46 protein-coding genes and 3 pseudogenes (1 of these 49 only partly in view) are annotated in these 48,239 nt (G+C 70.3%); 28 read left to right on the top strand and 21 right to left on the bottom strand.

Translation table 11 applies throughout. The features are described from left to right. Window positions 1–798: pseudogene (locus FGD71_RS23390) on the top strand (hypothetical protein); the annotation flags it as partial. Further along, window positions 795–1,529: a precorrin-2 C(20)-methyltransferase gene (cobI, locus tag FGD71_RS23385; protein WP_420878337.1), complete on the top strand. Its 735-nt coding sequence runs from the start codon at window positions 795–797 to the stop codon at window positions 1,527–1,529. The pseudogene FGD71_RS23390 and the gene cobI, both read left to right, overlap by 4 nt. Window positions 1,530–1,555: 26 nt before the next feature. Here the strand turns inward: cobI and FGD71_RS23380 are convergent, their stop codons facing one another. Then, window positions 1,556–2,284, bottom strand: coding sequence for a ZIP family metal transporter (locus tag FGD71_RS23380; RefSeq protein ID WP_119102458.1), 729 nt, complete (start codon window positions 2,282–2,284; stop codon window positions 1,556–1,558). A gap of 139 nt (window positions 2,285–2,423) precedes the next feature. Between FGD71_RS23380 and cobM the strand changes: the two genes are divergently transcribed. The 6 genes from cobM to cobC are packed head-to-tail and all read left to right on the top strand — an operon-like array spanning window position 2,424 to window position 8,936. Beyond that, entirely contained in the window at window positions 2,424–3,251 is an 828-nt protein-coding gene (gene cobM / locus FGD71_RS23375; protein ID WP_119102457.1) for a precorrin-4 C(11)-methyltransferase, read from the top strand. Beyond that, complete coding sequence (gene cbiE / locus FGD71_RS23370; RefSeq protein ID WP_119102456.1) at window positions 3,248–4,573, top strand: precorrin-6y C5,15-methyltransferase (decarboxylating) subunit CbiE; 1,326 nt, start codon at window positions 3,248–3,250, stop codon at window positions 4,571–4,573. Before cobM ends, cbiE begins: the two co-directional genes overlap by 4 nt. Further along, window positions 4,570–6,261, top strand: coding sequence for a precorrin-3B C(17)-methyltransferase (gene cobJ / locus FGD71_RS23365; RefSeq protein ID WP_119102455.1), 1,692 nt, complete (start codon window positions 4,570–4,572; stop codon window positions 6,259–6,261). The genes cbiE and cobJ overlap by 4 nt, the downstream gene beginning before the upstream one ends. 5 nt (window positions 6,262–6,266) lie before the next feature. Next, entirely contained in the window at window positions 6,267–6,938 is a 672-nt protein-coding gene (locus tag FGD71_RS23360) for a precorrin-8X methylmutase (protein ID WP_420878338.1), read from the top strand. Continuing rightward, window positions 6,935–7,879: a sirohydrochlorin chelatase gene (locus tag FGD71_RS23355; RefSeq protein ID WP_119102454.1), complete on the top strand. Its 945-nt coding sequence runs from the start codon at window positions 6,935–6,937 to the stop codon at window positions 7,877–7,879. Before FGD71_RS23360 ends, FGD71_RS23355 begins: the two co-directional genes overlap by 4 nt. After that, the gene (cobC, locus tag FGD71_RS23350; RefSeq protein WP_119102470.1) at window positions 7,830–8,936 is read left to right on the top strand and encodes an Rv2231c family histidinol phosphate aminotransferase CobC; all 1,107 of its coding nucleotides are present in this window, start codon (window positions 7,830–7,832) and stop codon (window positions 8,934–8,936) included. The genes FGD71_RS23355 and cobC overlap by 50 nt, the downstream gene beginning before the upstream one ends. A gap of 40 nt (window positions 8,937–8,976) precedes the next feature. Here the strand turns inward: cobC and FGD71_RS23345 are convergent, their stop codons facing one another. Then, the gene (locus tag FGD71_RS23345; protein WP_119102453.1) at window positions 8,977–10,200 is read right to left on the bottom strand and encodes an MFS transporter; all 1,224 of its coding nucleotides are present in this window, start codon (window positions 10,198–10,200) and stop codon (window positions 8,977–8,979) included. A gap of 65 nt (window positions 10,201–10,265) precedes the next feature. Between FGD71_RS23345 and FGD71_RS23340 the strand changes: the two genes are divergently transcribed. After that, the gene (locus FGD71_RS23340) at window positions 10,266–10,670 is read left to right on the top strand and encodes a MerR family transcriptional regulator (protein WP_119102452.1); all 405 of its coding nucleotides are present in this window, start codon (window positions 10,266–10,268) and stop codon (window positions 10,668–10,670) included. 10 nt (window positions 10,671–10,680) lie between these two features. Here FGD71_RS23340 and FGD71_RS23335 read toward each other — a convergent pair whose 3' ends face one another. The 4 genes from FGD71_RS23335 to FGD71_RS23320 all read right to left on the bottom strand — a co-directional run bounded on the left by FGD71_RS23335 (window position 10,681) and on the right by FGD71_RS23320 (window position 14,374). Then, entirely contained in the window at window positions 10,681–11,772 is a 1,092-nt protein-coding gene (locus tag FGD71_RS23335; protein ID WP_119102451.1) for an amidohydrolase family protein, read from the bottom strand. Window positions 11,773–11,820: 48 nt separating this feature from the next. Then, window positions 11,821–12,615, bottom strand: coding sequence for an amino acid ABC transporter ATP-binding protein (locus FGD71_RS23330; RefSeq protein ID WP_119102469.1), 795 nt, complete (start codon window positions 12,613–12,615; stop codon window positions 11,821–11,823). 83 nt (window positions 12,616–12,698) lie between these two features. Further along, window positions 12,699–13,547, bottom strand: a complete 849-nt coding sequence (locus FGD71_RS23325) for an amino acid ABC transporter permease (protein ID WP_119102450.1) — start codon at window positions 13,545–13,547, stop codon at window positions 12,699–12,701. Further along, window positions 13,544–14,374, bottom strand: a complete 831-nt coding sequence (locus FGD71_RS23320; RefSeq protein ID WP_119102449.1) for a transporter substrate-binding domain-containing protein — start codon at window positions 14,372–14,374, stop codon at window positions 13,544–13,546. The genes FGD71_RS23325 and FGD71_RS23320 overlap by 4 nt, the downstream gene beginning before the upstream one ends. A 245-nt stretch (window positions 14,375–14,619) precedes the next feature. On the opposite strand from FGD71_RS23320, the gene FGD71_RS23315 reads away from it, so the two are divergent. The 8 genes from FGD71_RS23315 to FGD71_RS23280 all read left to right on the top strand — a co-directional run bounded on the left by FGD71_RS23315 (window position 14,620) and on the right by FGD71_RS23280 (window position 21,445). Then, on the top strand, window positions 14,620–15,726 hold the full coding sequence (locus FGD71_RS23315; protein ID WP_119102448.1) for a pyridoxal-phosphate-dependent aminotransferase family protein: 1,107 nt from the start codon (window positions 14,620–14,622) through the stop codon (window positions 15,724–15,726). 130 nt (window positions 15,727–15,856) lie between these two features. Next, complete coding sequence (locus FGD71_RS23310; protein WP_119102447.1) at window positions 15,857–16,519, top strand: class I SAM-dependent methyltransferase; 663 nt, start codon at window positions 15,857–15,859, stop codon at window positions 16,517–16,519. 50 nt (window positions 16,520–16,569) lie between these two features. Then, window positions 16,570–17,121 (top strand): YciI family protein, encoded by a 552-nt coding sequence (locus FGD71_RS23305; RefSeq protein ID WP_119102446.1) that lies wholly within the window; start codon window positions 16,570–16,572, stop codon window positions 17,119–17,121. Between the two features lie 86 nt (window positions 17,122–17,207). After that, a complete protein-coding gene (locus tag FGD71_RS23300) occupies window positions 17,208–17,714 on the top strand; it encodes a GNAT family N-acetyltransferase (protein WP_119102445.1) in 507 nt (168 codons plus the stop codon). A gap of 75 nt (window positions 17,715–17,789) precedes the next feature. Continuing rightward, on the top strand, window positions 17,790–18,515 hold the full coding sequence (locus tag FGD71_RS23295) for a DsbA family oxidoreductase (RefSeq protein WP_119102444.1): 726 nt from the start codon (window positions 17,790–17,792) through the stop codon (window positions 18,513–18,515). Window positions 18,516–18,631: 116 nt separating this feature from the next. Next, entirely contained in the window at window positions 18,632–19,681 is a 1,050-nt protein-coding gene (locus FGD71_RS23290; RefSeq protein WP_119102468.1) for an aminotransferase class V-fold PLP-dependent enzyme, read from the top strand. A 45-nt stretch (window positions 19,682–19,726) separates the two neighbouring features. After that, complete coding sequence (locus FGD71_RS23285) at window positions 19,727–20,344, top strand: RNA polymerase sigma factor (RefSeq protein WP_119102443.1); 618 nt, start codon at window positions 19,727–19,729, stop codon at window positions 20,342–20,344. Window positions 20,345–20,380: 36 nt separating this feature from the next. Further along, a complete protein-coding gene (locus FGD71_RS23280) occupies window positions 20,381–21,445 on the top strand; it encodes a maleylpyruvate isomerase family mycothiol-dependent enzyme (protein ID WP_119102442.1) in 1,065 nt (354 codons plus the stop codon). A gap of 110 nt (window positions 21,446–21,555) precedes the next feature. On the opposite strand, the gene thpD is transcribed toward FGD71_RS23280, so the two are convergent. The 7 genes from thpD to FGD71_RS23245 form a co-directional block, all read right to left on the bottom strand. Next, window positions 21,556–22,443, bottom strand: a complete 888-nt coding sequence (gene thpD, locus FGD71_RS23275; protein WP_119102441.1) for an ectoine hydroxylase — start codon at window positions 22,441–22,443, stop codon at window positions 21,556–21,558. Between the two features lie 6 nt (window positions 22,444–22,449). Beyond that, a complete protein-coding gene (locus FGD71_RS23270; protein WP_119102440.1) occupies window positions 22,450–22,848 on the bottom strand; it encodes an ectoine synthase in 399 nt (132 codons plus the stop codon). A 54-nt stretch (window positions 22,849–22,902) separates the two neighbouring features. Beyond that, complete coding sequence (gene ectB, locus FGD71_RS23265) at window positions 22,903–24,174, bottom strand: diaminobutyrate--2-oxoglutarate transaminase (protein WP_119102439.1); 1,272 nt, start codon at window positions 24,172–24,174, stop codon at window positions 22,903–22,905. A gap of 129 nt (window positions 24,175–24,303) precedes the next feature. Beyond that, window positions 24,304–24,864, bottom strand: a complete 561-nt coding sequence (ectA, locus tag FGD71_RS23260) for a diaminobutyrate acetyltransferase (RefSeq protein WP_119102438.1) — start codon at window positions 24,862–24,864, stop codon at window positions 24,304–24,306. A 315-nt stretch (window positions 24,865–25,179) separates the two neighbouring features. Further along, on the bottom strand, window positions 25,180–25,710 hold the full coding sequence (locus tag FGD71_RS23255) for a DinB family protein (protein WP_119102467.1): 531 nt from the start codon (window positions 25,708–25,710) through the stop codon (window positions 25,180–25,182). Window positions 25,711–25,771: 61 nt separating this feature from the next. Continuing rightward, complete coding sequence (locus FGD71_RS23250) at window positions 25,772–26,380, bottom strand: DUF1349 domain-containing protein (RefSeq protein ID WP_119102437.1); 609 nt, start codon at window positions 26,378–26,380, stop codon at window positions 25,772–25,774. A 155-nt stretch (window positions 26,381–26,535) separates the two neighbouring features. Continuing rightward, complete coding sequence (locus FGD71_RS23245; protein WP_119102436.1) at window positions 26,536–28,065, bottom strand: aldehyde dehydrogenase (NADP(+)); 1,530 nt, start codon at window positions 28,063–28,065, stop codon at window positions 26,536–26,538. A gap of 131 nt (window positions 28,066–28,196) precedes the next feature. On the opposite strand from FGD71_RS23245, the gene FGD71_RS23240 reads away from it, so the two are divergent. The 6 genes from FGD71_RS23240 to FGD71_RS23215 all read left to right on the top strand — a co-directional run bounded on the left by FGD71_RS23240 (window position 28,197) and on the right by FGD71_RS23215 (window position 34,181). Then, entirely contained in the window at window positions 28,197–28,970 is a 774-nt protein-coding gene (locus tag FGD71_RS23240) for an IclR family transcriptional regulator (RefSeq protein WP_119102435.1), read from the top strand. Between the two features lie 34 nt (window positions 28,971–29,004). Then, complete coding sequence (locus tag FGD71_RS23235) at window positions 29,005–29,478, top strand: GNAT family N-acetyltransferase (protein WP_119102466.1); 474 nt, start codon at window positions 29,005–29,007, stop codon at window positions 29,476–29,478. 80 nt (window positions 29,479–29,558) lie between these two features. Next, on the top strand, window positions 29,559–30,626 hold the full coding sequence (locus FGD71_RS23230) for a hypothetical protein (RefSeq protein ID WP_119102434.1): 1,068 nt from the start codon (window positions 29,559–29,561) through the stop codon (window positions 30,624–30,626). After that, window positions 30,607–32,016, top strand: coding sequence for a sensor histidine kinase (locus FGD71_RS23225; RefSeq protein WP_119102465.1), 1,410 nt, complete (start codon window positions 30,607–30,609; stop codon window positions 32,014–32,016). The genes FGD71_RS23230 and FGD71_RS23225 overlap by 20 nt, the downstream gene beginning before the upstream one ends. After that, window positions 32,013–32,672: a response regulator transcription factor gene (locus FGD71_RS23220; RefSeq protein ID WP_119102433.1), complete on the top strand. Its 660-nt coding sequence runs from the start codon at window positions 32,013–32,015 to the stop codon at window positions 32,670–32,672. Before FGD71_RS23225 ends, FGD71_RS23220 begins: the two co-directional genes overlap by 4 nt. A gap of 54 nt (window positions 32,673–32,726) precedes the next feature. Continuing rightward, window positions 32,727–34,181, top strand: a complete 1,455-nt coding sequence (locus tag FGD71_RS23215; protein ID WP_119102432.1) for a peptidoglycan D,D-transpeptidase FtsI family protein — start codon at window positions 32,727–32,729, stop codon at window positions 34,179–34,181. 41 nt (window positions 34,182–34,222) lie between these two features. Here FGD71_RS23215 and FGD71_RS23210 read toward each other — a convergent pair whose 3' ends face one another. Continuing rightward, window positions 34,223–35,671 carry an NCS2 family permease gene (locus FGD71_RS23210; RefSeq protein ID WP_119102431.1) on the bottom strand — a complete coding sequence of 483 codons (1,449 nt, stop codon included), beginning with the start codon at window positions 35,669–35,671 and terminating at the stop codon, window positions 34,223–34,225. Window positions 35,672–35,948: 277 nt separating this feature from the next. On the opposite strand from FGD71_RS23210, the gene FGD71_RS23205 reads away from it, so the two are divergent. From FGD71_RS23205 to FGD71_RS23190, 4 genes and pseudogenes are all read left to right on the top strand, one after another. Continuing rightward, window positions 35,949–36,515, top strand: coding sequence for a SigE family RNA polymerase sigma factor (locus tag FGD71_RS23205; protein ID WP_119102430.1), 567 nt, complete (start codon window positions 35,949–35,951; stop codon window positions 36,513–36,515). Further along, window positions 36,512–37,357, top strand: a complete 846-nt coding sequence (locus FGD71_RS23200; RefSeq protein ID WP_119102429.1) for a hypothetical protein — start codon at window positions 36,512–36,514, stop codon at window positions 37,355–37,357. The genes FGD71_RS23205 and FGD71_RS23200 overlap by 4 nt, the downstream gene beginning before the upstream one ends. Before the next feature lie 112 nt (window positions 37,358–37,469). Beyond that, window positions 37,470–38,297: a pectate lyase gene (locus tag FGD71_RS23195; RefSeq protein ID WP_119102428.1), complete on the top strand. Its 828-nt coding sequence runs from the start codon at window positions 37,470–37,472 to the stop codon at window positions 38,295–38,297. A gap of 30 nt (window positions 38,298–38,327) precedes the next feature. Continuing rightward, a pseudogene (locus FGD71_RS23190) lies at window positions 38,328–38,993 on the top strand (rhamnogalacturonan lyase B N-terminal domain-containing protein); the annotation flags it as partial. Here FGD71_RS23190 and FGD71_RS23185 read toward each other — a convergent pair. From FGD71_RS23185 to FGD71_RS23175, 3 genes are all read right to left on the bottom strand, one after another. Further along, complete coding sequence (locus FGD71_RS23185) at window positions 38,981–39,907, bottom strand: M15 family metallopeptidase (protein WP_240436721.1); 927 nt, start codon at window positions 39,905–39,907, stop codon at window positions 38,981–38,983. The pseudogene FGD71_RS23190 and the gene FGD71_RS23185 overlap by 13 nt on opposite strands. 104 nt (window positions 39,908–40,011) lie before the next feature. Further along, window positions 40,012–40,653 carry a GNAT family N-acetyltransferase gene (locus tag FGD71_RS23180; protein WP_119102426.1) on the bottom strand — a complete coding sequence of 214 codons (642 nt, stop codon included), beginning with the start codon at window positions 40,651–40,653 and terminating at the stop codon, window positions 40,012–40,014. 189 nt (window positions 40,654–40,842) lie between these two features. Next, a complete protein-coding gene (locus FGD71_RS23175) occupies window positions 40,843–41,046 on the bottom strand; it encodes a hypothetical protein (protein ID WP_119102425.1) in 204 nt (67 codons plus the stop codon). A gap of 369 nt (window positions 41,047–41,415) precedes the next feature. Between FGD71_RS23175 and FGD71_RS23170 the strand changes: the two genes are divergently transcribed. Further along, window positions 41,416–42,096 (top strand): TVP38/TMEM64 family protein, encoded by a 681-nt coding sequence (locus FGD71_RS23170; protein WP_119102424.1) that lies wholly within the window; start codon window positions 41,416–41,418, stop codon window positions 42,094–42,096. Between the two features lie 354 nt (window positions 42,097–42,450). Here FGD71_RS23170 and FGD71_RS23165 read toward each other — a convergent pair whose 3' ends face one another. The 4 genes and pseudogenes from FGD71_RS23165 to FGD71_RS23145 form a co-directional block, all read right to left on the bottom strand. Further along, window positions 42,451–44,190 carry a VanW family protein gene (locus FGD71_RS23165; RefSeq protein WP_119102423.1) on the bottom strand — a complete coding sequence of 580 codons (1,740 nt, stop codon included), beginning with the start codon at window positions 44,188–44,190 and terminating at the stop codon, window positions 42,451–42,453. Between the two features lie 1,108 nt (window positions 44,191–45,298). Beyond that, window positions 45,299–45,544: pseudogene (locus FGD71_RS49040) on the bottom strand (response regulator); the annotation flags it as partial. A gap of 597 nt (window positions 45,545–46,141) precedes the next feature. After that, on the bottom strand, window positions 46,142–47,734 hold the full coding sequence (gene serA / locus FGD71_RS23150) for a phosphoglycerate dehydrogenase (RefSeq protein ID WP_119102422.1): 1,593 nt from the start codon (window positions 47,732–47,734) through the stop codon (window positions 46,142–46,144). Between the two features lie 265 nt (window positions 47,735–47,999). Next, window positions 48,000–48,239, bottom strand: the 3' portion of a protein-coding gene (locus FGD71_RS23145; protein ID WP_119102421.1) for an MDR family MFS transporter. 1,059 nt of this gene lie beyond the right edge of the window; the window shows 240 of its 1,299 coding nt (coding positions 1,060–1,299); its start codon lies off the right edge, out of view; the stop codon is at window positions 48,000–48,002.

Below are 48,239 nucleotides of genomic sequence, written 5' to 3'. Positions count from 1 at the left end.
GGCTCCGCCCCCAGACCCCCGTGTCGGCCTGAACGGCCTCGTCCTCAAACGCCGGACGGGCTGGAGATGCCGGACGACGCGCAAGAGCATGCCCCCCGCGGGTGGGTGGGGGATGGGGACGGCCATCCTCGTCCTCAAACGCCGGACGGGCTGGTTGATGCCGGCCTGAGCTCAAATGAACCGGCCGGGCTCAAAGCACCCGTCGTCGCCGTCGCCGGAGGGCCCGCGTTCACCTTCTCCTACGCCGAGCATGCCGAACTGCTCGCCGCTGCCGGAGCCGACGTCGTCACCTTTGATCCGCTCCGGGATGAGCAACTGCCCGAGGGGACCGCCGGGCTTGTCATCGGCGGCGGGTTCCCGGAGGTGTACGCCCCCGAGCTGTCCGCCAACGAACCGCTGCGCAAGGCCGTCGCCGAGCTGGCGTTCAGTGGTGCTCCGGTGGCCGCCGAGTGTGCCGGGCTGCTCTACCTCTGCCGTGAGCTCGACGGGCGGCCCATGTGCGGGGTCATCGACGCCGAGGCGCGCATGGACGAGCGGCTCACCCTGGGGTATCGCGACGCCGTGGCCGTGAGCGACAGTGTGCTCGCGGAGGCGGGGACGCGGATGCGGGGGCACGAGTTTCACCGGACCGTCGTGGAACCCGGTGCGGGGGCGGCTGCAGCATGGGGCCTGCGCGCTCCTCGACGGCGCCTCGAAGGTTTCGTACAACAGGGTGTGCACGCGAGTTACCTGCACACGCACTGGGCCTCGGCGCCCGGTGTCGCCCGTCGGTTCGTGGAGAGGTGTGTCGGGTCATGAGCGACAGAAGGCTGATCGGGGTGGGGGTCGGGCCCGGGGATCCGGAGCTTGTGACCGTCAAAGGGGTCAACTCCCTGCGTGCGGCGGACGTGGTCGTCGTGCCCGTCATGGACAGCGGGGAGCGCGGCCGCGCCGAAGCCACCGTGTTGCACTACGTGCCCGAGGAGAAGGTCGTACGGGTCGTGTTCGCGCTCAACGAGCGGTCGGACCGGGCCAGGCGCGAGGCCGCCTGGGACGCGGCCGGTGAGCGGGTGGCCCAGCTGCTGTGGGGCCACGGCACGGTCGCCTTCGCCACCATCGGCGATCCGAACGTGTATTCCACCTTCACGTATCTCGCGCAGACCATCGAGGAATCGGTCCCGGGGACCGTCATCGAGACCGTGCCCGGCATCACCGCCATGCAGGATCTCGCCGCCCGCTCCGGGGCCGTACTGACCGAGGGGACCGAGCCGCTCACCCTCGTGCCCGTCACGGCCGGGGCCGCCGTACTCAAGGACGCGCTCACCGGGCCGGGGACCGTCGTCGCCTACAAGTTCGGGCGGATCGCGGAGGAAGTGGCCGCGGCTCTGCGGGAGACCGGGCGGATCGACGACGCCGTCTGGGGCTCCGCGCTCGGACTGCCCGAGGAGTCGATCCGGCCCGCGGCCGAACTGGACGGCTCTCCGCTGCCCTATCTCTCCACGCTCATCGCGCCCGCGCGGCGCGACGGCGGACGCGGCGGCAAGCTGTGACACGTACCGGAGGGGCAGGGGGCGGTTCAGCCCGCCACGCCCACCACCAGCCAGATGAACGCCGCCCCGGCGATCGTGCACAGCAGCGTGGAGCGGGCCGGGTGCTGATGGTGTGCCTCGGGGAGGATCTCGGCGGCGGCGAGGTAGAGGAGCGCGCCGCCGAAGAAGCCGAGGTAGCCGCCGAGCAGATCCTCCGGAAGGGTGAAGAAAAGCGTCGACGCGGCGCCCGCGACGGGGGCCAGCGCATCCGCGAACAGCATCAGCAGCGCCTTGCGGCGGGCGTTCCCGTACAGGCTCGTGAGCGTGTAGGTGTTGAAGCCGTCCGCGAAGTCGTGGGCGATGACCGCGAGGGCCACCGCGAGGCCCATGCCGCCGCCCACCTGGAAGGCGGCGCCGATCGCGATGCCGTCCATGGCGCTGTGCCCCACCATCGCCGCGGCGGCCGTCAGGCCCACCTGAGGCGTTCGGCCGTTGTGCTCCTCGGCGCCGTGCGCGGCCCGGCTGACGGCCAGCAGACGCTCCACGAGGTGGGCCAGCAGGAAGCCGCCGACGAACAGCAGCAGCGCGGCCGGTACGCCGAAGACCTCCCCACCCGCCGCGTCCAGCGCCTCCGGCAGCAGGTCCAGGCCGACCACGCCCAGCATCAGGCCGCCGGCCAGGCCGAGTACGAGGTGGCGGCGGTCGGTGACGCGTTGCGCCGTCCAGCCGCCTGCCAGCGTCATCAGGAACGCGCCGAGCGCGACGAACACCGCCATGTGGCCTTGTTATCCGATCGTCCCCCGTTCACGCACCTCCGCACCGCTGATACCGCATAGCACTCGTAGCACTCGTAGCACTCGTACCACTCGCAGGACACGTAGCACTCGCAGGACTTGTAGGAGAGGACTCCATCCCATGGCCGATGCCCCCACCGGCAAGGTGACCTTCGTCGGGGCCGGGCCCGGCGCCGCCGATCTGCTGACGTTCCGTGCCGCGCGCGCCATCGCCGAGGCCGACGTCGTGATCTGGGCTGCCAGCCTGGTGCAGGCGGAGGTCCTGGAGCATGCGCGCGAGGGCGCGGAGATCCTCGACTCGGCGACCATGTCCCTGGAGGACGTCGTCGCCGTGTACGAGCGGGCGGCCGGTGACGGGCTGAAGGTGGCCCGTATCCACTCCGGCGACCCCGCCCTGTGGGGCGGTACGCAGGAGCAGCTCGACCGGTGTGCGGACATCGGGGTCGAGACCGAGATCATCCCCGGCGTCTCCTCGTTCTCCGCCGTCGCCGCCCTCGCCCAGCGCGAGCTGACCATCCCGGAGGTCGCGCAGTCCGTGATCCTCACCCGGCTCGGCGGCGGCAAGACGCCGATGCCGCCGGGTGAGGAGGTGCGCGAGTTCGCACGGCACGGCACGACCATGGCGCTGTTCCTGTCCGCCGCCCGCAGCGGTCAGCTCGTACGCGAGCTGCTGGAGGGCGGTTATCCGACGTCGACGCCCGTCGTGATCGCGTACCAGGCGACCTGGCCGGAGGAGCTGATCGTGAAGTGCACGATCGGGACGCTGGAGGAGACCGTCAAGGAACACAAGCTGTGGAAGCACACGCTGTTCCTGGTCGGCCCGGCCCTCGACGCGCACGGCACGCGCTCGCACCTCTACCACCCCGGCCACTTCCACGGCTTCCGCAAGGCGGACCCTCAGGCCCGTAAGGCGCTGCGTGCGCAGGGTGCGCAGGGTGCCACACCATGATCACCGTCGTCGGTACGGGGACGGGGGCGCCCCTTCCTCCGGACGCCGAGGCCGCGTTGGCCGAGGCGGAGCTCGTCGTGGGCGCGCGGCGGCATCTCGCGGCCGCGCGACTGCCGGACGCGGCGGAACGGATCGTCCTCGGTCCCCTCGCGCCCGCCCTCGACGCGATCGAGCGGCACCTGGAGAAGCAACCGCAACCGCAGAAGCCCGAACGAGAGCCGGCTGATCAGCGGCGGGTGGTCGTGCTCGCCTCCGGCGACCCCGGGTTCTTCGGCATCGTGCGGGCGCTCGCCGAGCGTTTCGGGAGCGACCGGCTGGAGGTGCGCCCCGGGGTGTCGTCCGTGGCCACCGCCTTCGCGCGGCTCGGACTCGCCTGGGACGACGCGGTGGTGGTGAGCGCGCACGGGCGTGATGTGCGGACCGCCGTGAACGTCTGCCGGGCGCACCCGAAGGTGGCGGTGCTGACCGGCCCCGGGGCCGGTCCCGCCGAGCTCGGGGCCGCCCTGCGGTCGAGTGGGCGCCTTCTCGTGGTGGCTTCGGCACTGGGCTCCGGGACGGACCCGGAAACGGCCTCGGAAACAGCCGCGGAAACGGCCTCGGGCGAGTGCGTCGAGCGGGTCACGCCCGTCGAGGCCGCCGCCCGCGACTGGGGGTCGGCGGTGAGCGTCGTGCTGTGTCTGGACGAGTCGCGCGTTCTCACGCCGGTACGGACGGTTGCCGGGCGCGCGCCCGGGCCCGCTCAATGGGCCCTGGACGAGAGCGAGTTCACCCACCGGGATTCGATGATCACCAAGTTCGAGGTGCGCGCTCTCGCACTGGCCCGGCTCGGGCCGCGGCTCGGGGATCACATCTGGGACATCGGGGCGGGCTCGGGCTCGGTCGCCGTGGAGTGCGCGCGGCTGGGGGCCGCCGTGACCGCTGTCGAGAAGACATGGGACGGTGTGGAGCGCGTGCGCGCCAACGCGGCCGCGCACGGCGTGGACATGACCGTCGTGCAGGGTGCCGCGCCCACCGTGCTGTCCGGTCTCCCCGATCCCGACGCCGTGTTCATCGGCGGCGGCGGACAGGAGCTGCCCGTGATCGTGACGGACTGCGCGCGCCGGGCGCGGCGGGCGGTCGTGGTGGCGATGGCCGCGCTCGACCGGGTTCCGGCGGCGCGCGACGCGCTCGTCGGGGCCGGGCTCGACTGTGACGGCGTACTGCTGCAGTCGTCGCGCCTGGCGCCGCTGCCCGGGGATGTCACCCGGCTCGCGGCGACCAATCCCGTCTTCCTGCTGTGGGGCGTCCGGCCTCCGGCGCGTACCGAAGGAGTTGCCCAGTGATCGGCCTGATTTCCGCGACGGCGGCGGGTGCCCGGGCCCGCGAGCGGGTGGCCGCGGCATGGCCCGATCGCACGCGTGTGTACGACGGTCCCGTGGGCGACGCCGTGCGGCGTGCCTTCGCGGAGTGCGAGCAGCTCGTGTGTTTTCTGGCCACGGGGGCCGTGGTGCGGCTCGTCGCGCCCTTGCTGACGGACAAGGCCTCCGATCCGGGGGTCGTGTGTGTGGACGAGGGCGGGCGGTTCGCCGTCTCGCTCGTCGGGGGGCATGGCGGCGGGGCCAATGAACTCGCCCGTGCGGTAGGTGAGTTGCTCGGCGCGGAGCCGGTGGTGACGACAGCGACCGACTCGGTCTCAGTGCCCGGACTGGACACGCTCGGGCTGCCCGTCGAGGGAGATGTGGCGGCGGTGTCGCGGGCCCTGCTGGACGGGGAGCCTGTTGTTCTGGAGGCGGAGGTGCCGTGGCCGCTTCCGCCGCTCCCGGTCGCGACCTCCGGGCCGTACGCGATACGGCTCACGGACCGGCTGGCCGAACCCGCCGCGCACGAAGTCGTCCTGCGCCCGCCCTCCCTCGTCGTCGGCGTCGGCGCCTCCAGGGGCGCGCCCGCCGACGAGGTGCTCGGGCTCGTGGAGGGAGCCCTGCGCGATGCCGGGCTCTCCGCCCGGTCGGTCGCCGAGCTCGCCACCGTGGACGCCAAGGCCGGCGAGCCCGGCATCGTCGAGGCGGCCGCCCGCCTCGGGGTGCCCCTGGTGACGTACTCCGCCGAGGAGTTGGCCGCCGTGGACGTGCCCAACCCGTCCCAGGCGCCGCTGGCCGCCGTCGGCACGCCGTCCGTGGCGGAGGCCGCCGCGCTCGTACGCGGGGGTGAACTCCTCGTCCCCAAGCGGAAATCCGCCGGACAGGCCGGGCAGCCCGCGATGGCGACCTGTGCCGTCGTACGGCGTCCGTGCCGCGGCCGGCTCGCCGTCGTGGGACTCGGTCCCGGCGCGCGGGATCTGCTGACGCCGCGCGCGAAGGACGAGCTGCGCCGGGCCTCCGTGCTCGTCGGGCTCGACCAGTACGTCGACCAGATCCGCGACCTGATCCGCCCGGGTACCCGCGTTCTGGAGTCCGGGCTGGGCGCCGAGGAGGAGCGGGCCCGGACGGCTGTGTCGGAGGCACGGCTCGGCCGGGCCGTGGCGCTGATCGGCAGCGGTGACGCGGGCGTGTACGCGATGGCGTCGCCCGCGCTCGCCGAGGCGTCCGACGACATCGACGTGGTCGGGGTGCCCGGGGTGACCGCCGCCCTCGCGGCCGGGGCGATCCTGGGCGCGCCGCTCGGCCACGACCACGTGTCGATCAGCCTGTCCGACCTGCACACGCCGTGGGAGGTCATCGAGCGGCGGGTGCGGGCCGCCGCGGAGGCCGACATCGTGGTGACGTTCTACAACCCCCGCAGCCGGGGCCGTGACTGGCAGCTCCCCAAGGCGCTCGCGATCCTCGCCGAGCACCGGGAGCCGACGACACCCGTGGGTGTCGTACGCAATGCCTCGCGCGCGGACGAATCCAGCCGGCTCACCACCCTCGCGGGACTCGATCCGGCAACGGTCGACATGATGACGGTCGTGACGGTGGGCAACACGGCGACCCGTGAGATCGCGGGCCGTATGGTGACGCCTCGCGGCTACCGTTGGCAGGAGGAGCCCAATTGAGCCAGGTGTTTCCCGAGACCCGTGTCGTGCACCCCATCGAGGCGGAGTCCTTCCGGCGGCTCCGCGCCCGGCTCGACACCTCGCGCTTCCCGCCGCTGACGCGTGCGGTCGTGGAGCGGGTGATCCACTCGGCGGCCGATCTCGACTACGCGGAGGACCTCGTCACCGACGAGGACGCGTTGGAGAAGGCACATGCCGCGCTGCACGACGGGGCGCCCGTCGTCGTGGACGTGGAGATGGTCGCGGCGGGGATCACCCGGCGCGAGACCGTGTGCCGGCTGAAGGACGCCACATCGGGGCCGGGGCTGACCCGTTCGGCACACGCGATCCGGCTCGCGTACGAGCAGGTCGGGCCCGGCGCGCTTTGGGTGATCGGCTGCGCTCCGACCGCGCTGGAGGAACTCCTGACGCTGGACGCCGCGCCGGCGCTCGTCATCGGTCTGCCCGTCGGCTTCGTCGGCGCCGCCGAGTCCAAGGCCGCGTTGCGCGAGAGCGGGCTGCCCGCCGTCAGCAACGTGTCCGAGAAGGGCGGTTCAGCGGTAGCCGCGGCAGCGCTCAACGCCCTGCTGTACCACCCCGTGAATCACCGCGAGAACCACCCCGTGAACCACGCCGTGAACCACGCCGCGCCCCAGTCCGTATTCCAGCCTGTATCCCAGTCCGAGGAGACATCGTGACCACCCCGCCCCCCGCCCTGCTCATCGCCGGACACGGCACCCGGGACGACGCGGGCGCCGAGGCCTTCCGCGACTTCGTACGGGAGTTGGGCCGCCGCGCCCCCGAACTGCCCGTCGCGGGCGGCTTCATCGAGCTGTCCCCGCCCCCGCTCGGCGACGCCGTGACCGAGCTGGTCGAGCGTGGCGTGAGCCGGTTCGCCGCCGTTCCGCTGATGCTGGTGTCCGCCGGGCACGCGAAGGGCGACATTCCGGCTGCGCTGGCCCGCGAGAAGGAACGGCACCCGGGCATCTCGTACACGTACGGCCGTCCGCTCGGCCCGCACCCCGCGCTGTTGTCGGTGCTCGAGCGGCGGCTCGACGAGGCACTCGGCGATACGGCGCGCACGCCCTTCGACCGGGCCGATGTGACCGTCCTGCTCGTCGGCCGCGGCTCGACCGACCCCGACGCCAACGCCGAGGTGCACAAGGCGGCCCGGCTGCTGTGGGAGGGACGCGGTTACGCGGGCGTGGAGACTGCGTTCGTGTCGCTGGCGGCGCCCGATGTGCCGTCGGGGCTGGACCGCTGCGCGAGGCTGGGCGCCCGCCGGATCGTGGTACTGCCGTACTTCCTGTTCACCGGCATCCTGCCGGAACGGGTCCAGATGCAGACCGAGGGCTGGGCGGCCGCGCACCCAGAGGTCGAGGTGCGGTCGGCCGATGTCATCGGTCCGGAGCCGGAACTGCTCGACCTGGTGATGGAGCGCTATCGGGAGGCCGTGGCGGGCGATCTCCGTATGAACTGCGACTCCTGCGTCTACCGTGTCGCGCTTCCCGGCTTCGAGGACAAGGTGGGGCTCCCCCAGCAGCCGCACTTCCACCCGGACGACGACGATCACCATGGCGGTCACCACCATGACGGCCACCACGGGCATCACGATCAAGCACACTCCCATGCGCACTGAAGGTGGCGATCACGACCTTCGTCACCACGGGGACGCCGAGGTCCGTGACGACGGCTCGGCGCTCGTCGACCTCGCGGTGAACGTCCGCGCCGACACGCCTCCGGCCTGGCTGCGCGAGCGGATCGCCGACTCGCTGACCGGTCTCGCGGCCTACCCGGACGGGCGGAAGGCGCGGGAGGCGGTGGCCGCCCGGCACGGGCTGCCCGCGGAGCGCGTGCTCCTCACCGCGGGCGCGGCGGAGGCCTTCGTACTGCTCGCCCGTGCCCTGAGGGTTCGCCGGCCCGTCGTCGTGCACCCGCAGTTCACGGAGCCGGAGGCGGCGTTGCGGGACGCCGGGCACACCGTGGGCCGGGTGCTGCTGCGGGAGGAGGACGGCTTCCGGCTCGATCCGGCGGCCGTTCCCGAGGACGCGGACCTCGTCGTGATCGGCAACCCGACCAATCCGACGTCCGTGCTCCACCCGGCCGCCGCGATCGCCGAACTCGCCCGTCCTGGGCGGACCTTGGTGGTCGACGAGGCGTTCATGGACGCGGCGCCGGGTGAGCGCGAGGCCCTCGCGGGGAGGACGGACGTACCCGGCCTGGTGGTGCTGCGCAGCCTCACGAAGACATGGGGGCTGGCGGGCTTGCGGATCGGGTACGTGCTCGCGTCCCCCGAGACGATCGCGGACCTGGAGCGAGCCCAGCCCCTCTGGCCGGTCTCCACGCCGGCCCTCGCGGCGGCGGAGGCCTGTGTGGGGGACGCGGCCCTCGCCGAGGCGTCCGACGCGGCGCACCGGACAGCCGCCGACCGAGCCCATCTCATCGCGGGTCTCAAGGAGTTCGCCCCCGACGGACTGCACGTCGTCGAGCCCGCCGAAGGTCCCTTCGTCCTCGTCCGCCTCCCCCGGGCCACCGCCGTACGGGCCCAACTGCGCAGCCTGGGCTTCGCGGTGCGGCGCGGGGACACGTTCCCCGGGCTGGGCGAGGAGTGGCTGCGCCTCGCGGTACGGGACCGGGTGACGGTGAACCGGTTCCTGCAGGCCTTGGACAAGGCCGTGACGGTGGTGGGGCGCTGACGGCCCGCGGCGCCCGGGCCGTGGTGTTCGGTGCGGGCGTTCATGAGGTAGTGCTCACACGCCTGGTGGGGAAACCGTGTGTGCGAGCGGCGATGACAACGGCCGGCACCGGCACGAGGAGTGCGAGGACACTCCAGGGGAGGGAGGTGGGGCCGAGGAGGTCGAGGAGGATGCCACCGACTACTCCGCCGCCGGCCATGGCCACGTTCCACAAGGTGACGAGCATGGCCTGTGCGGTGCCTGCAGCCTCGTCGCCTCCGGCGTCGCCCACGGCGGTCTGCAGGAGAGTGGGGACGCCTCCCCATCCCAGCCCCCACAACATCACCGCGAGGTGGACCAGAGCGGGGCTGTCGGCCGGCACGGCCAGGATCGCCGCCGCCATGGCGACCAGGACGGTGCCGGCGATGGTGAGGCTTCGCATCCGACGGTTGATGTGCGCGCCCACGATCCAGATGCTCACCAGGGAGGCGGCGCCGAAGGCCAACAGCACGAGGTCGGTGGAGTCGCCCATGCCGAGCCGGTCGAGGAACGTGGCGATGTAGGTGTAGAGGATGGTCTGAGCCAGCACGAAAAGCAGGGTGACGAACAGGACCGGTGCCACGCCCGGGACGGTGAGGGCCCGCAGCATCGGCAGCCGGCCGTCCGCCCGCTGCCCGGGGTGGTCCGGGACCGACGCCATGATCCATGCGATCACGACGACGGTGAGGGCGGTCATGATCAGGAACGTTGTCCGCCAGCCGAACGCCGCACCGATGAACGTCCCGGCCGGCACTCCCAGCGACAGAGCGACCGGAATGCCGGCCATGGCAATCGCGATCGCTTTGCCCTGCAGGTGAGCGGGCGCCATGCGGCGGGCGTACCCGGCCAGCAGCGCCCAGGCCAGGCCCGCGGCCACGCCGGCGACGAACCGGGCCACCATGGTCAGGGGATAGTGCGCCGAGACCGCGGTGACCGTGTTGGCGACGGCGAATGCCGCCATCGCCGTCAACAGCAGCCTCTTGCGCCGCCACCCTGTTGTGGCCGCGCTCAGGGGGATCGCCGTGAGCGCGGTCCCGATGGCGTAGATCGTCACCGACTGCCCCATCGCGGACTCGCCGACCTCGAGGTCGGCGCTCATCGCGGGCAGCACGCCCGCGGGCAGCGTCTCGGTCAGGCTGGTGATGAAGACGGCCGTTGCCAGCGCCAGCAGCGCCGTCAAGCGGAGTTTGCGGTCGTTGGCTCCCCCGGGGGAGCCAACGGGTAGCTCAGTGCTGCGAATAGTCATGCGCCGTATGCTCAAACCCTCACACAGATGTGAAGGTCAATTCGACACCACGTGAGGTGGAGCACATGCGCATCGGGGAGCTGTCGGAGCGAACGAACACGTCCCGCCGACTGCTGCGTTACTACGAAGAGCAGGGCTTGATCATCTCTGACCGTTGCGCGAACGGCTACCGCAATTACGACGACCGCCTGGTGGACCGGGTCCTGCAGATCAGAGGGCTGCTCGATGCCGGTCTGCCGACCCGGATCATCAAGCAGATCCTCCCGTGCCTCGACAAGCCCCGGAACATCTACTTCCCCGATGCGACACCGGAGATGATCGCCACACTGGAACACGAACGCGATCGCATGACCGAACGCATCAACTGCCTGACCCGCAACAGGGACGCCATAGCCGACTACCTGGACGCAGTGCTGGTGCGTCGTGACAATCGCCCACACGCCGCCGCTGAAGCGTCTACAACGTCATGATCCGCAACACCTAGCCGACCACCCGTCCGTTCAGCACGATCCGACGAGGATCGGCCAGCACCCGCACATCCGCCCGCGGATCACCGTCGTAGACGACCAGGTCGGCCGGGGCCCCCTCCTCCAGGCCGGGCCGCCCCAGCCAGGCCCGCGCTCCCCACGCCGTGGCCGACAGTGCCTCGACCGGCGGGATGCCCGCGGTCACCAGCTCGGCCACCTCGCCCGCCACCAGCCCGTGCGCGAGCGAACCGCCGGCGTCGGTGCCGACGTACACGGGGATCCCCGCGTCGTACGCGGCACGCACGGTGTCGTACCGCCGCTCGTGCAGCCGTCGCATGTGGTCGGACCAGCGCGGGTACTTGGCCTCGGCGCCGGCCGCGAGGTGCGGGAACGTGGCGATGTTGACGAGGGTGGGGACGATGGCGACGCCGCGCGAGGCGAAGAGCGGGATGGTCTCCTCGGTCAGGCCGGTGGCGTGCTCGATGCAGTCGATGCCCGCTTCGACCAGATCGCGCAGGGAGTCCTCGGCGAAGCAGTGCGCGGTGACGCGCGCGCCCAGACGGTGGGCCTCGGCGATCGCCGCCTCGACCGCGTCGCGCGGCCAGCAGGCGCTCAGGTCTCCCGTCCCGCGGTCGATCCAGTCGCCCACCAGCTTCACCCAGCCGTCGCCGCGCCGGGCCTCCTGGGCGACGTACGCGACGAGGTCGTCCGGCTCGATCTCCCACGCGAAGTTCCGGATGTAGCGGCGTGTGCGGGCGATGTGCCGGCCGGCGCGGATGATCTTCGGGAGGTCGTCGCGGTCGTCGATCCAGCGGGTGTCGGAGGGCGAGCCCGCGTCCCGGATGAGGAGGGTGCCGGCCTCGCGGTCGGTCAGCGCCTGCTTCTCGGCGACGTCGTCCGCCACCGGGCCATGGGTGTCGAGCCCGACGTGGCAGTGCGCGTCGACGAGGCCGGGCAGCGCCCAGCCCTGGACGGTGCGGACGTCACGGGCGCCGGCCGGGCGCTCGTACGAGATCCTGCCGCCGACCACCCAGAGTTCGTCCCGGGCGTCGTCGGGGCCGACGAGCACCCGCCCCTTCACGTGCAGCACCGTCTGATCGCTCATGGACCGCACCCTAGTTCGTCCCCGCTTTTTCGTGCAGTGTGCAGCCGCCTACAAGCCCTTGTCGCCCTTCAGGCCCTTGTCACCCTCCCGGCCATTGTCGTCCTCGACGTCGGCCATCGCCGGGTCGAGGAGCCGGGACAGGAAGTGGCGGGTGCGCTCGTGGGCGGGGTTGGCGATGACCTGCGCGGGCGGGCCGGCCTCGACGATCACCCCGTCGTCCATGAAGACGACCCGGTCGGCGACCTCACGCGCGAAGGTCATCTCGTGCGTGACGACCATCATGGTCATGCCCTCGTTCGCGAGCATGCGCATGACCGCCAGGACATCGCCGACGAGCTCCGGGTCGAGCGCCGAGGTGGGCTCGTCGAAGAGCATCACCTCGGGGCCCATGGCGAGCGCGCGGGCGATGGCCACGCGCTGCTGCTGGCCACCGGAGAGCGAGGACGGGTAGGCGTCCGCCTTCTCGGCGAGTCCCACGCGCTGGAGGTTGTCGGCGGCGACGCGCGCCGCCCGCGCCTTGTCGCGGCCGAGTACGCGGCGCTGCGGCAGCGTGAGGTTCTCGGTCACCGACAGATGCGGGAACAGGTTGAACTGCTGGAACACCATGCCGATGCGGCGGCGTACGGCGTCGATGTCCACGTCGGGGTCGGTGACCTCGGTGCCGCCGACGAAGACCTGGCCCTTGGTGGGCTCCTCCAGGAGGTTCACGCAGCGCAGCAGCGTGGACTTGCCGGAGCCGGACGGGCCGATGACGCACACGACTTCGCCCCGGCCGATCTCCAGGTCGATGCCGCGCAGCACCTCGTTGTCGCCGAAGGACTTGTGCAGGCCCCTGACCTGGATCTCGGGATTCGACGGGTTCGACGGGTCCGACGGGTCCGATCGGTTCGACGAGGGGTTTTCCGGGCTTTCCGTGCTTTCCGTGCTCACTTGGTGGCCTCCTGGGCCTTCGCCTCAAGACGGCGTACGACGAAACCGAGCGGGATCGTGACCAGCAGATAGCACAGGCCCGCCACCAGGATCGGCGTGGAGTTGGCGCTCTGGCTGGCCAAGTCGCGGCCGAACTTGGCGAGTTCGCGCTCTTCGAGCGTGACCCCGAGGAACAGCACCATCGAGGAGTCCTTGAAGAGGAGCACCAACTCGTTGGTGAGCGGCGGGATCACGATCCGGAACGCCTGCGGGATGATGATCGAGACCATGGCCCGGGCGTGCGAGAAGCCCAGCGAACGGGCCGCCTCCGTCTGTCCCTTGGGCACCGCCTGGATGCCCGCCCGGATCGTCTCGGCCATGTACGCGGCGGCGACCAGGCCGAGGGCCAGGGCCACCTTGCCGTATGTGCCGCCGATGATCTCCGTGCCCGGGAACGCCAGCGGTACGCCGACGCCCACGAAGACGAAGATCAGCAGGGCGGGCAGGCCGCGGAAGATCTCGATGTAGACGCCGGCGAGCCAGCGGTACGGGCCCACGGACGACAGCCGCATCAGGGCGATGACCACGCCGAGCACGAGGCCGAAGACGAAGCCGGACAACGTGTAGAGCACGGTGTTGCGCAGCGCCAGCGTGATGATGTCCGGGAACAGCTGCTTGGCCAGGTCGGCCTGGGCGAACTGGTTCTGCAACTGGCCCCAGTCGGCGCTCGCGCCGATGGCGACCAGGGCGGCGACGAACACCACGTACTGGACGCCGCGCGACACGGCACGCTTCTGGCGCCTGGTCAGACCTGACTTGCGGGGCTGGATTCGGACTTGGGTGTCTGCCTCTGCCTCGCCGCTCATGAGCCGGAGGACTTGCTCGGGTCGTACGGGCCGATCCACTTCTCGTACAGCTTCTTGTACGTGCCGTCGGCCTTCGCGTCCTTGAGCGCCTTGTTGAGGGCGTCGGCGAGTTCGGTGTTGCCCTTCTTCACCGAGAACCCGTACTGCTCACCGGTGCTGAGGTTGTCGACGATCTCGAAGGCGCCGGCGTTGGCCTTGTCCTTCAACCACCCCTGGACGACCGGGTAGTCGATGATGACGGCCTTGACCTGGCCGGTGCGCAGGCCGTTGAGGACCGCGTCGGAGCTCTCGAAGGAGACCGGGTTGAGCCCCTTGCTCTTCGCGTACTCCTCGCCGGTGGTCTGCGCCTGGGCGCCGAGCTTCTTGCCCTTCAGGGCGGCGAACGAGTCGATGCCGCTCTTCTTGTCGACCAGGATTGCCTGGGTGGCGTCGAAGTACGGGTCGGAGAAGTCGACGTTCTTCTTGCGCTCCTCGGTGATCGTCATGCCGGCCGCGGCGAGGTCGCACTCACCGGAGTTGAGGAACGCGCCGGTCTTGAAGTTCTCGAACGGCGTGTCGAGGATGTCCTGCTTCACGCCCAGGTCCTTGGCGACCAGATCGACGAGCGCCACGTCGAAGCCCTGTACCTTGCCGTCGATCTCCGACTGGAAGGGCGGGTACGGCAGGTGCGTGCAGGTGGTGAGCTGACCGGCCTTGACCAGCTTGACCCCCTTGACGGTCTCACCTCCCCCGTCGCCCGATGAGGTACATCCGGCCACGAGCACCAGCCCGGCCGTCGCGGTGGTGGCGGCCAGTATGCGGGTTCGGCGTCCGAGGGCCGTGTACAAGGAGGACCTCCTGAGGGGGCCTGCTAGGGAATTTTGCCGTCCGATTATAAGGAAGTGTTTGACCCCCTCAAATCATTCCCATGGTCGGCCGACCGTCCGGCCTGAGATTTTTCGGCACGGGAGGCAGCACATCGCCCGCGCCGCACGGCGGATTTGCGGCCGGATACGCTCGAACTCGCGTACTGGAAGCGCCTGATGTGCGCGCCTGACGAACCGAAACCCATGAGCGAAGAGAGCACCGCACCATGACCCATCCCTTCCTGGACCTGGCGCCGTTGAGCGCCGCGCGCTTCGCGGCGATCGAGGACCGCGTGGCGCGGCTGCTCTCCACCGAGCAGGACGTCGTGATCACGCAGGGCGAGGCGCTGCTTCCCCTGGAAGGCTGCATCAGGGGCGCCGCGGGGTCCGGGACGACGGCACTGAACGTGATCACCGGTCCGTACGGGCAGACGTTCGGTAACTGGCTGCGGGACTGCGGGGCGACCGTGATCGATCTGGCCGTGCCGTTCCATACGGCGGTCACGGCCGCGCAGGTGCGGGAGGCGTTCGCCGAGCACCCCGAGATCGACTTCGTCTCACTGGTCCATGCGGAGGCGGCGACCGGCAACACCAATCCCGTGGCGGAGATCGGCGCGGTCGTACGGGAGCACGGTGCGCTCTTCATGCTCGACGCCGTGGCCTCGGTGGGGGCCGAGCCGTTGCTGCCGGACGCGTGGGGTGTGGACCTGTGCGTGATAGGGGCTCAGAAGGCGATGGGCGGGCCAGCGGGGGTCTCGGCGGTGTCGGTGAGTTCTCGGGCGTGGGCGCGGATGGCGGCGAACCCGCGGGCGCCCCGGCGTTCGTATCTCTCCCTTCTGGACTGGAAGGAGCGGTGGATCGACGGCGGTCGCACGGCGCTGCTGCACGCCCCGGCTCAGCTGGAGATGCTCGCGCTGGAGGCGTGTGTCGAGCGCATCGAGGCAGAGGGCTTGGCGGCGGTGATGACCCGCCACGCGACGGCCGCGGCGGCCACCCGTGCCGGGGTGGTGGCGCTGGGCGGGGGCCTTGAGCCGTATGTGTACGAGGCCCGGGAGGCGGCGCCAGTGGCCACGACGTTGCGTACTCCTGCCGGGGTCGACGCGGCGGAGTTGGTGGCCCGTGCGTTGGCTGCCGATCCTGTGCTTCCGATGGTCGCGGGTGGGGGTGCGCTGGCCGGGGAGATGATCCGGGTCAATCACTATGGGCCCGACGCGACGCGGGGGGCTGTGCACGCGTGTGTCGCCGCGTTGGGCGCGGCGCTGGCCGAGTCGGGGCGGGCGGTGGATCTCGAGGCCGGGCGCGGGGCGGTGACGGAGGTGTGGGCTGCGGCCTGAGGTGTTTCGCCTGCTGCGGTGGGCAGTGCTGTGCTCGGCGGTCTGAGGTTTTCGCCTGCTTCGGTCGGCCGGTGCTGTGCTCGGCGGTCTGCCGTCACCCGGCGTCTACGCTGGCCTGGGAGGCGGGACTGTGGCGGACGAGAAGGAGCTGGCCGAGGTCCAGCGCGTGCACTGGCAGGAGACGTACACCGCGCATCCGGGGATGTACGGCGAGCAGCCGTCCGCGCCCGCTGTCCACGCCGCCGGTGTGTTCCGCGCCGCCGGGGCGAACGACGTACTGGAGCTCGGCGCCGGCCACGGCCGCGATGCCCTCTTCTTCGCCCGTGAAGGCTTCAGGGTGCGGGCCACCGACTTCAGCGCCACCGGCCTTGACCAGCTGCGGGACGCCGCCCGGGCGCAGGACGTCACCGAGCGGGTCACCACCGTGGCGCACGACGTCCGAAACCCGCTGCCGCTGCCGGACGCCTCGGTGGACGCGGTCTTCGCGCACATGCTGCTGTGCATGGCGCTGTCGACCCCGGAGATCCACGCTCTCGTCGATGAGGTGCGCCGCGTCCTGCGGCCGGGCGGAGTCTTCGTCTACACCGTGCGGCACACCGGCGACGCCCACTGTGGCGCGGGCGTCGCTCATGGCGACGACATCTACGAGCACGGAGGCTTCGCCGTGCACTTCTTCCCCCGCGAGCTGGTGGATGCGCTGGCCGACGGGTGGCGTCTGGACGAGGTCTTCGCCTTCGAGGAGGGTGACCTGCCCCGTCGCCTGTGGCGCGTCACCCAGACCCTGCCCCGGTGAGACCGAAAGCCCGTTGAGATGCTGCCGCGTGTTGGGGAGAGTCTGTGGGCATGGAGTTCTTCTGCTACCACCGCGACCGGCCCGGCTCCGTCACGTTGCGCGACGAGCTGCTGGAAGACCACTGGTCCTACATGGACGGGTACGCGAAGGAGATGATCGCCCGCGGCCCGACCTTCGCCGACGACAGCGAGACGCCCACCGGCAGCGTGCACATCGTCGACCTGCCGGATCCCGCCGCCGCCCGCGCGTTCGCCTTCGACGAGCCCAACTACCAGGCCGGCGTGTACCGGGACGTGCTGCTGCGCCGGTGGCGCAACACGCTGGGGCGCACCATGTGGGACTTCCCCGGTGGACCGGCCGGCGGCAACCGGTACCTGGTGATCGGCCTCGGCTCGGGACAGGCCGTCGACCTCGCCGTGCCGTCCGACCGTGACGAGCTGATCGCCTATGGGCCGCTGCTCAGCGACAACGGCACCGCCTGGCTGGGTACGGCGGCGCTGGTCCGGGCATCGGACCCGGACGCCGCACGCGCCGTCCTGACCCCGGACCGGTACGCCGACGTCGAGGTCCACGACTGGCAGTTCGGCGGGCGGAGGTCATGAACCCAGGACGCCCGTGTCGGCTCGGCCGCCACGGGAACCGAAGCCGGCTCGGAACCGCACCCGCTCCCCGCCACGTCCTCCGCGGCATGATCAGAACGCACCGAACCGTCGAGGCCCTGGTGATCAGGACCGCCCTGACCGCCGAAGCCGCGGACGTGGCCGAACTGCACGGGCGGGCCCGCGCCACGTACTACCCCGACGGCCTGCCGGACGACGGCACCGACTGGCCCGCCGTCTGGCGCGGTGCCATCGAGCGCCCCGACACCCATGTGCTGTGCGCGGTACGAGCCGCCCGTCTGGTGGCCGTCGCCTCCTTCCGCACCGCCGAAGGCGCCCCCGCCGACTCGGTCAAGCTGTTCCAGTTCCACGTCGACCCCGGCCACTGGCGCTCCGGTATCGGCGCCGAGCTGCACACGGCCTGCGTCGAGCAGTGGCGGGCCGACGGCAAGCGGACCGCGACCCTCGACGTGCACGTCGACAACCAACGCGCTCAGGCCTTCTACGCCCGCCGGGGCTGGGTCCCCGATCCGGAGCGGCCGCCCGCCGAGGGCGAGCACCACCTGTCGCTGACCTACACGATGCGCGGGGAATGAAGCCAGCCGGTTGAATGTTCACACACCGGGCGGAGGGAGCCTCCGCGTACCCGTACGACCTGGAGAGCCGAAGACATGCGCGTCGAGATCTGGAGCGACATCGCCTGCCCCTGGTGCTACGTGGGCAAGGCCCGCTTCGAGAAGGCGCTCGGGGCCTTCCCGCACCGCGACGAGATCGAGGTGGTGCACCGTTCCTTCGAGCTCGACCCGCACCGGGCCAAGGGCGAGACGGAGTCCGTCCTGAAGATGCTGACCAAGAAGTACGGGATGAGCGAGGCACAGGCGCGGGCCGGTGAGCAGAACCTGGGCGCGCAGGCCGCCGCCGAGGGCCTGGAGTACCGCACCGAGGGCCGCGACCACGGCAGTACCTTCGACATGCACCGCCTCCTCCACTTCGCCAAGGAGCAGGGCAGGCAGGACGAGCTGATCCAGGTCCTGTACCGGGCGAACTTCGCCGAGGAACGGTCCCTCTTCGTGGACGCCGACGCGTATCTGGTCGAGCTGGCCGTCGCCGCCGGGCTCGACGCGGACGCGGCGCGCGAGGTGCTCGCCGATCCGTCGGCGTACGCCGACGAGGTGCGCGCCGACGAGCGGGAGGCGGCCGAGCTGGGCGCGAACGGCGTGCCGTTCTTCGTCCTCGACCGCAAGTACGGCGTCTCCGGCGCCCAGCCCGCCGAGGTCTTCGCGCAGGCACTGGAGCAGGCGTGGGACAGCCACGCGCCGCTCAGGCCGATCCAGCAGAACGGCACGGACGACGCCGACGCCTGCGGCCCCGACGGATGCGCGGTGCCGCAGAGCTGACGCGAGGCGAGCGACAGGCATCGGCGCAGGTCGGCGGCCATACATAAGGGTTACTAAGGGGATCCACGCAAGAAATCGCAATGGACTTGGACTTCATGGGGCCGCAGAGTGGATCCATGGAGACTCTGGAGACTCTCGTCCGTGCCGAGTTCGCCCCGAAGACCGTCTACCTGAACACCGCGAGCACCGGGCTTCTCCCGGCCCGCGCGGTCGACGCCATGCACAGCGCCGTCCAGTCCGTGGCCGACGGACAGCCCTCCGACATGTTCGCGGACGTGGAGGCGGCCCGGGCCTCCTTCGCACGGCTGATCGGCGTTCCGGCGCATCGCGTCGCGGCCGGGGCCTCGGTCGCCGTCTACACGGGTCTGATCGCGGCCTCGCTGCCGGAGGGCGCCGAAGTCCTCACCGCCGAGGCCGACTTCAGCTCCACCGTGAACCCGTTCCACGTCCGCGAGGATCTCAAGGTGCGCACCGTCCCGCTGGAGAGCCTCGCCGAGTCGGTGCGGCCGGGCACGGCGCTCGTCGCGGTCAGCGCCGCACAGTCCGCCGACGGCCGGATCGCCGACCTGCCCGCGATCCGCGAGGCCGCGCGGGCCCACGGCGCGCGTACGTACATCGACGCATCCCAGGCCGCCGGCTGGCTGCCGTTCGAGGCCGACGCGTACGACTACACGACCTCCGTCGCCTACAAGTGGCTCGTCTCCCCACGCGGCGTAGCCTTCCTCGTCGTCCCGGAGGACCTCGGCGGTCTCACCCCGCTCTTCGCGGGCTGGGTCGCGGGCGAACGCCCCTGGGACGCCTGCTACGGCCCGGTCGAGGAGCTCGCCCACTCCGCGCGGCGGTACGACGAGGCCCCGAGCCTCTTCTCCTACGCGGGCGCCCGGCACTCCCTCGCCCTGATCGAGGAGATCGGCGTCGAGGCCGTAAGGGCCCATGACCTCGCGCTCGCCGACCGCTTCCGCGCGGGACTCGCCTCCCTCGGCGTGGCGCCGGTGCCCGCGCCGGGCTCGCCCATCGTGTCGGTGCCCGGGCTCGGTCACCGGCAGCGCGAGCTGAGCCGCGCCGGGCTCGAAGTGTCCGACCGCGCGGGCAACTTGAGGGCCGCTTTCCACTTGTACAACACATCCGCGGACGTGGACCGCCTCCTGGACGTCCTGTCCGGCTGACCCCTGGCGCGGGACCGGGCGGGGGCGCTAGGAAGGCACCACGAGGTGGTGGTGCCGGTGGAGCAGACTCTCCACGAGTACGAAGGGGCGTCGGCCGACGCGGAGTTGCGGCGGCGGCTGGTGTACGGGGACGAGTCCGCGCTGACCGAGGCGTACGCCGCGTACGGCGGACTCGTCCGGGCGGTGGCCGTCCGCGTCACGCACAGCCCGGCCGCCGCCGAGGACGTGGCGCAGGAGGTCTTCGCCCAGCTGTGGAGCAGGCCGTACGGGTTCGACGCGCGCCGTGGCTCGCTGCGCACCTGGCTGTCCGTACTGGCGCACCGGCGGGCCGTGGACTGGGTGCGCAGTGAGGCCCGGCATCGCAAGGCGGCCCACGCCGACGATTCGGCGCTGCAGGCGATCCCCGACGCGGGGCCCGGCCCGGACGAGGCGGTCGTCGACCGGGAACGCTCTCTCCTCCTGCACACCGCGCTCGCCGAACTCCCGCGGACCCAGCGGGAGGTGGTGCACCTCGCGTATTTCGCGGGCCGCACCTACCGCCAGGCCGCCGTCGAACTCGGTATTCCCGAAGGCACCGCCAAGACCAGGCTGCGCTCTGCCCTGCGCAAGCTCGCCGAGTCCTTGGCGGAGCCACCGGATCCGGCGTGGGAGAGGGGCGCATGATGGACGCGGCAGGGAAACGGGGAAGGGAGGTGCGCGGTGACCACTGACCACGACGGTGTGCGTGAACTGCTGGGAGCCTGGGCCTTCGGGGCGTTGCCGCCGCAGGAGGAGAAGGCGGTTCCGCTGCACCTCGGCGAGTGCGAGAGCTGCGCGGCGGAGGCGGAGCGGCTGCGGGAGACGGCACGGCTGCTGGGCGGGCCGCGGGGAACAGCCATGATCAACGGCTCCGCGGAGCGGGGCGGCCCGAGCCCCGGAGAACCGGAAGGTCTTCTCGCCCTCGCCCTGCGCTCCCGGCCCGCCGCGTCACGCGTCGCCCCGCACGCCGCACCGTACGCCGCCGCCGTCGCCGGACTCCAGGCGCTGCTGCGGGAGTTGGCGGAAAGCGAGCCGTCATGGGCCACCCCCGTCGTGCACGACTGGGACGTCCACGCCACGGTCGGTCATCTGATCGCCGCAGACGAACCGCTCGCCCGCGGCCTCGGTCTCGACCGGCGTGAACCGGTCACGCCCGCTGCCGAGGACACCCCGTGGGACGTGGCCTGGAACGCACGGACCGCCGACGTCATCGCGTACGAGCGGCAGCGCACCCCTGAGGAGACGGTGGCCGCGTGGGCGGCGCAGGCCGGCGCGCTGCTGGCGACGCCCGAGGCCCTGGATCCCGAACGCGCCGCGCACGCCCTGACGCTGATGGGGATCCGGCTGCCCGTCGCCGACCACTTCCTCGTGCGTGCTTTCGAGACGTGGATCCACACGGACGACATCGGCCGTGCGCTCGGCCTCGCCGTGCCGCCGCCTCCCGGCCCCCACCTGTGGCAGCTGGTCCGCCTCGCCGTTCACATCCTCGGTATGGCGCTGGGGACCACCGCTCCCCCGGTGCTGTTCACGGTGGCCGGCGAGGAGGGCGACGAGCGCGACGACACCCAGTGGGTGCTCGGCTCGGAGGATGAACCGGTGCGGGCCGAACTCGTGCTGGAAGCCGTCGACTTCTGCCTGCTCGTCGGCGGACGGTACGCGCCGGACGAGGTCCCGAGGGGCACGTCGGGCGACGAGGCCGCCGTGCGGAACGTACTGGAGCGGGCCGCTGCGCTGTCCTGGCTGTAGGCCTGTAGGCCTGTAGGCCTGTAGGCCTGTAGGCCGCACGAGGGGCGGCACCCTCACCGAGGGTGCCGCCCCATCATCCGCAGCTCACTTCACCTAGGTGAAGCGCGCGGTCACCGCACCGGGGTGAAGTCCCGGGCCCCGATGAACTCGGGGCGGCGTACCGGCGCCGCGAACGGCTCCACGGCCGTGTTCTCCACGCTGTTGAACACGATGAACACGTTCGACCTCGGGAACGGGGTGATGTTGTCCCCCGAACCGTGCATGCAGTTGCAGTCGAACCAGGTCGCCGAGCCGGCCCGCCCCGTGAAGAGCTTGATGCCGTGCTGGGAGGCGAACTTGGTGAGCGCCTCGTCCGAGGGCGTGCCCGCGTCCTGCATCTGCAGCGACTTCTTGTAGTTGTCCTTCGGCGTGGCCCCCGCACAGCCGAGGAACGTCTTGTGCGACCCCGGCATGATCATGAGACCGCCGTTGGTGTCGTAGTTCTCGGTCAGCGCGATCGAGACGGACACGGTGCGCATGTTCGGCAGACCGTCCTCGGCGTGCCAGGTCTCGAAGTCCGAGTGCCAGTAGAAGCCGCTCGCCCCGAAGCCCGGCTTGACGTTGATCCGCGACTGGTGGACGTACACGTCCGAACCGAGGATCTGCCGTGCCCGGCCGACCACGCGCTCGTCGCGAACGAGCTGGGCGAAGATCTCGCTGATCTTGTGGACCTCGAAGACCGAACGGATCTCCTGCGACTTCGGCTCCACGATCGAGCGCTCGTCGGCCCGGATCGCCGGGTCGCTCACCAGGCGCTCCAGCTCGGAGTGGTAGAGGGCGACTTCGTCGTCGTCGATGAGCTGCTCGATGGCGAGGAAGCCGTCGCGCTCGTACGACTCGAGATCGGCCGGCGCGACCGGGCCCGGCGCGTCAGGCGCGCCCCACACCACCGGGTCCTGGCGGGGTACGGACACCTCGGCGGCGCCGCGGCTCGGATACAGATCGGTGAGCGTGGTCATGAGTTATCAGACCTCCTCGGTCAGCAGGGGGTATACGCCGTTCTCGTCATGGTCCTCCCGTCCGGTCACCGGCGGATTGAAGACACAGAGGCAACGGAAGTCCTCCTTGATCTTCATCGTGTGCTTCTCGTGCCCGTCGAGGAGGTACATGGTGCCGGGGGTGATGGTGAACTTCTCCCCGGTCTCGTCGTTGGTGAGCTCGGCCTCGCCCTCGACGCAGACAACGGCCTCGATGTGGTTCGCGTACCACATGGAGGTCTCCGTACCCGCGTACAGGGTCGTCTCGTGCAAGGAGAAGCCGACCTTCTCCTTGGCGAGGACGATGCGTTTGCTCTCCCAGGTGCCCGACTCGGACTTGACGTGCCGGTCGGTGCCTTCGATGTCCTTGAACGAACGGACTATCACGGTGCTGCGGTACCTCTCTCTCCTGCGTTCAGGCCTGCTTCTGCAGGCCTGCTGTCAGGTCGTTTCTCGAACGGCGCGGGCGAGGGTGCGCAACCCCTCGTCCAGCTCGTCCGGAGTGATGGTGAGGGCAGGGAGAAGCTTCACGACCTCGCTCTCCGGGCCCGAGGTCTCGATGAGCAGACCGAGTTCGAAGGCCCGCTGGGCCACGCGGCCCGCGCGGTCCTTGTCGTGGAACTCGATGCCCCAGACCAGTCCGCGGCCGCGGTACTCCTTGCTTTCCTCGGGGTTCTCCTCGCGGATCGCCCTCAGTGCCTGGTCGATCTGCTCGCCGCGGGCCCTCGTCTGCTTCTCCATGGCGGGCCCGTCGGACCAGTAGGCCTCCAGCGCCGCGGCGGCCGTGACGAACGCCGGGTTGTTGCCGCGGAACGTGCCGTTGTGCTCGCCCGGCTCCCAGATGTCCAGCTCGGGCTTGAACAGGCACAGCGACATGGGCAGTCCGTAGCCGCTGATGGACTTCGAGACGGTCACGATGTCCGGCGTGATGCCCGCCTCCTCGAAGGAGAAGAACGCGCCGGTACGGCCGCAGCCCATCTGGATGTCGTCGACGATCAGCAGCATGTCCTGCCGCTCGCACAGTTCCGCGAGGGCACGCAGCCACTCGGCGCGGGCGACGTTGATGCCGCCCTCCCCCTGCACGGTCTCGACGATCACGGCGGCGGGCTTGTTGAGGCCGGACCCCTGGTCCTCCAGCAGCCGCTCGAACCAGATGAAGTCGGGGACCCTGCCGTCGAGGTAGTGGTCGAACGGCATGGGCGTGCCGTGCACGAGCGGGATGCCGGCGCCGGCACGTTTGAAGGCGTTGCCGGTGACGGCGAGCGAGCCCAGCGACATGCCGTGGAAGGCGTTCGTGAAGGACACGATCGACTCCCGGCCCTTCACCTTCCGGGCCAGTTTCAGCGCGGACTCGACGGCGTTGGTGCCCGTCGGCCCGGGGAACATGACCTTGTACGGCAGGTCGCGGGGGCGCAGGATCAGGTTCTGGAACGACTCCAGGAAGGCGCGCTTCGCGGTCGTCGACATGTCGAGCCCGTGCGTGACGCCGTCCCGCTCCAGGTAGTCGATGAGGGCGCGTTTGAGCACGGGGTTGTTGTGGCCGTAGTTGAGTGACCCGGCACCGGCGAAGAAGTCCAGGTACTCGTGGCCGTCCTCGTCGTACATGCGGCTGCCCTGCGCGCGGTCGAAGACGGTGGGCCATCCGCGGCAGTAGCTGCGCACCTCCGACTCCAGGGTCTCGAAGACGCTCAGGTCGGGCTGGGTGATGGTCACAGCGAATCTCCTCCTGGGAGATGTTTGGTCAGGCGGTGGGGGGTAACCGGACAACGCCGTCCGGTCGGGTCGGTCGCTCGGACAGTCGGCTCAGTCGGTGGTCGGCTCAGTCGGCCGATCGGCTTTCGGTCACCCCGGTGATCGGCTCGGATGGAAGGCCAGCGGTCCGATGCGGTACAGCACTTCGGGCGCGTGCGGGCCGTCGGGGAAGTGCTCCGTGTCGAAGAGGACTTCACGCTCGACGGTGGTTCGGTGACGTTCGGCGTACGAGGTGAACAGTCGCTCCGAGGCCGTGTTGCCCGGAGTGATCGTGGTCTCGACGGAGGTGAGGGCGTGGTTCTGGGCGACCTGCGCCGTGAGTCCGTCCAGCAGGGCGGCGGCGAGTCCGCGCCCGCGGTACGCGGCGTCGACGGCCACCTGCCACACGAGGAGGGTGTGTGGCTGCTCGGGCCGGACGTACCCGGTCACGAAACCGACCGGTTCTCCCGCCGTGTCGCGCGCCACCACCGAGGTGCCGGCGAAGTCACGGCACCACAGCAGATAGCTGTACGAGGAGTTCAGGTCGAGGGTTCTGGAGTCCTTGGCGATACGCCAGAGTGCGGCGCCGTCCGCCACCTCCGGACGGTCGAGCCGCAGGCCCTCCGGCATTTCCAAGAATTCCGCTTGCAGGTCTGCTTGTGCGGCGGTCATGCGGATTGAATTTACCGAGGGAAAGTTGAAATTGCATCGTCGGATGGGGTTACGGAAGCGGCGCTCGTGTGTTATCGCGCGGCGCGGGCGGGCGCGCGGTGCACGCCAAGAGAATGCTGCTTTATCCGTAAAATTCCGGACGAAATAAAAGTCTTGTGTGTTGTGTCACAGATACGAAATCGCCACGAGACCTGCCCGAATTACGAGACCAGCGTTCGCGAAATCTTAGTGTTTAGGCTCGAAGAAAGCGGGCAGAAGAAGACGGGAAGCTGCACTCAAAAAGGCGGAATAATTGGGTCCGAGTGAATTCATTGATTAGGCGCCCGTGACCCCGTCGATACGCTCCCTGAGGATGTCCGCGTGGCCGTTGTGCCGGGCGTACTCCTCGATCATGTGGACGAGGATCCAGCGCAGGCTGACCTCCAGCCCCGCCATCGGCCCGTCGGCGATCCGTCCGGTCTCCTCCAGCGACCGCCCCGCGCACAGCTCCTGCCCCCGGGCGATCTCCCGGCGCCAGACGGCCAGCGCCTCGTCGAGCCCGCGCTCCGGCGCGAGGGCGTAGCCGCCCGCTCCCTCCGCGTACAGGGCCGGCACGTCCAGCCCGCCGAACACCCGCTGGAACCAGTTCCGCTCGACCTCGGCCAGATGCTGGACGAGGCCGAGCAGCGTCATCTCCGACGGCTCGGCGGACGCCAGCCGCAGCTGCTCGTCCGCGAGCCCTGCACACTTCAGCTCCAGCGTGGCACGGTGAAATGCCAGCCAGCTCTCCAGCATGGGCCGCTCATCTCCGGTCAGGAGGGGGATGGGGCGGCCGTCAGGGAGAGTCTGGTGTGTGTCGGTGGTCATGCTGGGCAGCATGACACGAGAGATCCGACGATGTGGGCGGAACGCGGCCCACAGTCAGGGATCAGCTGCCGTCCCGCAGGTCCTTGGGCCAGTCCGGGCGGAACTCGATGCCGTCGTACGTGACCACGCACCCCTCCCCCATCGGGGACTGGGCCATGAAGCCGACGAGGGCCGCTCCCGAGGTCTCCTCGTCGCCCAGGGTGAAGAGGCGGACGAAGGTCCAGCGCTTGCCGTCCTTGGAGGCGTGGAAGGCGAAGGCACGGCCGGTGCGGCTGATCCGGAGCCAGACCGAACTTCCCTCCACGGTGAAGGAATTGGCGTCGTCGGAGTGGCCGCGGGTGACCACCGTGCAGACGGTGGGCACGTCCGGGGAGTTCTCCAGGCAGAGCTTGGCCCAGGCCCGCTCGCCCACGTGTATGTACAGAACGCCCGCGTCGAAGGCCGCGGCGAAGCCGACGGTGACGCGGGCGATCAGCTGGAAGTCCCCTTCCGGCGCCCCGAGCAGCCGGGGCGCGTCGGACGCCGGGTCCAGGGCCTCATCGGTGGGCGGCACGAAGCGGTCCTGCCGCGCGCCCGCCCAGCCGCTGAGCACCCCGTCCTCGTACGACCAGTGCCCATCGGGCCCATAGGTGCGGAGCGAGAAAGGGAGTTGGGGAAGTTCCACGTCCATCCTGTGAGTGTCTCAGGTCCCCTCCACCCGCGACCCCGCGCCCCATGGGGGCGGGGCTGTCACATCATGCGGCTCCGCCGCGAGGGCGCGACCAGCCACGGACGACGTGCAGCCCGCGACCGGCCACAACCCCAACGGCGCTTCCCGCGATGGGGTCAGACCTCGAGACGGCCGTTGAAACGACGCGGCAACCCCAACGGATTCTCATCGCGGAGCTCACGCGGCAGCAGCGCCTCGGGGGCGTTCTGGTACGCCACCGGCCGCAGCCAGCGCTCGATCGCCGTACCGCCCACGGAGGTGGACGTCGAGGTGGTCGCCGGGTACGGGCCGCCGTGGTGCTGGGCGGGCGCGACGGCGACACCGGTGGGCCAGCCGTTGACCAGGACACGGCCCGCCAGCGGGGTGAGCTCGGCGAGGATCTCCGCGCCGCGGCCGTCGCCCGCCGCCTCCTCGGTGGACAGGTGCACGGTCGCGGTGAGGTTTCCGGGCAGACGGGACAGGACCGCCGTGGCCTCCGTCTCGTCCTCGTAGCGCGCCACCACCGTGAGCGGACCGAAGCACTCCTCCAGGAGCAGGTCGTGCTCGCCCTCGGCGGTGAGCTTCTCCGCCGGCACGGTCAGGAAGCCGGGGCTCACCGTGTGCTCGCTGCCCGCGCCCGGGGTCACCGGAGTGTCCACCTCCGGGAGCTGGGTGCGCTCGGTGACGCCGGCGACGAAGTTGTCGCGCATACGGTGGTCGAGCAGGACTCCGGCCTCGGTGTCGCTGACGGCCTCCGTGAGGGACTTCACCAGCCGGTCGCCCGCCGCGCCCGTCGGCGCGAGGACGAGACCCGGCTTCACGCAGAACTGGCCGACGCCCAGCGTCATCGAGCCCGCGAGGCCGGTACCGATCGCCTCGGCGCGCTCGGCGGCCGCGGCCTCGGTGATGACGACGGGGTTCAGGGAACCGAGCTCGCCGTGGAAGGGGATCGGCACGGGGCGGGCGGCCGCCGCGTCGAAGAGGGCACGGCCGCCGCGTACCGAACCGGTGAAGCCGGCCGCCGAGATCAGCGGGTGCTTGACCAGTTCGACGCCCGCGTCGAAGCCGTGGACGAGGCCGAGGACGCCCTCGGGGATGTCGTGCTGCGCGGCGGCACGGCGCAGTACGGCGGCCACCAGCTCGGAGAGCGCCGGGTGGTCCGGGTGGGCCTTGACGACGACCGGGCAGCCGGCCGCGAGCGCGCTCGCGGTGTCGCCGCCGGGGACCGAGAAGGCGAAGGGGAAGTTCGAGGCCGAGTAGACGGCGACGACGCCCAGCGGCACCTTGTAACGACGCAGGTCCGGGATCGGCGGGGTCGCGGTGTCGTCGGGGTGGTTGATCACGACGTCGAGGAACGCGCCCTCGTCGACGATGTCCGCGAAGGCCCGAAGCTGGTAGCAGGTGCGGGCGAGTTCACCGGTGAGCCGGACCGGTCCCAGCGCGGTCTCGGCGTCCGCGGCCTCGACGAGGTGGTCCTTGGCGCCTTCGAGCTGGTCCGCGGCGGAGCGCAGGAACGCCGAGCGGACCGCGCGGTCGGCGAGGGATCCCCGGGCGGCGTGCGCCGCGCGGACAGCCTCGTCCACCTCCTGGGCCGTTGCCTCCACCGCAACCTGTTCGCGCTGCTTCCCGGTTCGGGGGTCGACACTCCAGACTGGTGCTGCTGCCACCGCGGGTTCCTCCAGATGTGATGCCGCAGTTCTTGTCTCACTCACCAGGGCGTTCGATATGCTGAACGCTGTCTCTGATGGTGAATATGCCTTGGGAGACTATTTCCCGTCGAACGAAGGGGTCAAGGGCGATGTCGGCAGGCGAGACAGGCGGCGGGGCGCAAGTCAAGTCCGCGGTGCGGACCGTGGAACTGCTCGAATACTTCGCCGGCCGACCCGGAATGCACTCCTTGGCCGCCGTACAGGGGGCCGTAGGATACCCCAAATCCAGTCTCTACATGCTGCTGCGCACGCTCGTCGAGCTCGGCTGGGTCGAGACGGACGCGACGGGGACGCGGTACGGCATCGGGGTACGCGCGCTTCTGGTCGGTACGTCGTACATCGACGGCGACGAGGTGGTGGCAGCGGCCCGGCCCACGCTCGACCGGCTGTCGGACGACACGACCGAGACGATCCACCTGGCCCGGCTGGACGGCACGAACGTCGTCTATCTCGCCACGCGCCAGTCCCAGCACTATCTCCGCCCCTTCACGCGCGTGGGCCGTCGGCTGCCCGCCCACTCGACCTCGCTCGGCAAGGCGCTGCTGGCCACGCACACCGACGAGCAGGTACGGAAGCTGCTGCCGGAGACCCTCCCCGCCCTGACCGAGCACACGATCACCGACCGCGAGAAACTGATCGAGGAACTGCACCAGGTGCGGGAGCAGGGCTTCGCGGTGGACCGCGAGGAGAACACCCTGGGGCTGCGCTGCTTCGGGGTCGCGATTCCGTACCGCACCCCCGCGCGGGACGCGATCAGCTGCTCGGTGCCGGTGGCACGGCTGACGCCCGCGCACGAGCAGATGGTGAAGGACGCGCTGTTCGACGCACGTGACCGGCTGACGCTCGCTACCCGGAGGCTCTGAGATGCGCGGTTCAGGAAGCATGGAGGCGGGGGACATGGAGGTCGCGCTCCGCGAGGTCCACGACAGCGATCTGCCCGTCTTCTTCCGGCAGATGAACGATCCGGACTCGCTCAGGATGGCCGCGTTCACGGCCAAGGACCCGGCCGACCGGGACGCCTTCGACGCTCACTGGTCACGGATCCGCAGCTCCCCCGACGTCGTCCTGCGCACCGTCCTCGTCGACGGCGACGTCGTGGGAAGCGCCTCGGTGTACGGCGATCCGGGCGAGCGCGAGGTCACCTACTGGATCGACCGAGCGTACTGGGGCCGCGGCATCGCGACGCGTGCCCTGAAGGCCCTGCTCGCCGAGGTCCCCGAGCGCCCGCTGCACGCCCGTGCCGCGGCGGACAACGCGGGTTCGCGGCGCGTCCTGGAGAAGTGCGGATTCCGCGTGACCGCGCACGACAGGGGATTCGCGAACGCGCGCGGGGCGGAGATCGACGAGCTGGTTCTCACTCTGGACGGCTGAACCTTCTCCCCCGCGCGGCGGAGGCGGATCAGCAGTGCGCAGGAGGTGCCCGGCGGCCCCGGGACGGGAGCGTGGCTGTCATGACGCAGACACTTTCCTCCGCTGCGGTACCGACACCCGCGCTCGCCGCCGGCACCAGCCGTCTCCGCAGAGTGCTGCGTACCCTGGCCATCGTCTCGTGCGCGCCCTACGTGTCCCTCAAAGTCGCCTGGCTGGCCGGGAGTCACCTCGGCATCCCCGAGAACAGCTCGCTCCTGGACCACCGCACGACCATGGCGATCGCCAACGGCCTGAGCGTGCTCCTGGACAGTGCCGTGATCGTGCTGGCGCTGCTGCTCACCCGCCCCTGGGGGATGCGGGTGCCCGCATGGCTGCTCGCGTTTCCGATGTGGGTGGCGACCGGGCTGCTCGCCCCGATCATGACCGGGTTCCCGGTGCAGTTGCTGGTCAAGGCGCTCGGCGGCAGCGTGCCCACGTCCTCGGGCACCGGGAGTGCGGCGTTCCTCGACGAGTGGGTGTTCGGGGTCGTGTACACCGGGTTCATCGTGCAGGGGCTCGCCCTGGGGACCTTGTTCGTGCTGTACGCCCGGGACCGCTGGGGCCACCTGTGGCAGGGCCGGGTCCGGGAACTGCCGGCCGGCTCCATGGGCGTGACACACCGGGCGTCGGCCGTGGCGGCCGCCGTGCTCGCGTTGTTCCCCGCCGGCATGCATCTGCTCTGGGCCTGCGGCGGCACCGCGGGGCTGAGCGAGGGGCGGATCGCGGACCGGACCGGCGACTTCTACGCACTGGAGGCCATGTACGTCGTCTTCCTGGCCGCCGCCGTCACCGGCGCGTGGCTGCTCGCCTTCCGGCGGGGCCGCGCGCTGCCCGTGAAGGTGCCGCTCGCCCTGGCCTGGATCGGCTCCGGCGCCGCGGCCTGCTGGGGCGGCTGGCTGTCGCTTGCCTCGTTGACCGTGGACGACAGCGCGGAGGGGCCGACGCGGCTGATGAACCTCACTTACGCTGGGCAGATGATCGTCGGCATGCTCGTGGTCAGCGTAGGCGCGTACTTCCTCGCGGAGCGGTCCCGTGCCGCACGGCGATCCGGAACCGCACTGGGTTCCGGCCCCGCGCAGCGACCGGCGAATGGGGTCTCCCCTGCTTGAGCGAAGCCGAGAGCTTGGGGAACTTCTCGCACGGACCCTGTTCGGTCGGCGGACGCGCCGCCGGTGGATCCATCTGATCCTCGGCGGCGCACTCGCCATGCCGTACGTCTTCGTCGGCGAGCTCATCGTGACCATGCTCTTCGGATCGCGGGACGGGTCCGGGTCGCTGTTCCCCCAACTCGCCTCGTTCTTCGCCGGGTTGCCGCTCGCCGCCGTCACCGCCGTCTTCCCCCTGACGAGGCCGATGTCGGTGGCGGCGGCACGCGCGCTGTGCGGGATCGACGGCGACCGGCTCGCCGACGGACCCGCGCGGACCCGGGCGGCGAAGGGGCGTACGGCGGCGTGGTTCACGCTGCATCTCGGCTTCGGCGGGATCATCGCCGGGATGTCGCTCGCGGTGCCGCCCTTCGCGGTGGTGCTGATCGTGCTGCCCGTCTTCGTGGGGCTGCGCGACTCCCGGCTCGGACTGCCCGAAGTCTTCGACCACACCTGGGTTCTGGCGCTCTCACCGCTCGCGGGAGTGGCGACCCTGCCGGCCCTCGCCGGATGCGCGGCGGCCGGCGGGGCGCTTCTCGCCCGCTGGGCGCCGGAGTTGCTCGGGCCGACACCGGAGGACCGGCTCGCCGCCGCCGAGGCCCGCGCCGCCGACCTCGCCGTACGCAACCGGCTCGCCCGCGAACTCCACGACTCCGTCGGCCACGCACTGAGCGCGGTCACGCTGCAGGCGAGCGCGGCCCGCCGGGTGCTGGGCAGCGACCCGGAGTTCGTCCGCGAGGCGCTGGCCGCGATCGAGGACACGACGCGCCGTACGGTGGGCGAACTCGACGCCGTACTGGGCGTGCTGAGGGACGGCGAGGCCACCGACGGGCCCTGGTCGGGCGACCTCGCGCTCTCCCCCGCGCCCACCCTCGCCGCCGACCTCGACGGTTTGCTGCGCCGCACCCGCGCGTGCGGTCTGCGCGTGGCCGCCACCGTGGCGGCGGACCCCGGGGCGCTCCCGCCGCTCGTCTCCCGGGAGGCCTACCGCATCGTGCAGGAGGGGCTGAGCAACGCCCTCAAGCACGCGGGCGACCAGGTCACCGTGGCCCTGCGGATCGAAGTCACCGGCACGGGGCTGGAGATCACTCTGGAGAACCCGGTGCCGGGCGCCACCGCAGCCCGACCCGGCACGCCCGCCCGCCCCGGCGCACCTCCCCGCCCCGGTGGCGGCCACGGGCTGCGCGGCATCGCCGACCGGGCCCGGCTGCTGGGCGGCACGGCCGAGTCGGGGCCGACGGACGGGGGCTGGCGTCTGCACGTACGACTGCCCGTCGAGGGAAGCAGGACAAGCGACAGCAGTGACATCAGCGACACCAGCGAAGAGAACGAGAGAAGCAGGGGTACCGCATGACCATCCCGGCCATCCGTGTCGTCCTCGCCGACGACGAGCGCATGGTCCGCACCGCGCTCCGTGCGATCCTCGCCGCCGAGCCCGACATGGAGGTCGTGGGCGAGGCGGCGACCGGTGCGGAGGCGGTGTCCGTCGTACGGGAGTTGCGCCCCGATGTCGTCCTCATGGACGTGCGTATGCCGGAGATCGATGGCATACGCGCCACCGAGCAGATCCTCACCACGCTGGAGGCGCCCCCGCGCGTCGTCGTCGTGACGACCTTCGAGAACGACGCGTACGTGTACGAGGCGCTGCGCGCCGGGGCGGCCGGCTTCCTGCTCAAGCGGGCGGACGCGGACGCGCTGGTCCAGGCGGTCCGGCTGGTCGCGCGCAGCGACAGCCTGCTCTTCCCGGCGGCGGTACGGGCGCTCGCCACCGAGCACGCGCGCGCGAACACGGCACCGCCACCGTGGGTGGCGAAGCTCACGGGACGCGAGAGCGACGTGCTGCGGCTCATGGCCGCCGGGCTCACCAACGCCGAGATCGCCTCACGCATGGGCGTCGGTCCCGCGACGGTGAAGTCGCATGTGGCGTCCGTCCTGGCGAAGACGGGAACCCGGGACCGTACGCAGGCGGTGATCGCGGCCTATGAGGCGGGCTTCATGAAAGGAGGATGAGAAACCGGGGCGGAAGGAACGATTCGGTTCGCCCCGCTCGTCTTCAACAGCGGGATGAACAAGACGATCAGGCGCGCTTCCGTCTTCACTCTGCTGCTCGTGCTCGCCCTGCTGGTCAGGGCGACCTGGGTGCAGTTCTACGAGGGCACGGCGCTCGCGGACGACAAGGACAACCGGCGGAACACGATCGAGCAGTACGCGTATCCGCTCGGGGACATCATCGTGGCCGGTGACGCGGTCACCGGTTCCAAGGAGGTGAAGAGCGGCGACCTCAAGTACCAGCGGACCTACAAGGACGGCGCTCTCTACGCGGGGGTCACGGGCTACAGCTCGCAGGTGTACGGGGCGACGCAGCTGGAGGGCATCTACCAGGACCTGCTCGACGGTACGAGCGACCGCCTGAAGAACCCGTTGGACACGGTCACCGGCAAGCGCGCCAAGCCGGGCGATGTGGTCACCACGATCGATCCGGACGTGCAGAAGGCCGCGTACGACGCACTCGGCGACAAGAAGGGCGCGGCCGTCGCGATCGACCCCACGAACGGCAAGATCCTCGGTGTCGTGTCCACTCCCTCGTACGACCCCTCGGAGATCAGCGGCTCCACGGACTCCGCCGCCTGGGAGAAACTGTCCAAGGACCCCGAGAAGCCGATGACGAACCGCGCGCTGCGCCAGCCGCTGCCACCGGGCTCCACGTTCAAGCTGGTCGTCGCGGCCGCCGCCCTGGAGGACGGGCTGTACTCGTCGGTGGACGAGAAGACGGACAGCCCGAATCCGTACCCCCTGCCGGGCTCGACCCGTGTCCTGGCGAACGAGAACGAGTCGGCGCCCTGCGAGGACGCCACGATCCGCGTGGCGCTGCAGTACTCGTGCAACAACGTCTTCGGGAAGATGGCCGTCGACCTGGGCCAGGACAAGGTCAAGGCGATGGCGGAGAAGTTCGGCTTCAACAACGAGGAGCAGGACGTTCCGGTGCGGGCGTACGAGAGCGTCTACCCGTCGGACATGGACAAGTCGCAGACGGCGCTGTCGGGCATCGGGCAGTTCGACGTCACGGCCACTCCGTTGCAGATGGCCATGGTGTCGGCGACCATCGCGGGCGGCGGCAAGCTGGTCTCGCCGCACATGGTGTCGCAGATCAGCGACGCGAGCGGCGATGTGCTGGAGAACTACGACGACCACACGGACACCAAGGAGATCCTGAGCTCGTCCACGGCCGAGCAGTTGCAGTCCGCGATGCAGACCGTGGTCGAGGACGGCACGGGTACGAACGCGCGGATCTCCGGTGCGACCGTGGGCGGCAAGACCGGTACGGCCCAGCACGGCGAGAACAACAGCCAGACGCCGTACGCCTGGTTCACGTCGTACGCGAAGGACGACTCCACCGGCAAGGAGGTGGCCGTCGCCGTGATCGTCGAGCAGTCGAACGCGGCCCGCTCGGAGGTCAGCGGCAACGGGCTGGCTGCGCCGGTAGCCAAATCGATGATGCGGGCGGCACTCAAGGGCTGAGGGAAGGCCCCGGCCGTGGAGCGTGCCGGGGCCTTCCCTTCTCACACTCCGAGCAGCTGCTCGATCGGGTCGATCGCGAAGTACACCAGGAACATCGCCGACGCGCCCCACAGCAGCCAATGCACGTCCTTCGCCTTGCCCAGCACCGTCTTGAGGAGGACGTAGGCGACGAAGCCGGCGCCGATGCCGTTGGTGATCGAGTACGTGAAGGGCATCACGGCGATCGTCAGGAACGCGGGGATGGCGATCTCGTACTTGTCCCAGTCGATGTGCTTGACCTGGGTCATCATTAGGAAGCCGACCGCGACGAGGGCGGGGGCCGCCGCCTGGAGCGGGACGATGGTCAGCAGCGGGGTCAGGAACAGGGCCAGCCCGAAGAGCCCGCCGGTGACCAGGTTCGCGAAGCCCGTGCGCGCGCCTTCGCCGACGCCCGCCGCCGATTCGATGTACGAGGTCGAGGAGGAGGCCGAGGCCGCGCCGCCGGCGACCGCGGCGGCGCCGTCGATCAGCAGCACACGGCCGAGGTTCGGCACCTTGCCCTCGTCGTCCAGCAGTCCGGCCTCGGCGCTGATGCCGACGACCGTGCCCATGGTGTCGAAGAAGTCCGAGAGGATGAGTGTGAAGATCAACAGGACGACGGTGATGGCGCCGGCCTGACCGAAGGCGCCGAACAGGCTGAAGTCGCCGATGAGTCCGAAGTCGGGGGTGTCGACCAGCTTGTCGGGCCAGGCGGGTGTGGTCAGGCCCCAGCTCTTGATGTCCGCGATCTCGTTGATGACGATCGCGAGGACCGTCATCGTGACGATGCTGATCAGGATCGCGCCCTTGACCCTGCGGGCGAGCAGCCCGATCGTCAGCAGCACGCCGAGACAGAAGACGAGCATCGGCCAGCCGGACAGCGCGCCGGTGGCGCCCAGTTGGACGGGCACGGTGGTGTTCGCGGCGTCGGGGATCCGGGTGACGAACCCCGCGTCGACGAAGCCGATGAACGCGATGAACAGTCCGATGCCGACGCTGATGGCCTGCTTCAGTGGCTGCGGAATCGCGTGCATGACGGCTTCACGCAGGCCCGTCACCACCAGCACGCAGATCAGCAGGCCTTCGAGGACGATCAGGCCCATCGCGTCGTCCCAGCTCATCAGCGGGGCGATCTGGAAGGCGACGACGGCGTTGAGGCCGAGACCGGCGGCCAGCGCGAGCGGCAGATTGCCGCCGACGCCCATGATGACAGTCATCACGGCCGCCACCAGGGCGGTGGCGGTGACGAGTTGGACGCTGTCGAGCTGGTGGCCGAACTTGTCCTTGGCGCTGCCCAGGATGATGGGGTTCAGGACAAGAATGTAGGCCATCGTGAAGAACGTGGCGAAGCCGCCGCGTATCTCCCGGGTGAAGGTGGAGCCGCGTGCGGAGATCTTGAAGAACCGGTCGACGCTGTTCGCCGCGCTGGGGGCGGTGCCTGGCCGGTCGGCCACCTTCTGTGATTCGGGCATGGCGGATAACTCCCTGTTGCCTGCGTGCTGATGTGCGGATGCTGGCTGGATTGTTCCTGCGTTGAACCGGTTTCGGGTTTTCTCCGTGTTACGGAATCGAGTTCGGCCTGCCACACGACGTTCGAAGCCCTGTACGAGCGCCTGGTACTCTCTCCGCTCTCACCCGTCATGGACACGATTTCTTCACGGGTGACACACGGGGCCCGTATACGCACTACGCAGCAACAGCGCAGGCAGTAACTGTACTGCCCGGGAATCACAAGGGGAGAGGTCGCCCGTGGGCACTGTCGTCGACGACGCCGCCTCCGCGGAGTTCCACGACTTCTTCGAGCGGCACTATGCCGAGCTGGCGCGACTGGCCCATCTGTTGACCGGGGAGTCGGACGCCGCCGACGATCTGGCGGCGGACGCGCTGCTCGCGCTGTGGCACCGCTGGGACCGGGTACGCGCGGCGGACCATCCGGTGGCGTACGCGCGAGGGGTGGTCGCCAATCTGGCGCGCAGCCGCATCCGCAGCGCGGTGCGCGAGCGTCGACGCATCACCCTGTTCTGGTCGCAGCGCGACGAGAGCAGCGAGAACCCGGACATCCCGGCTGTCGTCGATGTCCAGGACGCGCTGCGCACCCTGCCGTTCCGCAAGCGGGCGTGTGTGGTGCTCCGGCACGCCTTCGACCTGTCGGAAAAGGACACCGCGCTCGCCCTCGGCGTCTCGGTGGGTACGGTAAAGAGCCAGACGTCGAAGGGAATGGCCGAGTTGCTGCGGTTGCTGGGGGCGGAGAACGCCCCGAGCCACCTGCACGCGGCGGTGCTGCGCACCGGTGGGGCCGGAGGGAGGAACCCATGACCGGGCACCGGGACGTACACGAGGAGCTCAGCGACCGGCTGCGTGCGGCGGCCGGGGCGCACGAGCCCGACCGCGCGCGCATCCTGGCCCGTGTCGAGCGGGGCATGGCCGCACCCGAAGGGGCCCGGCGCCCCTCCCGACAGCCGCAGGTGGTGCTCGGCTGGGCCCGTGTAGTCGGCGCCACGGCCGCGGTCGCGGGCATGCTCGCGGTGGGTGGCTACGCCGCCGCGTCCGCCCTGAAGGACGACGAGCCGGCCCAGCAGAGCGTCGCGGTCACACCGACTCCCGAGCCGTCGCCGGAGCGGTCGAGCCGCGCACCGATCCCGCCGGATCCGACCCCCACCTCACGTCCCGGCAAACCGACCGCGTCCCCGTCCCGCACGGTCAGGCCGCCTGAGCCGGCCGTCACTCCGCCCGCGGACGCCGGTGTCGAGGACGGCCCGCTGTGGTCGGACGGCTCGGTCGACCCGCACAGCAACGACTTCTGGGCGCAGAGCAATGTGACCGTGAAGACCGACAAGCAACTGACCTCGCTCAACGTCGAGTTGCGGATCAAGCAGACCGGCGGGGTCACCTCGACGGGCGCCTGGCGCTCGCTGCCCGAGGACGACTTCGTGCTGACGGTCGGCGAGCGCGACGGCTTCGTCGTCTACACCTGGGTGCTCAAGCCGGACCGTACGGTCCCGGCCGGCGAGTTCGTGTTCGCCGGGCAGTACGACCACGATCGCGGCGGCCGCGACGCCAGGGGCGACCGCTATGCGGCCACCGCCCGGGCCGACGGCCGACAGCTGGGTGTGACCGGCGATTTCGGGAGCCAGGACACCGACGACGGCGACTCGTAGAGACGCGTCAACGAGCGCTTCGCAAAAAAAGTTCCGGGGGGCGGCAACCCCCTCCTGCCGGGTGGCGACCAGGGAGACGCAAGGCTCTCTCCCCACCTCAAGGAAACGGGACATGACTTCAGGATCGGAACAGAGCGCACGCCACCGCCGCACGATCAACCGCAAGCGCGCTGTGCTCAGCGGCCTGGCCGCGTTAACCATGACCGGAGCCGCGGTCTTCGTCGGCACCAGCATGTCGTCGGCGAGCGCCGCCGCCAGCTGGCCGACCCCCAACGGCAGTGAGCCCGTCACCAAGACGATCCCGGTTTCCGGCGTCAAGGACGGCGGGATGAAGCGCTACTACGGCAGCGGAGACCTGGCCGGTGACGGTCAGGAAGAGGGCCAGGACCCGATCTTCAAGCTCGCGGACGGCGCGACGCTGAAGAACGTCGTCATCGGCAAGCCCGGCGCCGACGGCATCCACTGCTCGGGCAGCTGCACGCTGCAGAACGTCTGGTGGGAGGACGTCGGTGAGGACGCCGCCACGTTCAAGGGCGGAAACTCGGCCACCTACACCGTGTCGGGCGGCGGGGCTCGGAAGGCCTCGGACAAGGTCTTCCAGCACAACGGCGGCGGCAAGCTCGTCGTCTCGAAGTTCGCGGCCCAGGACTTCAAGACCCTCTACCGGTCCTGCGGCAACTGCTCGACGCAGTACAAGCGCACCTCGATCTTCAACACCATCGAGGTGACGGCACCCGGTTCACGTCTGGTGGGCATCAACCAGAACTACGGCGACTCGGCGGCTCTGCGGAGCATCACGATCATCGGCGACAGCAGCAAGAAGATCGTGCCGTGCCAGAAGTACATCGGCAACAACACCGGCAAGGAGCCGCAGACCGCCGGCAAGGACGCCGACGGCACGCACTGCAACTACAAGACCTCCGACATCACGTACAAGTAAGCGCGCGCCACAGCACCTGGAGCACCGCACTTGAGCACGCACAAAAAGCACCTGACCCGTCGCCGGTTGCTGGCCGCGTCCGCCGTGGGCGTGGCCGGCTCCGGCGCGGCCGTGGCTGCCGGCACCGGGCTGCTCTCCTCGGCGTCGGCCGCGACCTTCGGTCACACCGACGACGGGGCCAACCACGTGATCGACACGGGCGCCTCCCTCGTCTTCAAGGTCTCCAAGTCGACCGGCGACCTGACGTCGCTGGTCTACAAGGGCAAGGAGTACGAGGGACACGGCGGCAAACACTCGCATGTGGAGTCGGGGCTCGGCGCGTCGACCGTGCGCATCAAGCAGTCCGGGGCGACGATCCTGGTCTCCGTGGTGCACGGCACGCTGAAGCACTACTACGCGGCACGCAAGGGCCAGAACAACGTCTACATGTGGACGAACAAGGCCGACACGTCGTTCACGGCGACCCGTTACATCGCCCGTATCAAGGCCGGGATCTTCCCCAACGAGGGCCCCGACTCCTGGGTGGAGGCGTCCGACAAGGTCATCGAGGCCGGTGACGTCTGGAAGCGGTCGAACGGCCAGACCCGCTCCAAGCACTACTCGGGCGAACGGGGCATCGACTACGACTACATCGGCTACAAGACCGGTTCGGTCGGCCTGTGGATGGTCCGCTCCAACCCCACTCACCCCGCGGGGGTTGACTCCTCAGCCGTGGAGCCGGACGGGATGGCCGACGGGCTCTTGAACGGCTTGGACGGGTACCCGGTGTCGAAATGCATGTAGTCGGGCACCTTGATGTCCTGCCAGACCCATCCCTCCCCCGTGAACGCCCTCCAGACCAGGCCCCCCTTGAGGATCTTGCCCTTTCCCTCGGTGCGCGCGGCGTACTTGGAACTCGGCGACCAGCTCTTGGTACGCAGGTCCTTCCACGGGTTCTCGAGCGGGTTGATGTCGATCGCGCGGCCGTTGGCGTGCGGGGACTCCTTGAACGGGGCGTTGATCTGGTCGGCGCGCCGACAGTTGAACGCGGAGGTGTTGTCGGCGCGCAGGCTCGCGTTCAGGTCTCCGCCGTAGGCCTCCATCGGCTCCATACGGCGGACAGGGAAGCCCCCCTCGAACAGTTGCGTGAAGATGCGGACGACGCTGACCGTCACATCGGCGTTGACCACGAGGACACCGCGGTGCACCTTGCCGTCGAAGCCCACGTAGTTCATCTCCACACGGCGCAGCTGGCCGCGGATGTCGGGACAGCCCTTGCGCCACAGTCCCGCCGCCACCATGCGGGACCACTGGGCGTCCGTGATCTCTTTGACGGCGGCGTCCAGGGACGGTGTGGGCGAAGGGGTGGGGGGCGGGCTGGGAGTCGCGGAGGGCCGCGCCGAGGCCCCGTCGGAGCTGCCGGCACCCGGAGTGGACGGGGCGGCCCCCGACGCCGACGACGACGAGCAGCCGCTGGCCAGAAGCGCCGTCGTGGAGAACAACACAAGGCTGCCGAGGGCGAGCTTCCGGCGCCGCCCGCCCGCGCGGGCTGATGGCGCCATGTCCCTGCTCGAGTGGTGGAGGTGGGCCGCGTCGCGCATGCGCTCCGTCTCCGGTGCGTGGCTGGTCAAGCAAAATCTCCTGGAGTGCTTCCGGGACACCCGTGCCGGGCACGGCCGCGATCCGGTACGGGGATGATCTGATTGGTCGGGGCTGGTCGGCCGAGACCGGTGCCTCAGTGTCGCTCAGACGTCGTGCCCTCGTTCAGCGGGAGGTCGTACGTGAGGAGGACGCGGCCCTCGGGCGTGCGGATCTCTCCCTGATGCCGCCAGCCGAGCCGGTCGTAATACGGCCCCGCCCCGCCCTGGGCGGTGGTGACGAGAGTGACACGCGCGCAGCCCACATCGGTGGCCTCCTTCACGAACCGCGCGATCAACCGAGCCCCTGTGCCACGGCCACGGGCGTGCTCGGCCACGACGACGTAGTCCAGAACAGCGGTGACGCCAGAGGGCCCGGCAGCTGGACTCTGCGGGGCCGCCCGGCTCGGTATCAACTTGCGGCCGTAGCGCACCAGCCGAGTACGTAGGAAGTGCAGCGCGAGGCGGGGCCGCAGACACAGGCTGCCGAGGGCGCGGAACAGCAGCCCGCGCCCGTAGTCGCGCAGCACATGGCGGCGGTGCGCCGCCGGGTCGGTCGCACCGACGAGGAAGCCCACCGGCTGCCCGCCCATCTCTGCGATGTAGGCGCGCGCGTCCGGACAGGTGAGGTAGGTCCGGTTGTACGCGGTCAGGAACTTCGACCCAAGGCGGGCGAAGAAGCCGTCCGGAAAATGCCTCAAGTGCTCGGCCACCACGTATGGGAGGTCGTCAGGACCCATGGACCGTATTCGAAGGCCGCCGTGCGCCGGGGGTCGGATGTCTCTCGTCACCGGGCTCGGAGGCCCGGCCGGGATCTGGCCCGGGGCGAGTCGGGCAGGGCTCGGGTACGCGGCTGAGCGCGTGTCGGCGTCCACGTAGAAGAAATTACTACACTGCGTAGAAACTTAGTAGTTCAGTACCGCCTGGCCCTATCTGACGGCCCGCGGTTCCACCAGGCAGACCGCTACCCGCAGCGCGATCTTCTGCCGGCCCGCGTCGAACGCGAACCAGCCCGCGCTCGTGGCCATCTCACCCGAGGCGCAGTACAGGTGGGTCTGCAGGTTGCTCCCGTAGGTGCAGCGCCGTGCGGGAGCCTCGACGTGATCGATGAAACGGCCTGCGGCATCCACCATCTGCGCGCCGCCATGGCGGTCGTCGATCTTCTGGAGCTTGAGGGCAGCGGCCTGGAAGCGGCCTGCGCCGGATATGCCGATGCGGTAGAAGTCCGTGCCCTTGGCGGCCAGGCCATCGCTGGCAGGTCGGCCGCGTGTGATCGAGATGGCGAACGAGCAGAAGAAACGGCCGTAATGTTGTTGCCAAGGAGCTCGCCCACGAGGTGGTGAAGAACCAGTCCTCCGAGGTCAAACAGATGCAGGGCATTCCCGACCGGCCCTGATCCCGTCGGTCACGCCAATGCCGTTGCGGACCTTCCGCGCAGAGGCCCGGAACGGCCGGCATCCTCCGTCACCGCATGCCATGCCACCCCGTACCGGACAAGGAAGATGAAGAAGATACCGAAGCTGCAGCCAAGAGCCCGCCTCACGCTGCTCATCGTGCTGCTCGTGGGTGCTGCCTGTTCCCTGTTGGTGTGGAACCCGGAGCGGCTACTCTCCCAAGGCTTCACATCCATGGTGCCCGGGATCTGGGCCGGACCGGCCTTCGCCGTGGTATTCGCGCTGGGCACCCTCGCCTTCTTTCCGAAGCCGGTACTCAACGCCGCCGCCGGGGCCATTTTCGGCATTCCCGAGGGGCTGGCGCTGGCTGTGATCGGGACCACTCTCGGCGCGGTGCTCGCCTTCGGGCTCGGCCGCAGCCTCGGCCGGGAAGCGCTTCAGCCACTGTTGAAGAGGAAGCTCCTCGCTGCCCTCGACCGCCGCCTCACCGATCAGGGCTTCGTCAGCGTGCTGCTGCTCCGCATCGTGCCCGGCGTGCCGTTCCAAGGGGTCAATTTCGCCGCTGCCTTCTCCGGAGTGCGCCCGTGGTCCTTCACCGCCGCGACCGCGCTCGGTGTACTGCCTGGCACCGCCGCATACGTGACCGCCGGAGCCACAGCATCATCCCCCACTTCGCCAGCGTTTCTTGTCTCGATCGCTGCCATCGTCACCATGATGGTGCTTACCCTCGCCATCGCGCGGCGGGGGCGACGCAAGCGCACTCCGCCGAAGGCCGTCGAGCCGGTTTGACCAACGGCGGGAACGTACGCCCGAGGGCCGTGTGCCACAGCCAGCCGTCCTCGACGGTGGGACGACGAGATCCGCGAGGCCCAGGAGGGGTTCAACCGGGCGCTGTTCCTCACTACCCTCGCCTCCGAATAACTGCCAGGCATCCCCGAGGCGCACGCCCGCCTGCGGGCCGACCCGCCCGCCCGGGTTGCCGACTGGGAACCCCACCGCGCTCAGCCGCATACCTACCGGCGGGCACCGCAGACCAGCGATCCCGTTGACCAGCAGTCGACGACCACGGTGCACGAGGCCCTGTCGGCCGGCCCCCGTCCAGGGGTGCGCCGCAGGGTCCGGCGCTCGTCATCCGGCGGTCGCTCAGTCGCAGGTGACTTCGTCGCGGGGCACGTAGCGGGTCTTGTAGGTCTCCCGCTCGACTTCTTTGCCGTCGTTCTTGAAGACTCTGTCGACCGCGACGTCGAAGCCTTCGAGCGGGGTCTGCGGCACGCACTTCTCTCCAGATGCTCCCTCGCGGGTTCCCGGCTGCTTCACGTTGGTGCGCGGGCCCTTGACCGCTTCCACAGAGTCGTACTTCTTGGTGCCGAGGAAGGTGACCGTGACGGAGGTGTCCGTGGCCTCGGCGTCGATGTAGAGGGCGTTGCCCGAGTCGTTCCTGAACTTCAGGTCGAGGCTGCCCCAGGCCACGGTCGCCTCACGGCCCTCCGGGTAGCGCTCGATGTAGAACGAGTGCGCCCCGTACTCCACCGGCTTGACTCCGGCGAAGAAGATGGCGTTGAAGACCGTGGTGGCGACCGTGGAGACGCCGCCTCCGGCCGCCTTCTCGAACTGGTTGTTGTTGATGATGATGCCTTCCACGAACCCGTTGGCCTCGGTCCGCTCGCCCACGGTGCCATTCAGGCTCCACGTCTCGCCGGGCAGCACGACCGACCCGTCGATCAGCTCCGCTGCACGGCCGATGTTCGTGACGCGGTAGGGAACGGGTTCGAAGTCGACCGTGAAGCTCGACATCTTCTCCTTGATGCCCAGGCGGCCCACGTTGTCACGGGTCAGCTTGGGCTCTACCTTCGCGGTGGCCACCGCTCCGGTGCGGGCCGCCCCGGTGCGGGTCAGCAGCGGCAGTACGGCCTTCTTGAGCGCCTGGGCCGTGACCTCCTGTCCGGTCTTGCCGTCCGAGGCCACCGCCACCCGCCCGCCGTCCAGGCGCAGCTTCGCGTTGACCGCCTCGTCGGTGGCCAGCGCGAGCGGGCTGGCCAGCGCGGGATCGGCCAGGAGCCCTTTGCTGTCGAGTTCGGGTGTCAGCCGCTTCTTCCCGTCCGGCTTCATGGTGAGGTGCTTGCCGAGCGTCGCCGGACTGATCTCGATCTCCCGGCCGTCCGCGGTGAGTGTGACGGGCGCCGACATCGCGGGGGTGGCGAACTGCTTCATCGCGCGGTTCACTTCCGCTGCGCCGACCTGGGGTTGGATCGTGCGGACCGGCAGCCGGACCGGCTCCTTCCCCTGGCCCGGGACCGACGAGGCCAGGGCCTCGACCGCGCCGTCCACGTCCAGGGACCGCCCGGTGACCGGTCGCGTCGGCACCGGCTCGCCCGCATGGAAGGTGACGTCACCTTCCCGTGCCTTCCGGTCGTACGTCTTCGCCTTCTCGGCCAGTGACGCGCGGGCTTTCGCCTCGTCCGCGCGGATCACCGGTTCGACCTCGCGGTCACCGCTCGTGAACAGGCGGCCGATCACGGTGAACGGGTCGGACCCTGCTTGCGCGGCACGGGCGACGGTCTCCTCACTGTCCAGAGATATGCCGGCCACGTCGACGGTGCCGTCACTGTCGGCGAGGCGTACCTTCACCGGCTCCGACCAAGCCCCGCCCAGGCTGCTGTTCAGTTTCTCCCGTGCCTGCGAGCGACCAAGGCCCCCGATGTCCACACCGCTCACCCTGGTGCCTGCTGGGATGTCGTCACCGGAGGCCAGCAGGCCCACCAGATACAGCCCGCCGAAACCTACAACCGCGGCTCCCGCGATGAGCGCGACCCGGCGGCCTATTCGGCGACGATCGGCCGACGTGCTGTCGGCTGGTGGGTCGAGAAGGGATGAGCGACTCACTGGTTCTCCTCAGTCTGTGACTGTCGCGTGCCGCGGGCAGGGTCCGTACGAGGGCCGCTTGCCGGCTGATGAAAAGGATGAGGTTGGTGGTGATTCCGTCAGCTCCGTCACCGGTCAGGGTCCGGAGCCGCCGCCTGCCGCACCTTCGGGTCGGCGGTTCCTACCAGCAGGGCGGCGGCGCACCGAGGGACAGGCCCGGCCGCCGGTTCCGCCAAGCGGAGACCCTGGCCGCCGGAGCCGGGCCGCGGGCCGCGGGCCGCGGAGCGCCGACGACAGCACTTCCGATCCGGTTCCGCCCTCGCGCCAGCTGCCCCTCCCACACCGGCGGAGAAGTTCGCCGGAGATCCCGAATGTCGATGACCACCTGACACCGGGCTGTGAGGGATCGATCGCGACGGGCTACCCGTGCGCGTCGGCCCGGCCCGGGCTCCTCGGTGGCCGTCCCGCCGGTCCGCCACTATCTGCCCCTGGTGACAGAGCGGTGAAGGCGCTCCCCAGGCGACCGGAGTTGGCGGCGACATGGCGCGGGGCGGGCCGAGCACTGCGCGATGGGCACAACAGCTCCTGTTCTCCGGGGTGACCGAGGGCGGCGGTGCCGTTCTGTCTCGCCGCCGAGCCGATTCCTCGGCTGGGCGGCACACTTTATCTCCTAGCGAACTAAGTCAGTTAGTTGTTTGGCGGTAACCTCGGTCACGATCGCCGGTGGTGGGCGAGGAGTGCAGATGGACAGGTCGGGACAGATCGCTGTTCGGCATCTCGCTGCCGCCGCCCGCCCGCCCGTCGCCGACTTCCGTTCCCGCGGACGGCTGCCGGCGGCCACGTCGGCCGCGACCCCTGGATCAAGCAGCTGCACGAGAGGTCCGGCTCCTGCGCCACGGGCGCAGGAAGGGTGCTGCTGCCGGGGGTGTACGTGCTGGCGCGGCAGGTCTCCGAGTTCCCTGCGCGGTGTTACGCCTGGTGAGCGCGGTCTCCGTCAAGTTTCGCCAGTACCGCGTCGTCCGCGCCGTGGCGTGCGGCATCTGGGCGCGTTGTGTGCCCGGAACGCCGTGGAGGAGTAGAGGGCTTCCACGTTGCTGCGCGGCTTCCTGGGTCGGCCAGGCCGGGGATCAGCCAGGTGGCGGATCCCGGTGAGCAGTTCGTCCGGGAGGGCGCCCTTGAGGAAGAAGCCGGTGGCTCCGCTGCGCAGTGCGGCGTAGGGCGGACCACGTCGAGGCGTGGTTCGGCTGCCTGGCGGACGGCCTCTGCGCCGTGGGTGGCCTCGCCGACGACCTCGGTGCCGGGCGTGCTCTCCAGCAGCATGCGGAAGCCCAGGCCGGTGCAGTCGCTGGTCGCCGACGATGAGCACGGTCGTCATGACGAGCTGCACGCTGTTCGCGGCAGTTCCGAGGTGGGGTCCGGCGCACGAGGGAGGACGGCGTCGCTCCAGCCGCCGCCGGGGCGCGGTCCGACTCTGACGCTTCCCCCATACAGTGCGGCCCGCTCCCTCATGCCGGGGATTCCGTGCCCCGCTCGCCGCCGTCGTGACGCGCGCTACGCCGATGTCCGGGACCGCTGGGCGCCGTCGGCCACCGCCCGGCAGGCGCCGGTCTTGCTGAGCGCCTGCGCTGCAACAGCTGAGCCAGTCCCTGGTCAGCGCCCGCAACACCGCCGACCAACCACGCCTGGCCGACGACTACGCCCGAGACACGGCCGCCGCAGCCGCTTCCCGCCCGCAGGCGCGGGCACAGCGCGGTCGTTCCGCCGGGTGCCTCGGCGGCAATCAGCATCGCCCCGCGGGACCCGCGCCTGGCGGAAAGCGGCTGCGGCGGTCCGCAGGCCGGGGCCTACGGCTCTGAACACAGGCCGGCTGTCCGCCTTCGCGCATTCCCGCTGGACCCGCTGTACAGCACTCGGGCCCGGCTGACCGCCGCGGCGGTGCACCGCGCCCGAGTCCGTACGGTTGTGCTGTCGGTCAGCCCTCGAGGCTGACCGAACGGGCCGAGGTGGCGCCGATCTCCTGGGCGATCTCGCTGAGAACGTCGGTCGGGACGTTGTTGTCGACGTCCAGGACCACCAGAGCCTCACCGCCGAGGGCAGCCCTGGAGACCTGCATGCCTGCGATGTTGAGGCGCGCCTCGCCGAGAACACGGCCGACGGTGCCAATGACACCGGGGCGGTCGGCGTAGCGCAGGAAAACCAAGTGGTCGGCCATCGCCAGGTCGATGTCGTACTCACCCACCGACACGATTTTCTGGATGTGCTTGGGGCCGACAAGGGTGCCGGAGACCGAGAGCTCCTCGCCATCTGCGAGTGTGCCGCGGACGGTCACCATGTTGCGGTGGTCGGGGGACTTGGAGTTGGTGGCGTGGCGGACCTCGACGCCGCGCTCCTGCGCGAAGAGTGGGGCGTTCACGTAGGACACGGTCTCGTCGACAACGTCCTCGAAGGCGCCCTTGAGCGCGGAGAGTTCGAGGACCTTGACGTCGTGCTGGGTGATCTCGCCGTACACCTCGAGGTCGAGCCGTACGGCGGCCTCGCCCGCCAGGGCGGTGAAGATCCGGCCGAGCTTCTCGGCGAGCGGCAGCCAGGACCGTACGTCTTCCGCGATGACGCCGCTTTGCACGTTGACCGCGTCGGGGACCAGCTCGCCCGCGAGCGCGAGCCGGACGGAACGGGCGACGGCGACACCCGCCTTCTCCTGGGCCTCGTCCGTGGAGGCGCCCAGGTGCGGGGTGCACACGACCTGGTCGAAGTGGAAGAGCGGGGAGTCCGTGCAGGGCTCCTGCGCGTACACGTCCAGGCCCGCGCCCGCGACCCGGCCTTCCTTCAGCGCGTTGAACAGCGCCTGCTCGTCGACGATCCCGCCGCGCGCGGCGTTGACGATCCGGACGTGTGGCTGGACCTTGTGCAGCGCCTCCTCGCCGATCAGGCCCAGCGTCTCAGGGGTCTTGGGCAGGTGCACGGTGATGAAGTCGGAGAGCTCGAGCAGCTCGTCCAGTGAGAGCAGCTTGACGCCCATCTGCGCCGCCAGGGCGGGCCGTACGTATGGGTCGTAGGCGACGATCTTCATGCCGAAGGCGGACATGCGCTGGGCGACCAGGACACCGATGCGGCCGAGCCCGACGACGCCGAGGGTCTTCTCGCTCAACTCCACGCCCGTGTACTTGCTGCGCTTCCACTCGCCGTTCTTCAGGGCGGTGTCGGCCTGCGGGATGTTGCGGGCCGTGGCGATCAGCAGGCCGCAGGCGAGCTCGGCGGCCGTGACGATGTTGGACGTGGGGGCGTTGACGACCATCACGCCGGCCTTGGTGGCGGCGGTTACGTCGACGTTGTCCAGGCCGACGCCGGCGCGGGCGACGACTTTCAGTTTCCTGGCCGCGGCGATGGCCTCGGCGTCGACCTTGGTCGCGCTGCGCACGAGGATCGCGTCGACGTCGGCGATCGCCGGAATGAGCTCGGCTCGGTCGGCGCCATTGCAGTGCCGGATCTCGAAGTCCGGGCCCAGGGCTTCGACGGTGGCGGGCGACAGCTCTTCAGCGATCAGTACGGCGGGTTTGGGGCTCACGGTGGTCTTCAGTCCTTACCTATTGCTTGGCGGGCGGCCGTCTCGGCGGCCGAAGGCGGTGGCGACTTGCGATGGGGTTCTGCGGGTGCCGGAGGAGTGCGGCCGGCGTTGAGACGTGACTCGCCGCGCCGGCGCAGAGGGCGGAGCGGCGTAGTGCGCGCGTGTCTGTGTCCGTGGGCGCACGTGCCCGACGATCGACGTGGGCGTGCTCGGCCGGAGGGGACAGAAGCGAACTCGTCCGCCCCCTCCGGCACAGGACGTGGTGTTATGCGGTCGCGGGCTCTCGCTGCCTGTCGCGCGCAGGTGATGCGAGCCGGCCGGTGCGGTGCAGGCCGTGGAGGGCGGCCGCGCAGGCGAGGCCGAGTGCGAACAGCGCCACCCACGGCAGCGCGGACATCCCGGCCGCTCGGGCGGCGTCGAGCGCCGCACCCGTCAGCAGGTTTCCGAGGGTGATGCCGATGCCGCAGATGGTGTTGTACAGGCCGTAGTGAGTGGCGACGAGGCG

Origin of the sequence: Streptomyces sporangiiformans, assembly GCF_005768555.2 — a bacterium.
Taxonomy (GTDB): domain Bacteria; phylum Actinomycetota; class Actinomycetes; order Streptomycetales; family Streptomycetaceae; genus Streptomyces; species Streptomyces sporangiiformans.
Note: the sequence above shows the minus strand (reverse complement) of the source record. Positions and strands in the feature narration are given on the sequence as shown.

Bases quoted from the DNA above. Each gene is read 5' to 3' on its own strand.
- cobI (WP_420878337.1), top strand. From the start codon at position 795: ATGAGCGACAGAAGGCTGATCGGGGTGGGGGTCGGGCCCGGGGATCCG.
- FGD71_RS23380 (WP_119102458.1), bottom strand. From the start codon at position 2,284: ATGGCGGTGTTCGTCGCGCTCGGCGCGTTCCTGATGACGCTGGCAGGC.
- cobM (WP_119102457.1), top strand. From the start codon at position 2,424: ATGGCCGATGCCCCCACCGGCAAGGTGACCTTCGTCGGGGCCGGGCCC.
- cbiE (WP_119102456.1), top strand. From the start codon at position 3,248: ATGATCACCGTCGTCGGTACGGGGACGGGGGCGCCCCTTCCTCCGGAC.
- cobC (WP_119102470.1), top strand. From the start codon at position 7,830: ATGACGGCCACCACGGGCATCACGATCAAGCACACTCCCATGCGCACT.
- FGD71_RS23345 (WP_119102453.1), bottom strand. From the start codon at position 10,200: ATGACTATTCGCAGCACTGAGCTACCCGTTGGCTCCCCCGGGGGAGCC.
- FGD71_RS23340 (WP_119102452.1), top strand. From the start codon at position 10,266: ATGCGCATCGGGGAGCTGTCGGAGCGAACGAACACGTCCCGCCGACTG.
- FGD71_RS23335 (WP_119102451.1), bottom strand. From the start codon at position 11,772: ATGAGCGATCAGACGGTGCTGCACGTGAAGGGGCGGGTGCTCGTCGGC.
- FGD71_RS23325 (WP_119102450.1), bottom strand. From the start codon at position 13,547: ATGAGCGGCGAGGCAGAGGCAGACACCCAAGTCCGAATCCAGCCCCGC.
- FGD71_RS23315 (WP_119102448.1), top strand. From the start codon at position 14,620: ATGACCCATCCCTTCCTGGACCTGGCGCCGTTGAGCGCCGCGCGCTTC.
- FGD71_RS23305 (WP_119102446.1), top strand. From the start codon at position 16,570: ATGGAGTTCTTCTGCTACCACCGCGACCGGCCCGGCTCCGTCACGTTG.
- FGD71_RS23300 (WP_119102445.1), top strand. From the start codon at position 17,208: ATGATCAGAACGCACCGAACCGTCGAGGCCCTGGTGATCAGGACCGCC.
- FGD71_RS23295 (WP_119102444.1), top strand. From the start codon at position 17,790: ATGCGCGTCGAGATCTGGAGCGACATCGCCTGCCCCTGGTGCTACGTG.
- FGD71_RS23290 (WP_119102468.1), top strand. From the start codon at position 18,632: ATGGAGACTCTGGAGACTCTCGTCCGTGCCGAGTTCGCCCCGAAGACC.
- thpD (WP_119102441.1), bottom strand. From the start codon at position 22,443: ATGACCACGCTCACCGATCTGTATCCGAGCCGCGGCGCCGCCGAGGTG.
- ectA (WP_119102438.1), bottom strand. From the start codon at position 24,864: ATGACCGCCGCACAAGCAGACCTGCAAGCGGAATTCTTGGAAATGCCG.
- FGD71_RS23255 (WP_119102467.1), bottom strand. From the start codon at position 25,710: ATGACCACCGACACACACCAGACTCTCCCTGACGGCCGCCCCATCCCC.
- FGD71_RS23250 (WP_119102437.1), bottom strand. From the start codon at position 26,380: ATGGACGTGGAACTTCCCCAACTCCCTTTCTCGCTCCGCACCTATGGG.
- FGD71_RS23240 (WP_119102435.1), top strand. From the start codon at position 28,197: ATGTCGGCAGGCGAGACAGGCGGCGGGGCGCAAGTCAAGTCCGCGGTG.
- FGD71_RS23235 (WP_119102466.1), top strand. From the start codon at position 29,005: ATGGAGGTCGCGCTCCGCGAGGTCCACGACAGCGATCTGCCCGTCTTC.
- FGD71_RS23230 (WP_119102434.1), top strand. From the start codon at position 29,559: ATGACGCAGACACTTTCCTCCGCTGCGGTACCGACACCCGCGCTCGCC.
- FGD71_RS23225 (WP_119102465.1), top strand. From the start codon at position 30,607: ATGGGGTCTCCCCTGCTTGAGCGAAGCCGAGAGCTTGGGGAACTTCTC.
- FGD71_RS23220 (WP_119102433.1), top strand. From the start codon at position 32,013: ATGACCATCCCGGCCATCCGTGTCGTCCTCGCCGACGACGAGCGCATG.
- FGD71_RS23215 (WP_119102432.1), top strand. From the start codon at position 32,727: ATGAACAAGACGATCAGGCGCGCTTCCGTCTTCACTCTGCTGCTCGTG.
- FGD71_RS23210 (WP_119102431.1), bottom strand. From the start codon at position 35,671: ATGCCCGAATCACAGAAGGTGGCCGACCGGCCAGGCACCGCCCCCAGC.
- FGD71_RS23200 (WP_119102429.1), top strand. From the start codon at position 36,512: ATGACCGGGCACCGGGACGTACACGAGGAGCTCAGCGACCGGCTGCGT.
- FGD71_RS23195 (WP_119102428.1), top strand. From the start codon at position 37,470: ATGACTTCAGGATCGGAACAGAGCGCACGCCACCGCCGCACGATCAAC.
- FGD71_RS23180 (WP_119102426.1), bottom strand. From the start codon at position 40,653: ATGGGTCCTGACGACCTCCCATACGTGGTGGCCGAGCACTTGAGGCAT.
- FGD71_RS23175 (WP_119102425.1), bottom strand. From the start codon at position 41,046: ATGGTGGATGCCGCAGGCCGTTTCATCGATCACGTCGAGGCTCCCGCA.
- FGD71_RS23170 (WP_119102424.1), top strand. From the start codon at position 41,416: ATGAAGAAGATACCGAAGCTGCAGCCAAGAGCCCGCCTCACGCTGCTC.